The following is a 57,671-nucleotide window of genomic DNA, read 5'->3' as shown; positions in this document are numbered from 1 at the left end:
TGCCGTAGGCTGCAAAACTTTCGTCGATCTGTATTGCAAGTTCGCGGGTTGGGGTAAGCACAAGGGCTTTAATCGGGCTTGGACCTCGTTGAGTGGCCTTTGACTCGTGTAATATTTGTAAAATGGGAATTGCAAAAGCGGCCGTTTTACCGGTACCGGTTTGCGCACAACCCAAAAGGTCCCTGCCTTGTAAAACCACCGGGATGGATTGCTCCTGGATTGGGGTGGGTTGGGTATAGCCTTCGGTAGATAGCGCACGTAAGATTGGCGCAATCAGGTTTAGATTTTCGAACAACAAAAGAAAAAAATTAAAATAAATAAATACACTTCCACAACATGTGAAGGTGTGAACTGCTCATCAAATGACCAGATGAAACTAAATTTTGTGGAAGAGTATCGGGTCTGCTGGGAGAGTATAAACGAAGGTGCAAATGTAAGTGATTATTTACTAAAGGATTGATAAAGGTGGAAGAAGGAAAGTAAAATGTAAAATGAAAAATGTAAAATCAAAAGTAAGAACCTTAACCTGGGTGAAATATCAGCCAAATCGTTTTGGTCTTTGGATGCTGAACATAGGGTTGGGTTGGTTAGCCCCTCAACGCTATGCCGTACAAGAGTGCGACGCAAGGATGTTCCATAATAGTGAAATTGCCGGGTCCAAAAAATAATGCTTTGAGAGAGACGACAGATTAGCGACTCAAAGTTGTCCACTCATAACTCGTATTTTACAATTCTCCACTCATAATTCAATGTTGTTTAGTTAGGCAACTTTGTTTGGACCCAACTACAGGATTGCTATTTAGCATCGTTGCGTCGCACACTTGTACTGGCTGGCATTATTGAGCTAAACAATTGACAAGTCGCTTAACTAAACGGCATTGACTCATAATACTCGACCCTCAACTCTTCACTCATAATTAAAATCCGCCCCATTCAACCTTTATTATTCAACATTCAACATAATTGGGCTCAGTCTTTCCTGATTGCGTAAAGCGTTTTTCCCAATTCGTCAGCACTGCACCATTGCAAAATCATTCATTTGCAAAAATTAATCGTAGAAATGGGAAGATTTTACCTGGCACTTTGTATTTGCAGCTGCTTTTACCTCGGGTCTAATGCACAAACTGCAAAATTTATAGGAGAAACACCAACTTATGAAACACCTGTAGGTGATGCAGGAACAATACGCGGACACGTGCTGACAACAGACGGACAGCCCGCTGCTGACGTTAATATTGCCGTTAAGGGGCACCATAAATATGCTGTGACCGACGCTCATGGCAATTTTACGATCCGGAACGTTAAGCCCGGAAATTATGTACTGGTCGTTTCAATGGTTGGCTTACAAGGGCAGGAAAAAGATGTGGCCGTAGCTGCAAACAGTAATACTAATATTGAGCTAACACTTGTAGAAAACCACCACGAACTTTCGGAAATTACGATTACCACTCAAACCGGGTTAAACAGCAAAGCTGTTTCAATCGGTAAAATTGCCATCGACCCGATGGATCTGCCACAGGGCATAACCATTATCGGCGAAAAATTAATGCGCGACCAGCAGGTACAGCGGCTTAGCGATGTGATTAAAAACGTAAACGGTGTTTACCTTTCTACTACCCGGGCGAACACCCAGGAGAGTTTTTCAGCACGTGGTTATGCTTTTTCTTCCTCAAACCTGTTTAAAAACGGGGCAAGGGTCAATTCCGGAGCGATGCCCGAAATGAGCTCACTCGAGAGCGTGGAAGTACTTAAAGGTAGTGCCGCGATCCTTTATGGTCAGGTTTCGCCAGGTGGTGTTGTAAATATGGTAACCAAGCAACCTAAGTTTACATTTGGCGGCGAGGTGGCTATGCGTGCCGGCAGCTACGACCTGTATAAACCCTCTTTCGATGTTTATGGACCCTTATCGAAAAACATTGCTTACCGGGTAAACGGTACATTCGAAAGTGCAAAGAGCTATCGCGATGTTGTGAGTTCGAAGAGGTATTATGTAAACCCGTCATTGCTGTTTAAGCTTAATGATAAAACCGAACTGGTACTTGAAGCAGATTACCTGAGACACGATTTTACCCCGGATTTTGGAATTGGATCTTTAGACAATACCAAAATCGCAGACTTGCCTCGTTCGCGTTTCCTGGGTACGCCCTGGCAATATGCGAAGACGCGGCAAACCACTGCCACTGCAACTTTGAAACATGAGTTCAACCCTAACTGGCAGATCAATACCTCGCTGTCGTACCAGAATTATGAGCGTGATTACTTCTCAACAGAGCGCATTCAGGCCGCTGCAAACGGTGATTGGGTACGGCCTTTGGGAAGAACTTTTACCCATGAAAATTATTATGTTGGCCAGGTTAACCTTACCGGCAAGTTCAAAACCGGTGGGGTTGAACATACCCTGCTGTCGGGTATTGACGCCGACCATTACCTGACCACGAACGACGCGTTTAGCATCCCGGCGGTTGCAGGCCTGCCTGCTGGTAGCTACGACCGGATAAACATTCTTGATCAGTCGAAGTTTGTACAACGTTCAGATATACCCGTAACAAACCGGATCAGGCAAATCGAACTTCCGGTAAACAGGGGCGGTATCTATGTTCAGGACCTAATAAAACTTTCCTCTAAAGTCAACCTGCTCGCGGGCATGCGCTGGTCATATGTATTCAGCGACCGGCCAGATAGTACAAACCTCGTAACAAACGTAACCACAAAAGGATCTTCTAAATACGACAACGCATTTTCGCCAAGGGTTGGACTGGTTTATAAACCTGGTAAGCATACCTCGGTTTTCGCAAGCTATTCGAATGCCTTCAACGTAAACAGCGGTGTTGACATAGACGGCCAGGCACTTGATCCATCACTCATCGACCAATACGAGATCGGCATAAAAAACGAATTGCTCAAAGGCAAACTCTCGTTGAATGTGACCGCTTACCGCATCAAGAACAACAATCTTGCGCAAACCGCACCGTTCCTGAAAGATGGAGTTACCCCAAATGCAAATACCGGCATCAGGGCACTGGTCGGTGAAACCACCAGTGACGGTGTTGAAGTTGACCTTGCTGCGCATCCGGTAGCAGGCATGGATATCAGGGGAGGTTATAGCTACAACTTTATGCGTTATACCAAAACACCAAATGCTAAAGGGAACTTTGTTGAAGGAGAAAGGTTGGTAACAACCCCTGCCCATACGGCAAACACAAGTGTGTTCTATACGCTTTCGGGAACCCGTTTGAAAGGCCTGAGACTTGGAGCCTCTATTTTTTATACCGGTAAACGATTTGGTGGCTGGAACAACACGATTGACCAGGCCCAAAATTACAACAGGCTTATTCCGGTGGATGCATTCACAACCGTTGATCTAACCGTTGGTTACAACTTTAGCAAAGTTTCTGTGCTGGCAAAGGTTGCAAACGTTACCAATACTTACAATTATTACCTGCATGAAAACTATAGCGTAAACCCAATCGCTCCAACACAGTTGATTGGTACGGTATCTTACCGATTTTAGCAAACGATTAAAAGGCTACCGAAAGCTTCGGTAGCTTTTGTATTAAGCTTTGCGCCCTGTACAAAAAGAATAAACGATACTTGCCCACGTTTTATAAAAATTCTGCATCTCTAGTTAAGATATATAATGATTAAATTTTCTTTCCGGAAACTCGCTGTTGATATTCACCTATGGCTGGGGCTTGCAAGCGGCCTGGTGCTTTTCGTGGTTTGTTTAAGTGGCACCGTTTATACTTTCAGGGCTGAAATCGAAAGGTTGCTAAGCCCGTCAAAGTTTTACGTTAGCGTTCCGGCGGGCAGCACCCGGTTATCACCAGATACCCTTATTGCCCGGGTTCAGGGAAACCTTCAAGGCACTGTAGTATCCCTGTCTATGCCATCCGATCCTGAACGCAGTTACCAGTTCGGGGTGCGGGTAAAGGAAGATAAGAAGGCGGTTCGGCCAAATGCCGGTTCGGCCAAACGGGAGAACGAATCAGCAAAGGCAGCAGCATCCCCGGGCGCAAAGCCGGGCGCGCCAAAAGAAGCTGGCGCACCAAGACCCAAAAATTACTTTGTTGACCCTTATACAGGTAAGATAGTTGGGGAGGATGGCGGAAGTACCTCGAAGTTTTTCACCACTACCATGCAATTGCACCGGTGGTTATTGATGGACACCGGCGTAGGACGGGTTATTGTTGGTACCGCAACCCTTATCTTTCTTGCGATCATCATTACTGGCCTGGTAATCTGGTTTCCGTCACGTTTAAAAAACTGGAAGCAGGGCTTTAAAGTTAAATTCAGGGGCAACTGGAAACGGGTTAACCATGATTTGCACAATACCCTGGGCTTTTATTCCTCATTCCTGCTGCTCGTTATGACCCTTACCGGTTTATGCTGGTCCTTTGAATGGTATAAAGACGGGGCAAGCAAAGTTTTGGGAGCAAAAGTTTTTGGGGGCAGAAACGAAAAGCCATTACAGTCATCCGCTACCGTGGGTACTCCTGTTGCACTGACCACGGTCTTGCAGGCAGCTGATCAAATATTTCCATACCAGGGCGATTACCGGGTGAACCTTGCTGCTGACAGTGGTGCAGTTGTTACGGTATTAAAAAACAGGACCGGATTTTTTGCACTGTCGGCAGCTGACCGGGTAATGTTTGACCAGTATACCGGTACACCGTTGAAAACAGAACGGTTTGCGGATAAACCCCTTAACGAACAAATTGCCGGTTCAATAAAGCCGTTGCATACAGGTGAGATTTTCGGCACTTTCTCTAAAATCCTCTATTTTCTTGCCTGTCTTATTGCAACCAGTCTTCCGGTTACGGGAACGATTATATGGTTGAACAAATTAAAGAAGAAACGTAAACGCGCTGGCAAACCCAGCACGCGTGAGGTGCAAACGTACGAAGCGGAGATTGAGCTCCGGTAATTTCTACGGCCGGTAGCACTGCACCGGTAAAAAACATCTGCTTTTTGCTAAAAAGTATAGTATTTTCGCCTTCTCACCCCGGGAGCCTTTAGCCATGATACCAAAGTTTCCTGCGTAAGTCGGTGATGCTAATACCTGCTATGTCCCTGTTCATATCCTCACTAAATTCGGGTAGTAATGGCAATTGCTATTATGTAGGCAATCATACCGATGCCATACTCGTTGATGCAGGCATATCTTGTAAAGAAATCGAGCGACGGCTGTTGCGCTGCGGACTAACGATGGACAATGTGCGCGCGGTGTTTATCTCGCATGAACATTCAGACCATATTTTTGGGTTGCGTGTGCTGTCAAGAAAATACCAGTTGCCGGTATATATCACAACAAATACTTTAAAACACTGTAACCTAAAACTGGAAGATCACCTGGTGAGGAGCTTTAGCGCGCACGAACCTGTTACTATTGGTGGCTTAAACGTAAGTGCGTTTCCAAAGTTTCATGATGCAGGCGATCCCCATAGTTTTATAGTTGAACACGAAAAAGTAACCGTTGGGGTCTTTACCGATATTGGCAGTTCCTGCGAACAAGTGATCCGTTATTTTAAGCAATGTCAGGCCGTTTTCCTCGAGGCGAACTATGATGAACAGATGCTCGCTTCCGGAAGTTATCCCTATTTTCTTAAGCGTCGTATTACGGGCGGTAAGGGTCATCTTTCCAATCGTGAAGCTGTTGAATTGTTTACCAGGTACCGGCACCCGGGTCTGAGCCATCTTATACTGGCACACCTTTCGAAAAACAACAATTGTCCAAAACTGGTGGAACAACTCTTCAGGGATTGCGCCGGTAGAACAGAGGTTGTTATTGCACCAAGGTATAATGAAACACCCGTTTATACCATTACCAATACCGGACTCCCGATCGTGCAAACCCAACCAGTGGTTGTGCAGGTAAAGCCCCTCCAGCTATCAATGTTCTAGCTCCTGCATCGCCTGGTGTTCCCGGGACCATCTTTCTATCCTCACCTTTCTAGCCGTAGAATTCGTACGGCGCAAACCTGTTGCACCACAGTTCCCAATGTTTGGGTAAACGATTCGCTTGCTTCATAACAGAACCGAAGTCAGCCGGCAGAAAGAAATAAGCCTGAATATTTTGTAGATAATTTGCAAATCATAGCTTTAGCACTGGAAGCAGTAAACTTACTAACCCGACAACCTACCAACTTCATGACTACATCAACAGGCCACCAACAAACAAGATGGGGCCAATTCGGAACGCTGATATCAGTTTTCTTCTTTTGGGGCTTCGTTGCGGCAAGTAACGACATACTCATCCCGGTTTTCAAAAAAGCGTTCGACCTATCGCAGGCGCAAAGTCAGCTTGTGTCGGTTGCATTTTATGTAGCCTATACGGTTGGTTCAATTATCTACATCGGCGTCTCAAAATCCATCGGGGGTGATTTGTTAAACAAGATCGGGTACAAAAACGGGATTGCATTAGGGTTGGTGATTTCCGCGATCGGAACCCTGCTTTTTTACCCTGCTGCAAATACGTCTTCTTACCCGCTCATGATTAGCGGGTTGTTTATTGTAGGCCTTGGATTTTCACTCCAACAAATTGCAGCAAATCCACTCGCTGTTGTTATTGGTGATCCTAAAACCGGTTCACAGCGATTGAGCATGGCGGGTGGTGTCAACAACTTTGGAACTACAATAGGTCCCTTGCTGGTAAGCTATGCCATCTTTGGAAGCGTTTCGGCGAATTCATCTGTGGCGAGCATTGAAAGCGTAAAAACCCCATACCTCATCCTGGGTGCGGCATTCATCCTGGTGGCCATATTTTTCAAGTTCTCTTCAATTCCCAATAAGATCGACCTCGAAGAAAAAGCCGTAGCCGACACAGAACTTACCGGTGTCAGCCAGCGTAAGTCGGCCCTGCAGTACCCGCAATTGTGGATGGGAATGATCGCCATTTTCGTATACGTAGGCGTGGAAGTATCAACTGCCAGTAACCTGCCGGAATATATGAGCAGTAATCTTGGCATCCCCACAGAGCGGATTGCACCATACATTTCCTTATACTGGGCGAGCCTGATGATTGGTCGCTGGACGGCTTCGGTAGGCGCATTTGGTTTAAAGAAAGAAACGGAGAAGATTGTAAGTTTTGTGATCCCGTATGTTGCATTCGCAGTGTTCCTGATTGTAAACGCAATTGCGCAACACGACATTAGCCAGTTTTATGTTTATGGCCTGGTGATAATCGCAATGATCGCAGGCGATATGCTAAGCAGGAAAAATCCTGCGCGCATGTTATTGATTTTTTCGGCTATGGGCGCACTTGCGCTCTTAATTGGCATGCTAACAACCGGAATGGTCAGCGTATTTGCCTTCATCAGCGTGGGCTTATTTTGCAGCACCTTATGGCCATGTATTTTTACCCTCGCCGTTGCAGGTCTGGGCCGGCATACCAACCAGGCAAGCAGCCTGCTGATCATGATGATCATGGGTGGGGGAATTATTAGTTGGTTACAGGGAGCAGTCGCATCAGACGCAATCCTTGGCATACAATACAGTTACATCGTTGGCGTAATCTGTTTCCTATACCTTGCCTTTTATGCGGTTCGCGCAAAGACAGTTTTAAAAGGGCAGGGGGTAGACTACGACGTTGCAACAACCGGGGGGCACTAACCATGTTATCGCGCGCGCTTCCCCGGGTATTGAAGCTGCAAATCACTTCAAAATAGGCACGTTATCAGGAAGAATTCTTTGCTTAAAAGAATGGGTTATTTACCTAAGCATTCCGGCGGATGCAGGAAATTATAAAAGCTGTCCTTATAAGTTGATACTTAGATGCGTTCTGCTCATGAGCTAAACCTGCTTACCCGTGCAGTCTGCAATATATACCCTGTTGGTTTCGTTCAGAGGTGGTAAATCTATCGATGTGCTGAAGCTACTACTGATCGGAGGAAAGTTGAGTCGTATTAAACAGGTGTTGCCAGGCTTGTACGAGGCCGGTTATCAACCCGATGAAATAATCGTGTGCGATAGTATTGATGCGGTAAGCCGCTTAAATAGCACAACAGTAAGTTTGGTCTTTACTGAATTGGAGCTTGCTGACTCGACTCCGGCGGATACCCTCGGAAAAATACATCAGCTCTTTCCTTACCTGCCGATTATCGTGCTTGCAGAATCTTCCGCTGACGAAGAGGGGCTATCAGCGATCAGGCAAGGTGCGCAGGATTGCCTGGCATACAACGAAATCTCTCCGGAACTACTGGCAAAATCGATCTTGCACGCAATCGAGCGAAAGCGCAAAGACAATGATCATGATCTCCTCTTTCATGACAATCCCGCTCCAATGTTTATTTATGAAAAGGATACCTTTCGTTTCCTGGAAGTGAATAACGCAGCGATGGTACAATATGGTTACAGCAGGGAACAGTTTCTTACCATGACCTGTTTGGATATACGGCCCAAGGAAGATAGTGTTCTCTTCCGGGAAGCTAACGTGGATTTGCCGGCGCATTATCATGATTTTGGTCGGTGGCGACACGTGAACAAAGCAGGAAAAATCTTATTTGTTCATGTTTTTGCGCATACAACATCGTTTAATGGGAAGGAAGCAATCGTAGTTATGTCGCTTAATATTGATAAGAAGGTTAGGGTTGAGCAAGAGCTTGCGGAAAGAGAAAAAGAGAAATGCATGATGCTCGATAGTATCACCGACGCCTTTTTTGCGCTGGACAAAACATGGAAGTTTACCTATGTTAATAAACCTTGCGAAAAATTGTTCCGCAAAACGGCTGAAGAAGTACTTGGAAGAAATGTTTACGAGGTGTTTCCTGATATAAAAAACCTGAAGTTTTATGATGCATATAATCGTGCGATGAACGACAAGGTAAAGGTGCAGTTTGAAGAATACTACCCCTTGTTTGACCTCTGGGTTTCCGCAAATGCCTATCCAACGAATGGTGGGATGTCGGTTTATCTTGTTGACATTACGCAGCAGAAAAAAACGGGGGAGGAGATATTTAATGAAGGGCAAAAGCTGCGGGCAATCATCAATAATACCAAAGACATGATCTGGTCAATTGATCGTGAGCACAATGTAATTACCGCGAACAATGCTTTTTGGGATCGTGTTTCAACCCTTACCGGAAAACCCGTGCAAAACATCACCGCAGCCGACTTCGACAAAATACTTTACCATACCTGGAAAGGATATTATGACCGGGCATTTGCGGGAGAGGCTTACAAAATAGTTGTGAAAAAAGAACAGGGAGAAGAGGACCTTTACGAAGAGGTAAGCTTCAACCCTATAGTAGATCGCTTCGGAACGGTAATCGGGATCAGTTGCTTTTTAAGAAACGTTACGGAGCAACATACACAGCTTAAGCTTATTCAAAAACAAAACGAACAATTGCGAAAAATTGCCTGGATACAATCACACGAAGTGCGTGTTCCTGTAGCAAACATACTGGGGCTTACCCAACTCTTCGATTTCGATAACCGGGTTGCAACCGAAAACAAGCTGCTTGTTGAAAAACTACAGCAATCTGCTACCAGGCTCGACAACATCATAAGAAAAATCACTTCGTATACCAGCCGGTCCGTTCTCCGGAATGCCCTGAATTAAACCTATCGAAACATAGATTAATCCAGTAGCAACGTATCATTGTCTTCCAGCAGGCTCATATTCACCGCATCGGAGCCGGCGATCCCTTCTATCGATCCCCGGATATGGGCCGCATTCAGCAATACTTTTTCGAGTTGTTTTTCCCTCGATTTCCATAGCCTTTCCATTGCTTCCCGTTCTTTTTGAATGCTTAGCCGCATGTGCATAAAGCCCTCTCTTATTGCCTTCCACTGTTCCGCAAATTCGTTGCTGGTGAGGTAGTCATATAACAAGTGCATTTTATCACCCTTATTCTCCTGGTTTTTGGTAAGTTGGAATACCTTTAGAATGCTTGTGCGCAACACCATCGACAAACTCCTGACTTCGTTAAACGAGCATACGTATACCCCCTCTTTCTCACCAAACCGCTCCATATCTCTGGGCATCGTTTGGGTAACAATTACGGCAATGTCGGCACCTTGTGAGCGCATGTCGGCTTTTAATTTATCTATCCAGTCATGCGAGAAGTTGTTTGTTCGCTTCGACTCGTAAATGATTTTGCCACATTCGCTGCCGAATGGATTACAAACGATTTGCATACAATCGGCGCCACGAACCCCCTTGCCTACGGGCACGACCTTATCAAACGGAAAGCCCGTGCGGAGAATATCTTCAAGCAACAGTTCCTGTACTTCGCCCTGCAGCTGCATACTGCCCTGTTCTGCTTTGCGCCGCATTTCCTCTGCAAGTTTCTTCTGGTCCTCCAGCTGCTTTTCTTTCTCTGCAAGCTTCATCCGGAATTCCGACTCTTGTTGTTGTAGTTTCTGGTTTTCTATACCCCTGATTTCGCTGGAAAGTTTTTCCCTTTCCTCGTTTAACCGCTTTTGGAGATTAAGTTCCAGTTCGGCTTCACGGTTTTTGAGTGATTGCTCTTTTTGCAGGAAATCAAGTTCTTTCTTGCGGGCTTCTTTCAGCTTTTCCTCACCTTCGGCGCAACTGCTTTCCAGCATGCGTAACTTATTTTCATAATCTGAAGCAACCGACCTGCGGATGCTTTCCTGTAGCTGGGCTTCCAGCTTTTGGCGTTCTTTGGTGAGCCGAAGCTGTACCTCTTGTTCCTGTTGCTGTTGTTGCTGGGCAAGCAATTCTTTTTGCTGTTGTATGCTTGCTTTATCTTTTTCTACTTCTGCTTTAAGTTTCTGCCATTCGGCAGCCATCTTCTGACGGGCGAGTGTTTCATAGTCCTTCATAAATGCCCCACCTGGTTCAAACTTGTGCTGGCACTGCGGGCAACTCACTTTCAAAACTTCCATGCTAAAGATTTTGGCAAAAATAAGCGATCAGTTGAAAAGAAAATCGAGATTTTTAGATAGGAATGGAGAGGGTGATTGGGTATTGGGGAAGAAGGTTGATTAGTAGATAAGTTGAATGGTTGATAAGTTAAAACCATTTTTGACGGCAGAAATGGTTAGAGGCAGAGGGTATTGGGTATAAGGTGTTTGGTGTTAAGGAAGAAGGTTGATAAGTTGAATGGTTGATAAGTTGAAAAGCTGAACGAGCCTTTACGAGATCGATTTTCCCAACTGATCGCGACTTTTTTAGTTAAGAATTTTTTTGGACCCAGCTCCGGAATTTAAATTGTAAATCGTTGCGTCGCACTCTTGTACTGCATATCACTATTGAAAAAATCAAACAACAGGTGGCTTAACTAAACGACATTGAACAATGAATAATTAATAAATGATGGCATTAAAGTGTATTTTGGACTAACGCTCAGCCTATGCTTTCCAAATCATTATTCGCTAATCCACCATCCGCAAATCCGTTTCCCTCTGCGCCAAGCTCTGCTTCTCCCGTTCTCTGCGGCTGAAGAAAATAAAAAATGCAAAATGTAAAATGAAAAACTGGACTCCTCCCCGGCTTTAAGTTATTTCAAAACAACAGACGTGGTTGGCATTCAATCCGCAATCCGCCAATTCGTAATCCGCAAATCCATTTCCCTCTGCGGCTGAAGAAAATGAACAATGCAAAATGTAGAATGAAAAACTGGACTCCTGCCCGGCTTAAATTATTTGCAAAACAACAGACGCGGTTGGCGTTCAATCCGCAATCCGCCAATTCGCTAATTCGAAATTCGAAAATTCCTATGCGCCAACCTCCGCTTCTCCCGTTCGCTGCGGCTGAAGAAAATGAGAAATGCAAAATGTAAAATGTAAAACTGGACTCCTGCGTGGCTTTAAGTAATTGCAAAACAACAGACGCGGTTGGCGTTCAATCCGCAATCCGTGAATTCGTAATCCGCAAATCCATTTCCCTCTGCGGTTGAAGAAAATAAAAAATGCAAAATGTAAAATGAAAAACTGACTCCTGCCCAGCTTTGAGTTATTGCAAAACAATAGACGCGGTTGGCGTTTAATTCGTCAATCCGCTAATTCGTAATCCGTTCATCAGGTTAATAGCCGGACACAGAGTCATCGCCGCGGTAGTCGCCTACGGCAACCAGCTTTCCCTTGTCGTACAGGATCAGCTCAACCCTGCCGATGGTTGAGGCATAACCCGTGACCCCGTACGTTTTTACGGTATAGCCCATTTGCTCAAGTGTTTTCCTCACCTCTGGGCTAAACCCTTCTTCTACCTGCAGCTCATCGGGCAACCACTGGTGGTGAAACTTCGGTTTGTTGACCGCATCCGCAGGCGACATTTTGAAATCTACCAGGTTGATGATAGTTTGGAAAACGGAAGTTGGGATAGTGGTGCCACCGGGAGTGCCGACCACCACATACGGTTCTCCATTCTTTAATAAAATCGTTGGCGACATAGAGCTTAGCATACGTTTGCGTGGTGCAATCGCGTTTGCCTCGCCGCCCACGGCACCATACATGTTCGGAACGCCTGGTTTCAGGCTAAAGTCGTCCATCTCATTATTCAAAAGAAAACCCGCTCCACCAACAACAGTTTTGCTTCCAAACGTTCCGTTTAGGGTTGTGGTAATAGAAACCATGTTGCCCCATCTATCCATGATACTGATATGGGTGGTTTCAAGGCTCTCAACTGTTCCTGCACCTATCGCAGCGCTGCTGCCCGCCTTTGTGCTGTCGTAATCCAGCATTCTTTTAGCCAGGTACCGGTCGCTGGTAATCGTGCTAACGGGAACCTTCCAGAAATCAGGATCGCCGAGGTGCTCGGCCCTGTCGGCATAAGCGCGTCTTTCTACCTCGGTCATCAGCTGAACACTTTTCGCGGTTTGAAAGCCATAACCCGCAAGGGGGCGCTTTTCAACCATCTTCAACATTTGCATCAACAGTACACCACCACTACTGGGCGGAGGCATTGTGATAACTTCATGCCCTTTGTAATTAAAAATAAGCGCCGGTCGTTCTTTGGCGCGATACGATTTCAGATCGTTGAGGGTAATAACACCTTTGCCACGCTGCATTTCAGCTACAATCAGGCGGGCTGTCTCTCCTTCGTAAAAGCCGGCGCTTCCTTTATCGCTGATGCGCCGCAACGTTTTTGCGAGGTCTTTTTGAAACAGGGTATCTCCCTTCTTCCATCTTTTTTGAACAAACACCGGTAGTACGGTATTATACTTTTTAAAACTTCCCGCACGGTCATTCAATTTTTCTGCCTCCCCGGCAGTAAGGCAAAATCCATTTTCCGCCAGTAATATAGCAGGTGCAATCAGTGTTTTGAAAGGAAGTTTTGCCCACTTCATACTGGCGAAAAGTCCTGCAACGGTACCCGGAACACCTGAGGCCAGGTGACCATTTTGAGAAAGGTCGGTTTGTGCCCTCCCGTTTGCGTCGAGGTACATGTCCCTGCCGGACTTGCCGGGAGCCGTCTCGCGGTAGTCCAGGGCTATAGCCTTTGCACCTTTCATTTTGGCTACAAGGAAGCCGCCACCTCCAATGTTGCCCGCACCGGGGTAAACAACAGCCAAAGCAAGCTGGGTTGCTATGCCGGCGTCAATAGCATTTCCCCCCATCTTCAGCACCTCCGCGCCTACCCGGCTTGCAATCGGGTGAGCCGATACAACTGCTCCGCTGCTATACTGCTGTTCTTTCACAATATTCAGCTGGTAGGGGTCGACGGCTTTTCCGGCGCCGACAAAAGACTGGGCGCTGCAAAAACACGGCAGCAAAAAAAAGATCGTATAGGACCAGCAGTTATTAAACTTCATAAGGGCAAATTATGTTTTTCTAATCAATCCGGAGCAGCCCGGGTCCTGCGAACTTCAAGGTGCTGTTGTGTCTCTTTGCCTTGCTGCAGCTGCCGGGATGAGCCGTTTATATTTGCATGTTCGGGATAATCTGTCAAAAAATTTGAACACCTAAACAGCGTTTCTTTAATTCAACTTGGCTTAGCTAATATTGCAACAGGAACGTTGAGCCCTATTTTTACAAACTTCAACATCTCCTATCTATCCATAAATCAACATCATGAGAAAATTCGCCTCAACCATGCGTTTCACAGGCTTATTTGCCGCGGCTTTGTTTTGTACGCTCGGTGCGTTTGCGCAAGGAATTATCAGGGGTACCGTAAAGGACTCTACCCAGCCGCTTGAAGGTGCTACCATAATCCTGAGGGGTAGTGAGGCCGGCACCCGTACCGGCAGTTCAGGCAATTTTGAGTTACGCGTACGGCCTGGCAGCTATACCATAGTAATCAGTTATGTTGGTTACGTTTCGCAGCAGCGTCCGGTAACGTTAACGAACGGGCAAACTGTTGACCTTGACATTACGCTTCAAAAAGAACAAATGTTGCAGCAGGTAACGGTATTGGGCTCGAGATCATCTACCATCCGCACCAATACACAAACAACTGCCCCTGTGGATGTATTTACCAGCAGGGAACTGATACTAACCGGGCAGGTTGAACCTACCCAAATGATCAACTTTGTTGCACCATCTTTTAATTCGTCCCGGCAGACCATTTCCGATGGAACTGATCATATTGACCCGGCTACTTTACGGGGATTGGGTCCTGACCAGGTGCTTGTGCTGATTAACGGTCGTCGCCGCCACAATACCGCATTGTTAAATGTAAACGGAACGATTGGAAGAGGCTCAGTAGGTACAGACCTTAATAGCATCCCTGCTTCTGCAATAGAGAAAATAGAAGTGTTGCGCGATGGTGCGTCCTCTCAGTACGGCTCGGATGCGATCGCCGGGGTGATCAACCTGGTATTGAAGAAAGACTACAACAAAACAAATGTCAACCTGCACGCAGGTCAGCAATATGCGGGTGATGGGAGGGTGTTGGGTGTTGCACTTAATCATGGGTGGCGGATTGGTAAAAAGGGCTTTTTTGATGTTTTTGCAGATGTGCGTTCAAGAGAGGCAACCAATCGCTCCGGTGATTTTACCGGCACCGTTTATTACAATGTGCCGGGCGGCGCCTCCCCATCCGTTAGAGACAGTATTGTTCGACTCGACAACGATCTGATCAGGCAGCGCGGGTTTAGCCGGAAAAACAACCTTGCAGTGGGAAATTCCGCAGTTGATAATTATGGCTTTATGATCAATGCAGGAGCGCCAATTTCTGAGAGGGTCAATTTTACCCTGAACGCTGGTACCAATTACCGGCAGGGTAGTGCTGCAGGATTTTACCGGTACCCCAAACAAACGGCCCAGGTTATTGCAGATCTATATCCTGATGGCTTTCTACCGCAAATCAATTCTGAAATCAGGGACAACAGTGTTTCGGCCGGTGTTGATGGTGAAACCACGAATGGCTGGAAGTGGGACCTGAGCAATACTTTCGGCAGTAATTCTTTTCGCTTTATGATTGACAACACCAACAATGCTTCGCAGTTTGCATTGGGTGCTAATGCGCAAACCCGTTTTTACGCAGGAAAACTGCAGTTTGCACAAAATACTGCCAACTTAAACCTGGCAAAAGATTTTGGAACAAAGTTGGGCCTGAAATCTTTTAACGTTGGTTTGGGGGGTGAATTCAGGATCGACAATTACAAGATCAGGCAAGGTGAAGAGGCCAGTTACACAAACTATGATCCGGCAAGCGGTCGTGCCGGGGGTGCCCAGGTTTTCCCGGGTTTTCAACCAACAAATGCGGTTGATGAAACCCGTTATGTTTCCGCTGGTTACGTAGATATTGAGACGGACCTGACCAACAAGTTCCTGGTGAATGTAGCAGGCCGGTACGAGGACTACAGCGACTTTGGTGGAAATTTTGCCGGTAAGGTTTCCGCCCGGTATACGATATCTAATGCCTTCACGCTAAGGGGTACCGTTAGTAATGGCTTTAGGGCACCAAGTATGCACCAGCGTTATTTCAGTACCGTTAGCACCGTTTTTATCAGCAATGGAACTTCGTTGGTGCCGGTGCAGCAGGGTACTTTCCGCAATAACAGCGCAGTTGCGGAAGCGTTTGGTATCCCCTCGCTTAAGGCAGAAAGGTCGAACAATTACAGCGTGGGTATTACGTCAAAACCCGTGCGCGGTGTAAGCGTAACTGTTGACGCCTACCAGATAGAAATCAAAGACCGAATCGTGTATTCCGGTAGTTTCACCAAAAACAATCCCACAGTTGCCACCTTACTGGCGAGTTTTCCTGATGTGACCGCAGCTGTATTTTTCTCTAATGCCATCAACACCCGCACGCGAGGTCTCGACATCGTAGCAAACAGTAATAATAAAATGGGTAAAGGCACATTAGACATTACCCTCGCCGGAAACTTCAATCGTACCAGGGTTGTGGGCGACGTAATTACTTCGCCAAAACTTCCGGCCGACTCATTAAACACCAACACTTTGTTTAGCCGGGATCAACGGGCTGTAATTGAAGAAGGTCAGCCAAGAAACAAGGTGATGTTAAACCTGAATTACCGGATTGGCAAAATCGGTTTCATGCTCCGCAACACCAGGTTTGGTGAGGTGGCTACAAAAGACAGGGTAAACCCGTTATTAGATGAGTCGTTTGGGGCTAAGATCGTGACCGACGCCAGCATCACTTTCAGACCATTAAACTGGGTGAACATAACCCTCGGAGCTAACAACATTGCAGATGTATATCCCGATCGCCTTACGAAAGTGGGCAACCAAAACGAAGGCCGGTTTATTTACAGCCGGGCTGCTACGCAATTTGGTTTCAATGGTGGTTACTACTATACAAACCTCAATTTTGATCTTGGCGGCTTCAGGGCCAAGAAGCAACCCAAACCTGTACCACAGGCACCAATGATGCCGAGGCCGGCACCCCCGGTTGAGAAGCCGGCTGATACCGATAATGACGGAATCCCAGACCGGATCGATGCTTGTCCTTCAGTTGCGGGAACTGCTTATACCAATGGCTGTCCCGACCGTGATAAGGATGGCATCGCCGACAAAGATGATAAGTGCCCGGATGTAGCGGGGATCAGGCCTTTTGGCGGTTGTCCCGATACGGACCATGATGGCATCGAGGATTCAAAAGATAAATGTCCCACCCAGTTCGGCTCTGCGAAATACAACGGTTGCCCGGTACCAGATTCAGACGGAGATGGATTAAATGATGACTACGACAAGTGTCCGAATGTTCCCGGCAACATTGCCAACAATGGTTGTCCGTTAGAAAAAAGCCCGGTTAAACAACCAAAGAAAGCTGGCCAGTAGTTTGTCAATCTAGCTTACACAGAAGCAGTCAATCCTGGCTGCTTTTGTTGTTTACGGAGCAGGCCAACCAGAACTGAAAGCCAATCATTTTTTTAATTGTTTGCCAACATCATATCTTCAGTCATCAGTGGCTGCTGAGCCCCTTTTTGCTCTGTGCCATACTGATGATCCTGTTTACATCAGCAAAATCCTAGTTACCCATGTATCGCCTTTTTTCTTCCGGAAAACTATTGTGTTCTTGTACGCTTGTACTCCTGGCGTTATTTTGCTTTCCGATGATTCATGCCCAATCGGTGCAGACCCCCACGCAATTCCTGGGGTACCCGCTTGGCAGTAAGTTCACGCCGCACTATAAAATTGTAAACTATTTCCACTCGGTTGCACAAGCAAAATCCGACGTGGTTAAGCTGGAAAAGTATGGTGAAACCTATGAAGGCAGGGAACTGCTGCTAACCTATATTTCGTCTCCTGAGAACCTGAAAAATCTCGAAGCGATCCGTCAGAATAATCTTGCTGTTGCCAGCACAAATCCCGGTTCTGCAGCTGCTGATGCTCCCGTAATCGTCTGGCTAAGCTATAACGTACACGGCAACGAGGCCTCTTCATCAGAGGCTGCCATGCAAACCTTATTTGCATTGGTGGATCCTGCAAATTCGCAAACCAAAGAATGGCTCCGGAACACTGTTGTAATCATTGATCCATGCCTTAACCCGGATGGTCGTGACCGGTACGCGAACTGGTATAACTCGGTTGTGGGAAAATCGCTTGATGTGCACTCCCAGTCGAGGGAGCATAGTGAACCATGGCCGGGCGGACGAACAAACCACTATAACTTCGACCTTAACCGTGACTGGGCATGGCAGACCCAGGTAGAATCGCAGCAAAGATTGCTAAAGTACAATCAATGGCTACCGCAGGTACACGTCGATTTTCATGAACAAAGCTTTAATCAACCTTATTATTTTGCCCCGGCCGCAGAGCCCTTTCACGAGGTAATAACTCCATGGCAACGCGAGTTTCAAACTTCTATTGGTCGTAACAATGCAAAGTATTTTGACGCCAATGGCTGGTTGTACTTTACCCGCGAACGTTTTGACCTGTTTTATCCCTCTTACGGGGATACCTATCCAACTTACAATGGTTCAATCGGGATGACTTTTGAGCAGGGTGGAGGTGGACGTGCCGGGCTTGGCGTAATTACGCAGAATGGGGATACACTCACCTTGCTTGACCGGTTAACACACCATTATACAACAGGCCTATCTACTATTGAAGTTGCATCGCAGAACAGGGCCAGGCTAATAAACGAATTCCGCAAGTTCTTCGACGACAGCCGGGCGGGAAAAGGTAATGCGAACAAAACCTATGTTATTACCACCAACAACCGCGATAAACTTGCCGGGGTAGAAGATGTGCTCCAGAAAAACGGGATTGCTTATGGCTTACTGTCATCACCATCGTTTAAAGGCCTGAACTATCGAACAGGACGGGAGGAACGTGCGGAAGTAAAAAGGTATCACCTTGCAATCAGTACGGCTCAACCAAGGTCGGTGATGGCCAAAGTACTGTTGGAGCAATCAAGTGCCCTGGTGGACTCACTTACTTACGACATTACCGCGTGGTCGCTGCCTTTTGCACACGACGTAGATGCTTATGCCGTAAAAGATAATCTTCCCATGCGAAAGGTTGATTCCATTGTAGCGCAAAAACCAGTGAGTGCCTCAACCTATGGCTACCTGGTAAATTACCAATCGTTCCAGGGAGCAAAATTCCTTTCGCGGCTGCTTAGCAATAACATTAAAGTACGGTTTTCGGAGAAGCCATTCACCTATCGCGGAAAAGCGTATGAGCGCGGAACGTTGATCATCCTGAACAAAGGCAACATTCCAAAGCTGCAGGAGGTGTTGAACAAAATGGTTGAAGGCTCATTTGTTCAACTCGAACCCATCGAGAGTGGTTTTATGGACAAGGGACCGGATGTAGGTTCGTCAGATGTCCGCTTTATCCGTGCGCCAAAAGTAGCCATGCTGACCGGTGAACAGGTATCTTCCCTTTCTGCAGGCGAAATATGGCATTTGTTTGAACAAAGCCTCGAGTACCCGTTAACCCTGATTAATGCCGCAGATTTGGGTCGTGCCTCGCTGAGGGATTTTACAGTGCTGATCGTTCCTGACGGAACCTACCGGACACTTACAGATAAGGTGACAACAGATAAACTCAAAGAATTTGTAAGAACGGGAGGCAAGATCATTGCACTCGAGCAGGCTGTTAAGCAATTGGCAGGGGGCGATTGGGATATAAAGGCAAGGGAAGATAAAGAAGAAGAGAAGACTGACTATGGGCTGCTTAGGCAGTATGAAAACCGGGAGCGTGACCTGGCTACAGGGAGCATACCGGGAGCGATATACCGTGTGCAATTAGATAACACTCACCCATTGGCTTTTGGCTACCCGGAAACCTACTATACGCTTAAGCAGGATGCTGCGGCTTACGAATTTATCAAGCAGGGTTGGAACGTGGGCTACCTGAAAAAGGATAACTATATTTCAGGATTTGCTGGCGTGAAAGTGAAAAACAAGCTAAAGGACGCACTTGTTTTTGGTGTGCAGGAACTGGGAACGGGTTCCGTAGTATACCTGGCAGATGACCCACTATTCAGACTGTTTTGGGAGAATGGTAAACTGCTGTTTTGTAATGCGGTTTTCCTTGTCGGGCAATAGCATTGGACGTCATATATAAATGCAATGGCCGTTTACGATCGTAAACGGCCATTGTTTAATTAAATCCTGTTTTATACTGCTTGCCGGGTCATCACTTTCGAACCCTGGAGTTTATTAGCATACTGCCAAACCCACATAATAGTGAATGAAGGGATGAAATCCGTAAACGGTAATATTTCCTCGGCAAAGTTAAACACCGCGCCAAATGCACCTTTGGCACCACCAAAGGTTTTGTAAAACATGAATGCCGAGATTGGTGCCCACACCAAATCAGCAAATTCTCCCAACACGGGTAAAGCAAAAGTTGCGTACCCAAGGAGGTCCATAATAATACAAAAAACCAGTGAAGGATGTTGTTTCTCCATTTCAGATTGTTTGAGGATTAGTATCAAATAACCTACCAATTTCAACACCGCAATTCTGAGGCGGTTCACCAGTATTACTTTGTGCTTAATCAATACCTAAAACTTCGTTACTGTGTGTCCGAACCCTGTGCAGTAGTTCAGCATTGCTACCGAGAGATTCGCCGAAGGAAGGAACCATTTTCTTTAACTTCAATTGCCACTCAGGTGTTGTGTATTTGTCGGTGAAGCATTTTTTAATCAGGCTTAACATAATAGACACCGCTGTAGACGCACCCGGCGAAGCACCGAGCAATGAAGCAAGAGAGCCATCGGCTGCGCTTACTACCTCGGTACCAAATTCGAGTATTCCACCTTCTTCTTCGTCTTTCTTAATCACTTGTACCCGTTGTCCGGCTACTTCCAGCGCCCAGTCCTCAAGTTTTGCCGAGGGCACATATTCTCTTAACAGGTCGAGCCTTGATTCAGGTGTTAAACGAACCTGGTTGATCAGGTAACGGGTCAACGGAATATTGCGGACCCCTGCTGCAAGCATTGGGTAGATGTTTGAAAACCGGATTGACTTAATCAGGTCGAAAAAGGAACCTTCTTTCAAAAACTTGGTCGTAAAACCAGCGTACGGACCGAAGAGCAATTCCTTCCTGCCTTTGATGTAACGACTGTCAAGGTGAGGAACCGACATGGGTGGAGAACCCACTGCAGCGAGGCCATACACCTTAGCATCATGTTGCCCGATCACCGCAGGGTTTGTGCACCTCAGCCATTGGCCACTCACCGGGAAGCCACCAAATCCCTTGCCTTCGGGAATACCTGATTTTAACAGTAAGGGCAAGGCCCCGCCACCTGCGCCAATGAATACAAATTTCGCTACCACCTTTCTGACTTCGCCGGTGTTGATATCGCGAACCCGAACCTGCCACCGGCCCTTTCGGTCCTGCCGAAGCCTTCTTACTTCGTGATTATAGTGTAGGGAAACGCCTTTCGACTTGCTTAGCATTTTAAAAAGGCAGCGGGTGAGCGATCCAAAGTTTACATCAGTACCAATGTCCATCCGGGTGGCTGCCACGGGGGTATTGCGATCCCTCCCATTCATTACCAATGGCATCCACTCGTGCAATTTTTCAAAGTCTTCAGAATATTCCATTCCCCTGAAAAGGTGACAACTGGTAAGTGCCTCATAACGTTTTCTCAGGTATTGTACATTCTCATTGCCCCATACAAAGCTCATATGCGGAATGGGTTTGATAAAACTTTCCGGCACATCTATCAGGTTCTGCTCAAGCAGGTATGTCCACCATTGTTTGGACACTTCAAAGGACTCCGCAATCTTTACCGCTTTGGTAGTATCAATGCTGCCGTCTTCTTTTTGCGGTGTGTAATTTAGTTCACAAAAGGCCGAGTGCCCTGTGCCTGCATTGTTCCAGGCATCGGAACTCTCGGCTGCAGCATTATCCAATCTTTCAAAAATCTGCATCGTCATGCCGGGCTCCAATTGTTTCAAAATTGTTCCAAGCGTCGCGCTCATAATGCCTGCTCCAATAAGCAAAACATCCGTTTCAGTTGTGTTAGTTTCAGCCATTGCCGTAATTTATAAATTGGTCAATAAAACAATGCCACACCAATAGCGTGTTGGCAGTACTAAGCAAGCAAATCGTTGAAGGATATTAGCGTTAGAAACGCTTATGAGTCTAAGTCTATAGCTTTTTACAGGCAAGAGCAGTTGACAGGCGAGGAAAACCGACCGCTAAAAATTGAAGTTGCATTTTTATGCGGCAATCGGTTAAGTGTAAACTTTATAGACTGGACCCCATCTTTGCCTCTTCTTGTTTTAAAGATTTGTCGAATAAGAAAGTGCCAAACGGCACGAAGGCAGCAATAAAGGCGAGAACCAGTTTTTTGAATGGCCATCGTTTTTGAAAATATACGATAACGACAGCCAGGCTGAATAAAACGAAAAGCAGTCCATGGAGCCAGCCCACAATCTTCACCATTTCGGGCTTCCCGGCCATATACTTTAATGGCATTGCAATACCTAGTAGAACAAGCAGAGAGATGCCTTCTGCAAGTCCGATTGCCCTTAATTTGCCAAGGTTGGTTGAAAGGTTCATGATGATTACCGGGTTTGGCCCCGGCGCCGCAAATGTAGTATTGAATTACCTGAAGCCGGGAAAATTACGGGATGAAATCCTGTTTCTATATCGTTGTCCCGGTTGAGGTCGATACTACCGAAGCTATAGTTAGCGAGGCCTAAGCTTTTGCCAGTGTCAGGCGGGTAAGGTATTGACCGTATTCATCTTCAAACAGTATCCTGGTTTTGTAGCCATTTAACCGTGCTATTTTCTGCATGGTGGACCGATCGATATAAAGCCACTTAAACCATTTCGTAAGCTCATTTTTGTATTCGTAACGGTAATCGATTTCGCCATAATAATGCTGCATGACAGGCATAGGATCTTCATACAGGTACGACACGTCAGAGGAGTCGAAAATCAGTTGCCCCCCATCCACAAGCAGGGTTTTAAATGTTTTTAGCAATAAGCTGAAGTTGTCAAGGGTTCCGGTTAATCCAATTCCATTCATCAGCAACAAAATCGTTTGGTAGCGTTCTCCTGCATATTGGAATATATCGGCCCGTTCCACTTTTTTCACCTGCCGCATCTTCATCAACTTACATGCGCCAGGCGAAATATCCAGTGCAGTTACGTCATAGCCCCGGTCCTTCAATACAAGCGCATGGCTGCCGGCTCCGGCGCCAACATCCAGCACTTTGCCTTTACACCTTGCCAGTGCCAGCAGTTCGAGGGTGGGCATTTTCTTTTCTTCCCTGAAGTAAATTTTGAGCGGCATTCGTTCTTTACGACCATACCGATTGTGTATCCACAGCTTGCCCGGGTCATCACCAAGATATTGGTCCATTAATGCCCGTCCTAATATGTCGCCCATGCAGGTTGATCAAATTACTTTTTGAAACCGATACGTTCCCGTGTAGCAAAGGCTTCTTCTTCCTTTTTTTTGTCGACAAGAAAGTTTAAAGCTTCGTAGATATCGGTGAATTGTTTATTGGTATGTTTCTCCAGTTCGGCAAGTTTTTCCGCCAGCTCTTTATACTGCTGCGAAAGTTGGCGAAGTGCGATAAAGGCGCGTACAATTGCGATGTTCATTTTTACTGCCTTTTCGCTGCGCAGCACACTCGCCAGCATGGTAACGCCATGCTCGGTAAATGCATACGGAAGGTAGGTGGCACCCCGGTGGCGGCCCCGACTCATCACATTTTGTGATGAGTTGGAGAGTTGTTCTTCATCGATCAGGGTTTGGGATCGCACCCATGCCCATTCTTCGGAAGTAAGCCTGAACATGAAGTCTGCCGGAAAACGGGTTTTGTTCCGTTTTACTGCCTGGTTAAGGACCCTTGTTTCTACGTCGTACAGTACAGCTAGGTCGTAGTCGAGCATGACACGCTGTTCGCGGATGTCAAAAATTTTTTGTTGGATTAAAACAAGATTCATGAATGATCCTTAAAGTAAACATCAAGATAGTACATCTGAACTAACCCTGCCGGTAGGCAGTATAAAAAACAAAAAGCCGGCGTAACCGGCTCTAAGTTTTGTACATGTATCCTGTTAGCAACAAGCGTTCGCCTTTAATCCATTTTGTCCTTTAGCTGATCTGCCGCAACATACTGTTTAACGCCTTTCTCATCCACCCAATAGTATTTCGAGTGCTTGTCGATATAGATCGTTTGTCCATCCGGCCCAGTCTTACCTTTATACGTTTTATCTTTTACTTCTGAAAAGCCCTTGCTTGCAACCTCAGCGGTTTTATTGCCCAACTTTTTTGCGCCCTTTCCTACCGCTTTGCCTGCGCTTTTGGCCCCCTTACCAACCGCCTTACCCGCGTTTTTAGCACCTTGCTTGACTTCCTGAACCACGGTCGTGTCTTGTTGAGCAATCACTCCGGAAGAAAAAAGGATTCCCATTACCAGGCATAAACCAGTAATCTTTTTCATATTTCTTTGATTTAATGTGAATTGTATTGGTAACAGAAGGTGTTGTTTCTAAAATGATGCCACCTTAAAGCTGTTTGCGTTAATGTTTGCAGCAGTATTCTTACTTGAGTTGGGGGGGGTGAACAGGATGATAAACCGGTCGGGTACAACCCGAATTGAATCGTGCTGCCCGCACAGACAAAGATTTAATTATCATAAAACCTGAAGTAAGTAGGGGTAAATGGAAGCTGTATTTATCCCTAAACAGCATTGGTAAGATCGCCGGATCCCCCTGGGAGGCTAAAATCGGGAGGTGTTGTGCATGCGTCAACACTAGTGTTTGCATCCACATGCCAGGTATTAGCATCAGTGCATTGAGTGTTGAGTATTTGGATGATTTTAGAAAAAAAGGGGAACTCGCTGTGGAAAAATCTATGAATAACAATTTTGCTGAATACTTGTTATACAGTTACAGGAATAGCCATTTTTGTTATGTACTTTCGCTAAAACACTTCTATGAAAATTTTTGTTGCGGGGTTACCATACGATCTTGATGATGCGGAACTTACAGAAATATTTGAAAAGTTTGGAACGATTACCTCTGCAAAGGTAGCCATCGACAAAGAAACCGGTAAAAGCAAAGGCTTTGCTTTTGTTGACATGCCAAACAAAGAAGAGGCACTTGATGCAATAGAAAGCCTTCATGATCTATCGCTGGGAAAAAAGCCCCTGGTAGTTAAAGAAGCGGAAGAGCGTGGATCTAAGCCAAGCCCACCGCGTACCGGAGGATTCAACAGGCGATAACATACCTGCTTTGAGGGTTTTGCGCAGATGACGGACTTTAAGTCTTAACGGATCAGGACACTTGTACCTTTTCGGGTATAAGTTTTACCGTCAACCCCAATGCCTTCAGCAGCCCATACCACGGTTTGCGATTGTTGCGGAACACCCTTCACCGTACCATCCCATCCCGGCCTGTCCGAGTGCATCTGGTACACGAGCTCGCCCCAACGATTGAACACCCTAAAGTAACGCACCTGGACTATACCCATTAGAACCGGGTGTAAAAAGTCGTTTCTGCCATCATTATTAGGGGTAAATGCAGTGGGCACATACATCTCCACCTGTTTAACCGTTTTTACCTGCAATGAATCTACAGTGGTGCAACCTGCCGCTGTTTTAATTGCTATCGCATAAGCCTGGTCGTTTGCTCCGGTAAACATGGGCCGGTCACTGGTGCGCGTGTTCAGACTTATCCCTGGTGTCCACAAGATGGAATCACCAAAGTTGCGCGACTCCAGGGGTAACGGAAGGTTAATCACAGCGTACTTATCTGGGTACCTTATCCCATTCCGGGGCCGCTCAACAACAAGTGTTTGCCTAACCGTATGCAGTGGCGTGGGGCACTGTGGTGTATTTACCGAAAGGCTGATACTGTAATTGCCTGGTAATTTAAACACCTGTGCAGGTGGGGTACGCAAAGTAGATGTTTGACCATTACCCAGGTTCCAAAGATATTGGACGGGCGAGCCAAGGGTGTCGGAAGTATTATTTACAGGCTGCGCCGGAAGGTCAACGCAAACAGGACGCAAAGAAAAGTCGGCAATCGCATTTGGGTACACCTGCACAGTAAAGTCCGTGCTGTCTGCGCAAACCTTATTGCTGCTTACAATCAGCTTCACCTTGTATACACCTGCACGTGGGTAACTGTAATTGATATCCCTACTCGTTTGACGGCTGCCATCACCCATTAACCAGGTGTATTCCATTTGCCCTATGCTATTTGTGCTGGTGTTGATAAATCCAAACTTGTTTCCTACCAGGCATTGATTTGCATTATCCGGTGGTACAAATCCGGAGGCGGGGATAGAGGCAATATTTACCTGTTGCACCGGGGTAGAAATACTACAGCCATCACTATTCTGAAGCGTGGCATAATAAGCTCCCGAAGTAAGCACTTTATACCGCTGCTGTCTCGCCCCCGGAATAGCAACATTATCCCGATACCATTGAATGCTGTCTGCAGCGGCCACTTGTAATACCGCGCTGTCACCCCTCCCCAGGCAGTAATCAGCAACTCCTGCCAGTTGTATCGTGTTGTTTATGATAGAAGCTTTTACAACAACGGTATCGGTAGTGATGCACCCCCCGCCATCATGGTTGGTGGTGAGCACATACGTGGTAGTACTATCAGGACTGGCGAGCGGGTTGGCAATATTGGGATTACTCAACCCGGCGGTCGGTCGCCATCGATAAACAAGCCCGGGCTTGGGAGGTGCCCCGACTTGCACCGGGGTTCGGTTACACGACAGCACATCTTTACCGGCATTTGAAACAACTGTTAGCGTGTCGATTAATTGGGCGAATAAGGTTTGTGGACAGCCATAGCCGGCATAAGGCACCAGCTTTACCGCTACCACGGTACCCGCAGCAGGTGGCGGAGACAGGGTAAGCACCTGCTGGTTGCCAAGTACCTGGCTCAGGTTGCTATTGTACCAGGTGTATCCCTGGTAGCCGTATGGTCCCGACACATTGATTGCCGTATCATCGCGACAATACGTTGCCCCGACAAAGGTTCCGCTGCATTCAGAGTTTACATCAATATAGGCGTATCCAAAATGGCGGCGAAACGTACAATCCGCCGTTTTGAAGAAGAGCCGTATCGTTTTGCCCGCATTACCGGAAAGGTTTATCGAAACAGGAGTCCAGTCTTTATAAAGCACAGGAGTATTAGATCCGGGGTTCGGCGAAACCTTAAACCCGGGCAGGGTTGTACCATATGGCCGAAACGTGAACGAGGCACAGCTGATAACCGTATTATCTGTTACGTTGGTGATTTCTATCTCCATACGGGGTTGTTCATTCTCCTGGTGATTTGGATCCTGGAAAACAACCGCATAGTTGTAAATAAGGGTATAAGCGTTTTCGTTTGCTGGAATAGTAAACGTATACGAAATGCCCTCTGCCTCACCGCCGCCCGAGGTATTGCCAAGCTTAATGGAGTGCCCGCTGCCATTAGGGCAATTGACCGGGAAACCACCAAATGGGTCAAGTCCGTCACCAGGATTAGCCGACATCATGGTATGCCTGTCGGCGATCGCTGAACCGGAAGGGGTAAGTGAGATGATATTCTGTCCGCTCACAGCAGCCACTGAACCGGTATGGCAGGTCCACCTGTCGAAGGTGGACGACTCAAAATCGATGTTCGGAGGGCAAAGTTGTGCATAAAGCCCGGCATTGTTGCCAGGGCAAAAGAATAGCAGTAAGGCACATGAAATTAAAAACCCTTTTATGGAGTTATGCTCTCTGTGCGGACAGGTCGAATTTTGCACTTCAGTGTTTATCCTTTAAAGATAAAGCATAAATGCATTCGTTATTAAGTTTAGCAAAGTGCTTATTTGGGTAGGTTTTGCCGGGTTGTTTTCCAAAGCTAACAGGGGCAATCTTCACTTAAACGGCTGGCCAGCTATGGGTTCTGTGTTTCTTTCATGTATTGCGGTTCGTTTTTCCCGCAGAAACTTACCCTTCCCATCTTCGAAAACCGCCATGACCTCTGCAACAATTGACAGGGCAATTTCTTCAGCTGTTTCCGCACCGATATCCAAACCAATCGGGCCATAAATCCCATTAGCCAAACTGAACTTGTCTGCAGGTTCATCAATACCGAGCTCGGCAAGCATACGTTCAAGCTTTTTTAGCGGACCAAGCATGCCGATATACCTGCATCCGCTTTTCAACAAGCCTTGTAAAATATCCCGGTCGTAGTTGAAATTGTGTGTCATCAAAACAAAGGCGGTGCGGTTGTCGATGTGAATGTTTGTGAGCGCATCACTCGCTTTTGCTACCACAACTTTTTTAGCATGCGGAAAACGCGCTGTTGTGGCATGGCTCGCACGCCCGTCAATAATTGTGGTATGCCATCCGGGTATATTTGCCGCAGTAACAACAGGAATTGCGTCGTTTCCTGCACCAAAGATCACCAGTGAAATCGGCGGTTGAATAAAGTCGAACAGGCCCGTGAAAGACTCACCGGTATATACAATGTCTGTAATCAGGGATTTACGCTGTTCTACTACCTGTAGTACCATAGGCCGCAGCAATGCATTTCCAGTCTCATGAGGATGCCCATTTATAAAGTTTTCATCCTGGTATAACAATACGGTTCCTGGTTGAAGCTGTAGAGATCGCTTTAGTGAAAACAAGGTCAGCAAGGTTGCCTCATGCCGATGCTGCGTGATTTTTTCAAGTAGCGCAATGGGGTTGTTGGGCCGGGCATTATCAATAGGCTCGAATAAGATGTGTACTATTCCGTTGCATCCCAACTGTACGCCAAACCGGGCGTCGTCCTCATCTGTGGTATCGTAAGTAACAAGTTTATTTTGCTGTTCCGAAATCGCCAGCAACGCTTTTCTTAATGCATCGCCTTCAAGACATCCCCCGCTAATTGCCCCGGTCAGCCGCCCGTCGTCTGTAACCAGCATCCTTGCACCGGGGCGGCGATACGATGATCCTTCGACATGAACCACTGTTGCAAGTGCCGACCGCAGGCCCGACGATTGAGCTTTTTGGTAAGCAGCAACAATGTCTTCAATTTCTTTCATTTGCTGATGATTTAGTCGAGCGCCGCAAATTGCGGACCCAATGTTTAAAGGTTTGCGGTTATACCATTCCACAACTGAATGCAACCTATCGGCTGTTGATCCTGCCTGCAAATTAGCAAATGCATCATTCTGTTTTAAAACACGCTTGCTCAAATTAACCCGTGCTTTTTTTTGGAGCCAGCTTGAGGAATTCTTCTCATCATCGTTGCCCGCCGGATGAACTCCCGCCAGAATGAATTCTTTCGGGCTGGCCGTTCTGACGCCCGCCCGGATGAACCGGTTCGGACGGGGGTGTCACTCACTTCTACGGTATGCTCTTTATTCAGCTTTGTTATCTGCCCATCAATATCCCACATACAGCTATAGCTCTTCAGGCGGTTTAAAAAGGACTTTTAATATCCCGAAGGGTTTACTGTTCAATTTCTATGAAGTTTTGCTGATGCGTGTATAATCCATAGTTTTAACCTGGCGCCATATACCTGTAAACCATTGAGCCGTATGAAACTTTTGTACTTTCTTTTCTTTGTTTGTTTTACTGCATTAGCCATTGCGCAAACCAGTGTTCCAACAAACATCTCCAGGCGCCGAGTTGCCCCACTGGCCGTTGGTACAATAACGCCAACACGGCAAACGCCTGCACATGATCCCATAATGATCAGGCAGGGCAAGAATTATTCTTTGTTTACAACCGTCAATGATGTTTCGGTATATTCTTCACCGCTATGGTAAGCTGGCGTTTGGAGCGTTCGGTTTTTGCCAGCCTAAGCAAAACGGTTTACTGATATTGGTAAACTTTTTTGGAGGGCTACCACTATTGGTTGTAGGGGTTTGTCCTACTTCTTTAAACATGATAAGCTGAATATGAAGAACAAGATAATAAACAGGTTTATGGTTTCTTGTTGCTGCCTGTTGCTGATTGGTGGCATATCTGCTCAATCGACAGGCGTACAAGTGTTGAGTCCGGATAAGAAAGTCGAGGTCCTATTTTCGATTAGCAAAACCGGAGAACCTGGTTACCAGGTGCGTTACTCCGGCAAACCCCTGCTTGCCCAATCACGGCTTGGACTCGTAAGGGATGATGGTGATTTTTCCACCGCGATGAGTCTTAATTCAACCTCACCAGTTCAAAAGATAGGTGACGTTTACCACATGGTACACGGCAAAAGAAAACAGAATAACTACCAGGCAAACAGGCGGATCATCCACCTGAAGAATGCTTCAGGAAAACCCTTTGATATCATTTTCCAGGTATCCAATGATGGCCTGGCCTTTCGCTACTATAATGCAGGTACTACAACCACCCGGCAGCAGGTTTTACGGGAAGTAACTGAATACCGTTTTGATGCCGGCGCGAGGGCATGGCTGCAACCCATGCAGGTGTCGAAAACCGGTTGGGAAAAAACAAACCCGGCCTACGAAGAGCATTACCAGCAGGATATACCGGTAGGTACCCCATCGCCAACAGGTGTAGGTTGGGTATACCCGGCCCTGTTCAGGCAAAACGATACCTGGCTATTGATCACTGAAGCAGGTTTGGATAGTAGCTATTGTGCAAGCAGGCTCTCGTCCGAGTCAGCGGGTGGCACTTACAGTGTCGCTTTTCCTGATCCGCGGGAAGTAATTAAAAACGCCAGCTTGTTACCGGTATCGCAGCTGCCTTTTTATTCGCCATGGCGGGTGATTACTCTTGGTGGTTTAAACACCATCATTGAGTCGGCACTTGGAACCGACCTGGCAAAACCTTCGGTTGTTACAGAGACCTCGTTTGTAAAACCAGGAAAATCTTCCTGGAGCTGGATCATGTCTAAAGATGACTCGATAGTTTATAGTGAGCAGAAGCGATATGTTGATTTTGCCTCCAGAATGAAGTGGCAATACTGCCTTGTGGATGCCGACTGGGACCGTAAGATCGGCTACGACAGGATTAAGGAGTTGTCGGAATATGCAGCCGGTAAAAACGTAGGATTGTTACTTTGGTACAATTCGGCCGGCGACTGGAATACGGTTAAATACACACCTAAAAACAAGTTGCTTACCCATGCCGACCGGGTAAAAGAATTTACCCGCTTAAACGAGCTGGGGATCAAAGGAGTTAAAATCGATTTCTTTGGTGGTGATGGTCAGTCGGTGATCGGTTATTACCTCGACATATTACAAGATGCTGCGGCGCATAAGCTCATGGTTAATTTTCATGGGGCAACACTGCCCAGGGGCTGGAGTCGTACCTATCCAAACCTGGTAACCACGGAGGCTGTGCGTGGTTTTGAAATGATCACATTTAACCAGGCGGATGCAGACTCTGCGGCAAGCCATTGTGCAATGCTTCCTTTTACAAGAAATGCCTTTGACCCGATGGACTTTACCCCTATGAATCTTTACCGGATACCAACCCAGGTAAAACGAAAGACGACTAGTGGATTTGAACTAGCCTTATCTGTCCTCTTTTTATCCGGCATTCAGCACTTTGCTGAGTCGCCTGCAGGTATGGAGCATGTGCCGGATTTTGTCCAAACCTTTTTGCAGGAGCTGCCTGATACCTGGGACGACGTTAAATTCCTGACCGGCTTTCCGGGTAAAAACGTTGTGCTTGCACGAAAGGCTGGAAACCGGTGGTACATTGCAGGGATTAATGCGGAAAAGGAAAACCGGAACATGCAGGTAGACTTAACCCAGTTCAAGAAATCGAAAGCAACCTTGTTTACCGATAGCGGGGATAACCAGCTTTTTAAACAAACCAGTATAAGCTTAAGCAACCCGAAACAAACGGTAGCGGTTTTGCCAGCCGGCGGGTTTGTGATGGTGCTTGAATAAAGGAAAACCATACTGTTCCATTTTAAAAGAAAACTATGCGCATTATAAAGCTGCTTGTTTTTTTGATTGTGTTGAACCTGGTAGCACCAGCCTTCGCGGCAACGGTAGATACTCTTGTCACCTTTAGCCCATCGATGCGTAAGAATATCAAGGCGGTGATCATTACACCTACAGGTTATAGCACTACAAAGCAATACCCTGTTGTATACCTGTTACACGGCTATGGTGGAAATTATGCCGACTGGGTATTGAAAGCACGTGGGTTTGAAAAGGCTGCCGATGTTTATGACCTGATAGTGGTATGCCCGGATGGTGGTATTGGTAGCTGGTATTGGGATAGCCCGGCTGATACTGCCTTTAAATATGAGACCTATGTATCCCGCGAACTGGTGAACTGGGTCGACAGCCGGTACAGCACAATAAAAGCGAGAACCGGCCGTGGTATCACCGGTTTAAGTATGGGCGGTCACGGAGCACTGTACCTTAGCTTTCGCCACCAGGATGTTTTTGGAGCTGCCGGCAGTATGAGCGGAGGGGTAGACATAAGACCTTTTCCGAACAACTGGGAGATGTTCAAACGACTTGGAAGGTATGCCGAGCAACCAGAGCGTTGGGAAAAATATACCGTGATCAATATGTTACACCTGCTTACGCCAAATACGCTTGCGCTTGCAATTGAATGCGGTACGGAAGATTTCTTTTATAAAGTGAACGAACAGTTACACGAGCAGCTGCTCCTCCGGAACATTCCGCACGATTATACCACCAGACCCGGTAGCCATAACTGGCCATACTGGACAAATGCCATTCAATACCAGTTGTTGTTTATGAGCAATTACTTCAATCGAAAACCTGTATAAGATGGGTGTAGGCTTTTCCATTTGGTTGGATGGTTCTTCTGTACCTATTTACAGCAGGACCATTGCTGCAAAGCGATAGTATGTACAAGAGTGCGACGCCGGCCCGGCTTTGCCATTCGGACGGGCAACCGGAGTTGCTTTATAGGAAATGTTTGGTCCATAAAAAAAGCTTTCAGATCAGGGACATGGGTGGAGCAGTGAACCTTTTTTGAAGCGCAATAACTTTTGCCCCGGCTGGCATAACTGTACTTTTGCAGGGGCACCAATACGCTAAAATATCTTCGATATGCAAGGCAAAAAGTTGTGGGGAGTAGACCTGGGTGGTACAAAAATCGAATGCGCTATTCTGGACGCAAACCTCGATACGATTGTTCGCCGTCGCATTGCTACGGAGTCAGCAAAAGGTTACGCGCACTTGTTGCAACGGATTAAAAAACTGGTAACCGAAATTGCAGAAGAGATTGGTGAACAGCCCTCGGAGATCGGATTTGCAACGCCCGGTGTGCTTGAACCAGACAGCATGGTGATGAAAAATTGCAATACCGTTTGCATGAATGGCGAGCCCATGCACAAAGATCTTGAGCATGTGCTTGGTGTGCCGGTAAAGCTTGCAAATGATGCAAATTGTTTTGCACTTGCCGAAACGGTGATGGGGGTGGGACGGGAACACCCTAATGCAAATGTTGTTTTCGGTGTTATACTAGGTACAGGAGTAGGCGGTGGTATTGTGGTGAACAACAGGATCATCGGTGGAAAACACGGGCTTGGTGGAGAGTGGGGGCACAATGAGCTAGAGGAAAACGGAGAGGAATGTTATTGTGGTAAACGCGGCTGTGTTGAACGGGTGATTTCAGGGCCGGCGCTTGAATCGTATTACCATTCGCTGAGCGCAGGGGAGCTGTCGCTAAGTGAGATTGACCGGAAATACCGGCATGATCCCGATCCATTTGTGTCTGCAACCATGGAGCGCCTGCTGGAAAATTATGGCAAAGCAATATCGGTGGTCTTAAATATCCTGGATCCGGATCTTGTAATCATCGGAGGAGGTGTTGGCAATATTGACCTGTTGTATTCAGAAGGTTACGAGCGTATAAAAAAATATATTTTTAACAATGGTAAGCTTACTACCCCGGTATGTAAGCCCGCTTTGGGCGACAGTTCAGGTGTTTATGGCGCAGCACTGCTTTGGGCAGATCCAAAGAAGTACGTGAGTCAATGTTTATAATGATACAACCTTTTGCAACCAGTAAGGTTAAGTGTTAATTGCCAAAGCCGTAACCAGGATCAGGCGATGTTTGACTGCAGATCGCCATCGCAGATATTTTTTACGAGTGAGGAAACTTCGCGGTAAGAATTCGGCTTGATGAAATAATGATTGGCGCCATTTGATAAACAGAACTCAATATCTTTTTTGTTTGAAGAAGTAGATAGAATGACGATGGGTACCTCGTCATACTCCTTTTTTCCGCGAATTTCGACCAGGCATTCCTTGCCATCTTTACAAGGCATATTCAGGTCGAGTAGAATAACGTCGGGGGTCGAGATATAGCCCAGCAGTTTAATAAGCTTTGCGCCATCTTCCGCTACAGAAAGCTCCAGGTCGGGGCATTCTTCGTTTAACGCGGTTTTAAATAGTTCAATGTCATCATTATCGTCTTCAGCCATAACGACGTGCTTAATTTGGGATGGCATAAATGTTATCAGGTTCTTGGGGTTGTAGGGAAAGGCGAAAATTACAAAATAATCCTGTTGCGAATGCAGCTTTGTAGAAACGACTGCCCAAACCTATTCTGTAGCCCTTTGAAACGGTTAATGCCGCACCGGATTGCGTTTCAAAAGCATGGCATCAAAATGACATATGTATTACACCAAAGCAATATGAAATGAACATTATAGATACCATTATTCCCGGGCAGCAGACTGGTTGGGAAAGTAATACGGAAGAAAAAGTTACAACTGCAAACCGGCAGGAAGCGGAACAATTATACGAACTGGCGAAATCGAGGTTACTGGATGTAAACCACTGGCACGAGCTAAAAAATATGCCGGCAACCTTTGCTCTAACCGACGGGCAGGGAAACCATGTAGAAGGTCCGGTAAAGCCAGATGTCTTTTTTAAGATCAGCATTCCAAGCCCGACTACCGAGTCAGGAGAGGGCTTCGACTGGGTGCAGGTGGAAGATGTATCGGAAATCAGCGATGCCGCTGCCGACAGGAAAGTGAGTTATATTATTGTGCACCCGGCACCAAATCCAACAACTGAAAAACACGATGATGCATCACATTTTTTTAGTCCTGAAGCTTCCAGTTGTTTTGTGGTTGCGCGCGATAAAAATGACGTTATCGCCGCGGTTTATGGGCGTAACGAAAAACCCAATGTTGGAACAGAAAGCCTGCTGGACAAAGCAAGGAATGTTATCGTGGCGATAGGTGCTGCTGTAGGTATGTCTAAAATTCAATGGAAGTCGCTGGTAAAGGGATTGCTTTCCTGACGGAAGGCAGTATTGCCCAGCCGCCCACGGCTAATAATCAAACGCACTTAACCGGCTTCTTAACACATTGACCTCCTGCTGCAGGTTTTCCACGCGCTCGAGCAGGCAATTGATTGCATCCAGGCCCTCGACGTTAATGTGAAGGTCGTAGTGCAACCTGATCATTTTTTCGAGCAACTGAAGCTTGCCGGTTTCAAGGAAAGGCTGCTCTTCAATGGTTTTTATTTCGATGAGCCCATACTCGCTAAGCGTATTGATAAAAGATATTTCAACCTGGTTGTGCAGGCAGAATTCCTGAGCATTTACCAGTTCTTCTCTCAGCATAACATTCGTTTTACATTATAATTTGGAAAGCTCGGTAAAGAGCTCTTTTTCCCGGGGAGTAAGTTTAGTTGGAATTTTTATGGCATAAGTAATGTACAGGTCGCCAAACTCTCCTTCTTTTTTGTACAACGGAAATCCTTTTCCTTTCAGCTTTATTTTAGTGCCATTCTGTGTTTCCGGTGGAACCTTAATTTTTACTTTGCCGCCAAGCGTATCAATTGTAACCTCACCGCCGAGCACTGCTGTATACAGGTCGATGTCGACCGTTGTATAAAGATCGTTGCCAACCCGCTTTAGGCTTGGATGGTCGGCGATTACAAAGGTGATGAACAGGTCACCGTTTGGTCCACCATTTACCCCCGGTCCGCCATGCCCGCTTAGCTTGAGTTTCTGACCATTTTCGATACCAGCAGGAACAGTGATCCGGAGGTTTTTACCGTTTACACTAATGGTCTGCTGGTGGGTAGTGTACGCTCCCTCTAGATCAATATGCAGTTCTGCATTGAAGTCCTGGCCGCGAAACTTCACGTTGCCCGAACTGCGACGGCCACCACCTCCACCGAACATTGAACTAAAGAACTCAGAAAAATCTTCCTCTCCAAAGTCGCCTGAGTATTCGTAATTCGCATTACCCTGATTTCGGGATCGGGAACCGGCAGCACGTTCAAATTGATCAGCGTGCTCCCAGTCTTTACCATACTTATCGTATTTCTTTCTTTTTTCGGGATCGCTAAGCACTTCATTTGCCTCATTAATCTGCTGAAATTTCTTATGTGCTTCTTTGTCGTTAGGGTTAAGGTCGGGATGATGTTTGCGGGCCAGTTTGCGGTAAGCCTTCTTTATGTCTTCATCTTTAGCGTCTTTGTTCAGGCCCAGGATCTTATAATAATCTACAAATTCCATTGGTAAAGTTTAGGTTCAACGCTGCGTTAATCTTCGTTAAATACGAGCAGCAATTTACAAATTAGGACATCAGCCTGCCAACTTTCACGAAACAAAAAAAGGTTAGAACTAATCTGCCTGGGTGAACAAGCGGTAAGATTAGGTCTAACCTTTGATAATTTAAAACCGGGTTATTTCAGGGATGCGTGTATCGCTTTGGCCATATCCAGGTGGTGTTGCAGTATGCGTATTTTTCCCTGCGCAAATGCTTTAATCTCAACGTCGGTTCCTGTGTCAGCCTGCTTTTGAAAGTGGGCAATGTCCTCTTCATGATCTTCAACCATGGCTTGCATATACGCTTTGTCGAACGCAGCACCTTTCTTTTGGGTTAGCTCATCGATGAGTTTCTGGTGATCTGCTCCGGGCTTAGTTGGCAACGTTATATTCTTTTTTTCCGCAAGATATTGCAGCTCCTGGTTTGCTTTTGAATGATCCATCGCCATTGATTGACCATACTCTTTTACCGGCGCAGCAGCGGCATTTTGTTGAGCAAGGTTTCCGAGGGTTACTTCAAGAAGACCACCACTTGCCGCTTCAACAACGAAACGGGTATCTTCCTCGCTTTTTTCATTGCTGTTAAACTTGTTTTCATTGCTTTCATTCGCCTGGGCCTCACTATCGGCCGGTTTGTTTGAATTACATGCAACAGCAAACAGCATTAAAAAATAGACGGTGGCGACGGTATAGTATAGTTTCATTTGAGCAGGTTTGGTTTGTAATGGTTTGAAAAAAGTATGCCATGGTAAGCAGGTGTTAGTTGCTGACTGAGCAGGGGTTGTTGTAGTAGTTTGAAAGCGATGCCTGAAGTTTGAGTGGCGCATGATGCTAAGCAGGAAAGCATTTATTGTTGTATAAACCTGCATTTAACCAATTGTTAAGGATGGTTGGGTTATTTTGGGTCAATTAATAATTCTGATGCATAAACTATTACTCGTCATAACTGTGTTTGTATTGTTTGCTGTAACCGCATCTGGTCAGGAGCGAACAATCTACGGTTTGTTGCAAGACAGTATCACGCATTTTGCCATTCCTGAAGGCCGGATAACCAATAGCAGAACATCGGAAAATGTTGTTTCGGATAAAGAAGGCAGGTTTAGGATTAAGGCTGCGCCAAATGACTGGATATCTGCCGTGGCGCCATCCTATCATTTCGACTCACTTACTTATTCAATTCTTTTCTCGGATACGATCACCATCTTTCTGGCCCCTTCCGGTAACCTGCTGCCCGGGGTTACTGTTACATCACAGTACACCAAATACCAGCTGGACAGTATGCGTAGAAGAGAAGAGTTTCAGAAGAACCTGGGCACACGTTTACCGGCAGTTTCAAGGGCAAACAACAGTGGCTTCGGGGTGGGCATTAATCTCGACAGGGTTTTCAAGCAAAAAGACCAGCAAAAGCGATCATATGAAAAAGGTTTTCCTGAGCGTGAGAAAAGCGCTTATGTCGGATACCGGTTTTCGCCCTATATAGTTGCTCATTTTACCGGCTTAAAGGGCGAACCGCTCCGGAAATTTTTATCCCGCTATACCCCCTCTTACGAATGGTTGCGCCGGCATCCCACCAACGAAGACGTGATGTATTATATAAACGAAAAGTTGAAAGAGTCGAGGCTGGACGGCACCAGGGGATAGGCTACTCAGTCTTTAGAATACAGCGGACCTTCCTGCCCCTACTGATAGCATGACCCGAAAGTAAAATAATGGGTTAGGATTGCTTTTTGGAGAACGGCATGGTGTCCCCGGGTATAATTTCATTCTTCAGCATAGTGCAGGATGCGGTACCTTTAGTGATAGGCTAACTTAACTTTAACTTTTGGGAGTAAGCCAGCTTTTACCCCGGATGATAACGACTTAAATCTGCCATCATGAACCCTAAGCTACTGCTCAGATGCTGCTATGCATCCCTGTTTCTCTTGTGTTCTCTTTTCAGTTTCGCACAGCAAAAAACACTTACCGGAAAAATTATCGACCAGGAGACGGGGCAGCCGCTCCAGGGGGTAACGGTTGCGGTTAAAGGAAGCGCGGCTACGGTGGTATCCAATGCCACTGGCGAATTTTCAATTGTTGTTCCCTCCAATGATGCGGTGCTTGAAATATCGTATGTTGGTTATGCCACCCAGCAGGTCAGGCCCGGCGCTCAATCTACCATAACGGTTTCGCTGGTTAACGCCAACAAACAACTTGGTGAAGTTGTGGTAGTAGGTTATGGAACCCAACGGAGAAAAGACATTACCGGATCAGTAACTTCTCTACGGCCCGAAGACTTCAATAAGGGAGTGGTGCTTACCCCCCAGGCCCTTTTACAAGGCAGGGCAGCAGGGGTTAACGTAACCCCCAATAGCGGCAGGCCGGGCGGCGCGGCCGCGATCAGGATCAGGGGCGGTACTTCCATCAGCGCGAACAATGAACCACTTTATGTGATTGATGGGGTGCCCCTTACTTTAAACAACAACCGGCAAACCACCATTGGCCAGGTTAGTTTACCCATTTTCAACCAGGAAGGTGTAAATCCACTCAACTCCATTAATCCTTCAGATATCGCTTCGATGGAGATCCTTAAGGACGCGTCGGCAACCGCCATCTATGGTTCCCGGGGTGCAAATGGGGTAGTCATCATCACCACCAAAAAAGGACAAAAGGGTAGGACCTCGACAACCTACGATACCTATGTCGGGATATCGAAAGTTGCAAAGAAGTATGATGTTTTAAGTGCCGATGCTTACCGGCAGTTTATGAAGGATAATAATATCACCAACTTTACCGATAAGGGTGCTAACACAAATTGGCAGGACCAAATTTATAGAACCGCATTTTCGCAGAACCATAACCTGTCCATTAGTGGCGGGTCGGAAAATACCACCTACCGGGGCTCTGTAGGCTACACTTCGCAAAAAGGGATCATCATCTCCTCAGGTATACAAAACTTTACCGGTCGGATCAACCTTAATCACCGGGCAATCAACAACAAGCTCTTGATCGAAATGAACCTGAGCGGGGCACAGGTTGAGGAAGACAATGCGCCGATATCCAGCGACCAGGGCGGTGAAGGCGGTAACATGTTTAAAGATGCGATCCGCTTCAACCCTACCTACCCGGTTTATGATGCCACTGGCAATTACTCCCAAATTAATGCTTTCATCGTAAACCCCGTGTCTTATGCCGAACAAATTGAAGACTTCCGAACCACCAGGAGGAACCTCGGCAACGTCTCGGCTACCTACAACTTCATCAAGCCCTTAAGTTTGAATGTAAACCTGGGTTATAGTTTCGAAGGACAGGATGGAAAAGCTTATGTGCCAAGAGCTAACCCGTTGGGCAACTCCTTTGGCGGACTGGCTAACTTACAGGAGTCGAAAGAGTGGAGCAAAATACTGGAGATCACCGGTAAATTCGAACGGCAACTCAACGACGATAATTACATCAATCTTATCGGCGGATACTCCTACCAGGATTTCACAAACGAAGGTTCGCGCGATCGCGTATCCAACTTCATCTCCGATGAATTCAGGTATAACAATATCGGTGCAGGAGCTACACGCGACGCAATTACATCGTACAAAGAAAAGAGCCAACTCATCTCCTTTTACAGCAGGCTCAACTACAACCTGATGGATCGTTACCTGCTGACCTTAACGGTGCGGAGGGATGGATCAAGCAAATTTGGACTCAATAACAAATGGGGAACCTTCCCTTCCGGTTCACTTGCCTGGCGCATCTCCAATGAAGGCTTCTTCAAAAAAGATGGTTTTGTTAACGACCTCAAACTCCGGTTAAGCTACGGCATCACCGGAAACCAGGAAATCCCGAACCTGGCTTCACAGGCAACCCTTGGTCCCTCTACTACAAACTATGTAATTGGTACAACACCCATTACTGCCATCGTACCCGAACGATATGCAAATCCTGACCTGAAGTGGGAGGAAACCGCCCAGGCAAACATTGGTATAGATTACCAGTTGCTGGACAATCGCATCTATGGTTCGCTCGACTTTTACAAGAAAAATACAACCGACCTGTTACTGTCTTTTGCTATTCCCTCACCATCGGTTGTTACCACCCAACTGGCTAATGTAGGTGAAGTAGAAAACAAGGGTGTTGAATTTACCATTGGCAGCAGGATCATCGATAGAAAAGACTTTGGGTGGAAAGTGGACTTTAATATTGCCGCCAACAGGAACAAGGTGCTGAGCCTTTCAAGTAACGTTTGGAGCACAAAAATCATCCGCAACTACACCGTGTCTGGTTTTGGTTTCACTGCTGTAAACAGCCAGGCCATCATTCCCGGCGAGCCATTAGGTACCTTCTACGGACCGAAATTCATGGGCCTGAAAGATGGCGTTCAACAGTTTGAGGACCTTGACAAAAGCGGTGCATTTTCTGCAGCAAGCGATGTAACCATCATCGGTAATTCTCAACCGGATTTTACTTTTGGATTGGGAAATAACTTCTTCTATAAAAATATCGATTTCTCCTTCTTCATTCGCGGTGTGCAGGGAAATGATGTGTTCAACAATACCGCGTTGGATGCGCAGCGTATCCAGATATTACCGGGGCAGAATGTGCTTGCTGCCGCTTTAAACGAAGGCATCAAATACGGCCAGGCAGCGGTGTATTCTTCAAAGTGGATCGAAGATGGCTCATTCATCAGGCTGGATAACCTTTCACTCGGTTACAATTTCAATATCACAAAGATCCCGGTGCTTAAAAATGCCCGGATCTATTTCACCGGTCAAAACCTGTTCCTGATTACCAGGTATACCGGCCTTGATCCTGAAGTGGTATCAAGTGTTCCCGGTACAGGTGAGTCTCCACGCGGAATTGATTTCTTTAGTTATCCAAGGGCACGTACCTATATGATCGGCGCAAGCGTAACGTTCTAATACCTCTAAATCCCCTTTATGAAAAAGTTCCTTACCATAAAAAACAGCTTATTATTTATCCTGCTGCTTTCTTTCGGCACCGCTTGCACAAAGCTTGATGAACAACTTTACGGACGGGTTACATCTGAAAATTTCTTTAAAACCGATGCCGAAGTTTTAGCGGCCTTAGCCGGGGTATACAACAATATGGGCTTTGCCGTAAATGGCGGCAATCTCTGGCGTTTGCTGCACCTTGGCACCGACGAGTTTATCATGGTAGCTCGTTCTGACGGCCGCTGGCTCGACGGGGGCGTTTATATCGAATTTTTCGAACATAAATGGACACCGATCAATAATCGCCTCGGCTCGTACAGCGATGTGTTCAGAACCATTGGAAGTGCCAATGCCGTTCTCGAAGGAATGCAAAGTTCTCCCAACGCTGCAAACATTAAGGCACAGATTGCTGAAGCCAGGGGGATCCGCGCATACGCTTATTTTTATGCAATGGACCTCTGGGGTAATGTGCCAATTGTTACCACCGCGCGTATAGAACCGTCGAACCTGCCTGAAACAAAAACACGAAAAGAAGTATTTGATTTTGTTGTGGCGGAATTGACGGCTGCTGCAAACGACCTGCCGTCTGCAAAAACGGTTGGGCCCGCTTACTATCCAAGGATGACAAAAGAAGCCGCGTACGCGATTTTGGCGCTGACCTACCTGAACGCTGAAGTGTTTGCCGGTAAAGCTTACTGGGCCGAGTGCATTGAAATGTGCGACAAGGTAGCTGCAGGCGGGTATATTCTAACACCCAGTTATATCGACAATTTCAAAGTAGCAAATGAAGGTTCGAAAGAATTCATTTATGCCGTATCTATCGACCCCACCAAGGCTGCCGGAAGCAACAATTTCGCACAGCGAACCCTGCACGACTCCCATGCAAAAACATATAACTTACCGTTTATTCCGCAGAACGGTTTTAACATCGTTGAAGATGCTTATAACCGGTTCGAAGCGCAGGATATCCGCCGGAGTTTAATACTCGCCGGACCCCAGTTCGCTGCAGATGGTGTAACCCCGCTAAGAAATATTGCGAATACTGCCAACCTGGTTTTGGTTCCCATAGTTAACCCAAAAAATGCGGCCGAAAATGAGGGCTATCGGCTGATGAAATGGCAACCCGATAATACCTGGGTAAACGGCGGCGCCGGCAACGATGTAGCAACAATCCGCTACTCCGAAATACTATTAACCAAGGCTGAAGCCATCCTCAGATCGGGCGGATCAGCAGCAACTGCTTTAGGCCTTGTAAACCAGGTTAGGGTTCGCAGCAATGCAACCCCACTGCAGTCCATTACGATAAATGATATTCTTGACGAACGCGGACGCGAGCTAATGTGGGAAGGAACCAGGCGGAGGGATATGATACGCTTTGGAACCTTTTTTACATGGACCCCATTTTTTAAACCAACTGTTACGCCGGCTTTCCGCGGATTGTTACCCATACCGGCAACCGAGTTGGGGGCTAATCCAAAGCTTAAGCAAAACCCGGGTTATTAACACGGTTTTGCCTGAGCACTCGTTATCACCCATACCTGCGCCAAACCTGTATAAAGCACCATCCGGATACTATGAATAAAAACCATTGTAAGCTTTTTATCCTGCTGCTTTTTTCATTCGGCAGCACCATCGTAAATGGTCAGTTACCACCGCCGGTGGAGCTTAGCTGGCTCGACACAACAGCCTTGTCACAACCTATCGGCACCACCTGGGGAGTGCCCTGGAAACGTGGTGCGGTTAAAGTAACCAATAGCTATTCGCTCATCAATCCGGAAGGCAAGGCTATCGGGGTTCAGACGTGGCCCCTCGCTTACTGGCCCGACGGCTCGGTTAAATGGACGGCACTCGCAGCTGTTCCGGGATTACAGCAGGGGAAATATAAACTGCAGGTATCATCCACACCACCAAACAAAATTCCCGGCAGTTTTGCACAGGAAAATGGTTCTTTCATAAGGATCAATACGGGCAATCTCCAATGCGTCATTGCTAAAAGGGGGAAGTACCTGATCGACTCGCTTGTCATGAGTGGAGTTGCCGTTGGCACGAATGGCCGGCTGGAGTGTATCCTTCAAAAGGGACCGGAAGGCGAAGACTTTGAATCCCCCCGTAAAGAAAAGTATACCAGTAACATTCAAAGCGTTTCCCTTGAACAATCCGGCCCGGTAAGATCAGTTGTACGGGTGCAGGGCAACCTCCAATCCACGGGTGGACAACACTCGTGGTTGCCGTTTAGCATTCGTTTGTACTTCTACAACGGCTCAAATGCTGTTCGCATGGTAAATACAATTACCTACGACGGTGATGACCAACGGGACTTCATCAAAGGCCTTGGTCTTGTATTTAATGTACCCATGCGCGAGCAGTTGCACAATCGCCATGTTCGGTTTGCTGGTGATGGTCCGGGCATCTGGGCCGAACCGGTTAAACTACTTGTTGGCAGGGCGCAATTTATGCTTAACGGTACAAATGTGTTCCCCGGCCAGCAAGCCGGTAAGCCTGTTGCAAATGAGGACCAATTCGATGCACGCACACAGGCACTGCTGAAACACCTGCCCATATGGAACGATTACAAGTTGGTACAATCAAACGCAGACGGCTACAACATTCAAAAGCGTACAAACCCGCAAAGCACCTGGCTCGACGCCATTGCAGGTAAAAGGTCAGCTGGTTTAGTGTTTGTTGGCGATACCCGTGGCGGTTTAGCTGTTGGCCTTAAAGACTTCTGGCAGTCTTATCCGGCAGCACTCGAGGTGCGAAATGCAGCCAGAGACATTGCGGAATTGCGCGTATGGCTTTGGTCGCCTTACGCCGAAGCAATGGATATGCGACATTATGATACCATCGGTCACGACCTTACTGCGACTTACGAAGACTGGCAGCCGGGCTACAGCACACCATACGGTATAGCACGTACCAGCGAACTAATGCTGTTCGCACATGATCACGTTCCCGCGAATGCCGAACTCAGCAGTAACGCTGCCGTAGCCAGCCGCCCTCCCGTATTGGTTAATACCCCGCAGTACCTGCATTCGGCCGGGGTATTTGGTGAGTGGACCGTTCCTGACCGCTCCACAGCCGGTAAACGGTGGCTCGAGGGCCAGCTGGATAAAGCAATTGATTTTTACAAAACCGAAATAGACCAACGCAACTGGTACGGCTTCTGGAACTATGGCGACGTAATGCATGCATACGATCCGGTTCGCCACACCTGGCGTTACGACATCGGCGGATTTGCCTGGGACAATACTGAGCTGTCGACCGATATGTGGTTGTGGTATAGCTTCCTGCGAACGGGTCGTAGCGATGTGTTCCGGATGGCCGAAGCAATGACCCGTCATACCAGCGAGGTTGACGTTTATCACCTTGGCAAGTTTGCGGGGTTGGGCTCCCGCCACAATGTTCGCCATTGGGGCGACGGCTCAAAAGAGGTGCGTGAGAGCCAGGCAGCATACCGCAGATTTTATTACTACTTAACTGCCGACGAGCGCACCGGCGACATGATGCGCGAGGTAGCCGCAACAGCCGACATCGCCATGGCGAAAACCGACCCGCTTCGAATGATTCTTTCGCCCACAAAATACCCCACCCACGCCCGGATGGGTCCCGACTGGCTGGCGCTTGTAGGCAACTGGATGACCGAGTGGGAACGTACGGGCGACAAGCGCTGGCGCGACAAGATTATGGCAGGTGTCAACAGCTTTGCTAAAATGCCCTATGGTCTGTTTTCTGGCCAGCAGGCGGCGTTTGGTTACGATCCGGCAACAAACAAGATGCACCAGTTAAATGACACCCTTGGTGCGGTTCACCTGAGCATATTAATGGGCGGTCCCGAAATCGTGAACGAATTGGAAGGGCTGCTGCAGGATAAAAATTTCAGTCGCATGTGGTTGCAGTTCTGTAGGCTTTATGGCGCACCGCAACCCGAGATCATCAAGGTTTTTGGAAAAGGGGGCAACCTCAGTAACCTCGCACCCGATTATGCCCGTATGCCCGCGTTTGTTGCAAAAGCAACAGGGGATACCGGGTATGCCTCAAAAGCCTGGAACCTTTTTCTTGCACCGGGTAGCGGAACGAAGTTCGACTGGAAACAGCTTTCCGGACCCGACGTGCTCAAGCCGCTGAAAGAAGTGCCATCTATATCAACTAACAGTACCGCTCAATGGAGCTTAAATGCAATTCAATTGTTGTCGATGATTGGTGACAAGCTACCGGCCCAACATCCATTGTGGTCAGGCCGTGACTCAACCAACGCTTCTGCCTCCAACGGATCGCAATAAAAATAAAGTTGCGGACTCAGGAACGGATCTGTCGCCACTTAACAAGCTTTATTTTTTCGTCTCTGGCATTTGGTTCTTTGTTTGAATCCCGTTGCCCGTCCGAATGGCAAAGCCGGGGGGCGCCGAACTCTTGTACGGCTGTGGTTGGCGCTACGGAAAATTACGAATCAGATTAAGTGTATCTAAACGAAGTGTCGAACTAAAATAATGAGAAACATTACTCTTGCCCTGGCGACATATGTGCTTTCGACTGCCGCCGACGCCCAGGTTACCAAAAGTGGAACCAACCGCACGATCACGGTTGCGAATACCTCTTCTATTCAATTAACAGATAAAGCCGTTTCAATAAAAAGAACGCAACTGCCTGCTATACCCGCCGGTGTTGTGTATCCTGTCTTGCTGTCTTCGGGGGGAGACACCATTCCGGCACAACTCGACGATCTGAATGGCGATAACAAGTGGGACGAACTTTTTTTTGTAATAAGCCTTAAGCCGGGCGCCTCACAGGCATTATCACTTATATGGGTCTCAGAACAACCGGTCTATACCAAACGTACCAGTATTCGTTTTGGCAAACGGATGCGTGCCGACGAACCTGTTACACCCGCAACAACTGAAGTGGTCTACGCCAGCGACATGCCTAAGAAGATGGGTTTTCAAAGATACCAAACGGATGGTCCCACCTGGGAAAATGACAAGGTTGGTTTCTTGCACTATCTCGATGGCAGAAATGCAAAAGACGTATTCGGAAAGCGGGTTTCGGCCATCTCGCCCGAAACCGTGGGCATCAGTAAAACGGGTGCCGTTGAAGACAATTACCACGTAATGGAAGCCTGGGGGCGTGATGTAATGGCCGTTGGCAACTCAATCGGTCTTGGTGGGGTGGCATTGCTTAAAAATGATAGCATCATGCGCCTCGGCATTACAGTCGATGACTCGGTAAACAACATAGAGAAAACAACTTTTAAGATTGTAACCGAAGGTCCTGTGCGGTCGGCTATGCATATCAGCTACCAGAACTGGAAACCCCGTTTTGGTAAATATTCGGTTGAGGAAAATACCAGCATTTGGCCGGGCATGTACGCTTACAACAATGCGGTAAAAGTCTCAGGGCTACAGGGCAATGAACGGCTGCTGATTGGACTTGTAAGCATTTTTGCAACGAAGCCACCGATAGAAGTAAGGGTCAATGAAAAATGGATCGCACTCATTTCTCACGACCGGCATAGCTACAACAAAGAATGGTGGCTGCCACTTGCACTATTGCTGCCTGCCAATATTTACGATGGCGTTATTGAGGCGCCAAAATCGGGCAAGCTTTCCAACAGTTACCTCGCAAAACTTAAAGTCAGCAACAACAAGCCTGTTCAATACTATGCCATTGCAGGTTGGGAGAACAGTGACGAAGGGTTTAAGAAACCAGACTACTTTCAACGTTATGTTGAGGACCTGGCAAGGCAGCTGTCTGCCCAGGTCAAAGTCACCATCAAATAGCAGCTACTGCCTATGCCACTAACCCCACGCGTTTTTAGCCGACGACAATTGGTCCGTTCTGCGGCAAAGCTTGCAACGGTAACAACCGTTGGTGCGGCCCTGCCATCATTGCAGCTTTTCGCTGCCCCGGGCCCGCCTGCTGCTCCCGCTTTCGAGGTGCTGCAGTATGGTGCTGTAGGCGACGGAAAAACATTGGATACCACTGCCATTCAAAAGGCAATCGATGCCGCCGCAACCTCCGGAACGGCTGCCCGGGTGCTTGTTAATAGGGGGCATAAATACCTGGTGGGCACAATCGAATTAAAATCCAACATGGACTTCCACCTGGAAGGAGATGCCGAGTTGTTGGTCAGCTCCGTTAAAGCAGATTATAGTGGGGGCGCCGCTGTTATTGCCAATGGCGCAAATGGACTTACCATATCAGGAACGGGCAGGATCAATGGCCGGGCACTGGAATTCATGACCCACTTTGAAGAGGCAAACGAATGGTGGATACCCAAAGAGTGGCGGCCCCGTTTGTTTATTCTCACCGGTTGCACTAACCTGGTTGTACGCGACATTACCATTGCAAGCGCCCCAAGCTGGAGCCTGCATATGCTGGGTTGCGAAAAGGTGCTCGTGGAAAAGATCAGGATACACAACAACCTCGATGTGCCAAATTGTGATGGGATTGATCCCGACCATTGCCGGGATGTGGTTATCCGTGGCTGCCACATTATTTGTGGCGACGATGCTATTGTAATTAAAACCACCCGGCAGCAACAAAACTATGGGCCATCAGCAAACATCACCGTTAGTGATTGTTTGTTAGAAACCCAGGACTCGGGTTTAAAAATTGGCACCGAAACAACTGCCGACATCTACAACATTGTATTCGAACGATGCAAAATCGTAACGTCGTGTAGAGGGCTTACGATCCAGCTTCGGGATGAAGGAAACGTTTACAAAGTTCGCTTCAGGGATATCGAATTTGTATCGCGCTACCATTCTGACCCATGGTGGGGAAGGGGTGAGGCGATATCGCTGACCGCAATACCTCGTACACCCGAAACAAAGGTGGGCACTATCTCGGATGTTAGTTTTGCAAACATAAAGGGCCGCGCTGAAAACAGCATTCGCATCAACGGCACAAAAGAAAGCCGGATCCATAATATCCGGATGAACCATGTTGATGTCACCTTTGATCGCTGGACAAAATACCGGGGCAACCTTTTCGATAACCGGCCCACGACAGCGTACCCGGCAATTGAGCCGCACAATACACCAGGCTTTTATATCCGTTTCGCCGACGATATTAGCCTGCAGAATTGCCGTGTTCGATGGGGCAAGAATGTACCGGAGTATTTTTCAAACGCCTTGCAGGCACACGACGTTACGCGTATCACTATGAAAGCTTTTAAAGGTGAAGCGGCGTTTCCTAAACGTGATAAAGCAGTGTTGATTACATAAGCAGTAGTGATCAAAGAGAGTATTCAACGGTCGTCATCGCGAGGAACGAAGCGATCCCCCTGGAGTGATGAGATATGAGTGATGAGAGATGAGACGTGATGGTGCGGTGGGCGTTTGCTGTCATCCCAAGGCACGAGGGATCCCCCTGGAGTGATGAGAGATGAGACGTGATGGTCGGGTCGGGTCGATGAAAGGAGAGAGGGGTTGGGGAGTGATGAGATATGAGATATGAGATATGAGTGATGAGATATGAGTGATGAGAGATGAGACGTGATGGTCGGGTCGGGTCGATGAAAGGAGACAGGGGTTGGGGAGTTATGAGATATGAGTGATGAGAAGTGATGGTCGGGTCGGGTCGATGAAAGGAGAGAGGGGTTGGGGAGTGATGAGAGTTGAGAGATGAGACGTGATGGTGCGGTCGACCAGTTAACTGATCAACTTGTCAACTTATCAACTATCAACCAGTCAACCAGTCAACTTGTCAACTTATCAACAGGTCAACTAATCAACGTACCCCGGTGCATATAGAACAAAAAGTACAAGTGAGTGACACAACAAATGCTCAATATAGTACCACAGCTGGTAGCCAAAAAAAAAATTTCATGCAGAAGATAAATCTGGTTAGTTCGCAGTTACCTGCCTTTGGTCGAAGAAAGGCATATGCACCTGCGGGCATATGCCTGAAGTTGCTTTTATGCCTTAGACTAATTGCAAATTGCTACGGCACCAATGCGCAGGTACCCACGATATTCAGCGATAGTAAAGCCGGCCTCGTGGAAAAAGATGTTTTGAGCCGCGCCTACCTGGTGCCCACCAGGATTGTTTGGCAAACCCCCGACAGCTCGGTGTTAAATGCGGATCACCTATTGACATCAACCGAACACCAGCCTTATTTTGGCGACCAACGGGTTACCAGGCTCGTAAATAAAGGTGGAACCCGCGCAGGCATAATACTCGACTTTGGCCGTGAAATACATGGCGGCATACAGATCACTACCTCCACCAGCAACCGGGTAACACGGAAGCTGCGCATTCGTTTTGGAGAGTCGGTAAGCGAATGCATGAGCGACGTTATCGGCGACGGCACAACGGGAACCGAAGGCGGTGCTACCAACCATCATGCTATGCGCGATTTCGAGATGACCGTTCCGGGCTATGGTACCGCAGAAGCCGGCAACTCCGGTTTTCGATTTGCACGTATCGACATTGCTGAGCCCGGTAGTTCGCTCGCAATAAAGGAAATCAGGGCGGTAGCTACCTACCGCGACATTCCTTACCTCGGCAGTTTTAAATGCAACGACGAACGTTTGAACAGGATCTGGAAGACCGGAGCTTATACGGTACACCTCAATATGCAAGACTACCTGTGGGATGGTATCAAACGCGATCGCATGGTTTGGATCGGCGATATGCATCCTGAAGTAATGACGATCAATTCGGTTTTTGGCTACCAGGAGCTCGTGCCAAAGAGCCTGGATTTTGTTCGCAACCATACCCCTGTTGAGAAGTGGATGAATGGGATCAGCGCCTATTCCATGTGGTGGATCATTCTGCAACACGATTGGTACCTATACCATGGCAAACGGGATTACCTGCAACAACAAGCCGGTTACCTGGTGGCCCTACTCGATACCTTGCGTATCCGCGTGGATGCCTCAGGAAAAGAAAACCTGAACCCGGGCTTTCGATTTATCGACTGGCCTTCGAGCGAAAATGAAAAGGGTATACATGCCGGCTTGCAATCGCTGATGGTACTTGCTTTTGATCGCGGTGCTACACTCTGCGAAATTCTTGGGCAGCCGGCGAGGGCAAAGGAGTACCGGGCACTGGTAACAAAGATGAAAACTTATGTACCGGATCCGAATAAGTCAAAACAGGCCGCATCCTTACTGGCGCTTGCAGGCATCGTTCCGGCTGAAAAAGCTAATCGCGAGGTTATAGCGGTTGGCGGTACAAAAAACTACTCCACTTTTTTCGGCTACTATATGCTGCAGGCACAGGCAAAAGCAGGCGACTATCAAACCTGCCTGGATAACATCAGGAGTTACTGGGGTGGGATGCTCGACCTGGGTGCCACCACTTTCTGGGAAGATTTTGATCTTGAGGAAGCGAAAAACGCGGGGCGCATAGATGAAGTGGTTCCTGCAGGCAAACTCGACTATCACCGCATTACGGGAGCCTATTGTTATATTGGGCTTAGGCGTAGCCTTTGTCACGGCTGGGCATCCGGACCGACCGCCTGGTTAACAGAACATGTGCTTGGATTTAAGGTCGTTGAGCCTGGTTGCAAAACGATATCCATTGAACCACACCTTGGTGACCTGGAGTGGGCAGACGGAAGTTTTCCGACACCCCATGGAGTGATTAAAGTACGGCACACAAAAGGTGCAAACGGCAAGGTCAACACCACCATACTTGCTGCTCCGCCAGGGGTAAGGATCAACGGAGTTAAAACATAAGCCGAATGGACCAACACCGCGCTGCAATGGTAGCAAGCCTGAATGGCAAAATAGAAATCAATTGAAACACCGATAAATTGTACATATGAAAACTAACAGATCTTTTCTCTACTGGTCGGCGCTAACCACTGCCTTACTGGTTGCGGGCTCATCGTTTTCGCAGATCGGAAAACGCTTCCCTTCAGAGCGTAAGGTGGTTAAGGACCCAATCACCGGCACGATGCTTACGTTCTTAACCAGCACACCCACCGGCGATGCAAAAATCTACCAGACGCACAATCAATGGACCTCAGATGGTCAGTGGCTGGTTTACCGCTCGGGCCGCATACCGGGCGAAGCCATGGCGGTGAACGAAAAAACCGGGGAGATGGTGCAGGTTACCGAAGGTGGCTATACGGGAATGCTGAACATTGCGCGCAAGTCGATGAAACTTTACTTTATGCGTAATCCAGATACTACGCGGCGCAGACCGGTGATACGCGATAGTGCGTTGTATCGCAACAATCCCGACTCGTTCAGGAGAATGATCGAAGGGCCGCTGCAAATTGTTGAGGTAGATCTTGCAAGGGTTTTTGCCGATAGTAAATCCGGCAGGATGAAACCTGCTTCGGATTATCAACGTGTATGTGGCACCACCCCCAAAGAACTTGGTGCAGGTGGCGACATGGCGCTTGACGGTGATGAAGAGTGGGCTTACTTCAGGGTAGGTCGCGATGCGGCGGCAAAAAACCTGAAGCCGGGCACCAAGGTCGAAAGCAACTTCGGGCCACGCAATATGGGCGCAGGCCCATCGGGTATCGCGGGGATGAATGTAAAAACAGGGGAGATCAAATACGTGGTATCGGTGCCTTTCCAGATCGGGCACATCCAAACCAATCCATGGATGCCGGGTGAAATTGTGTTCTGCTGGGAAACCGGCGGCAAGTCGCCCCAACGTACCTGGACCGTAATGGCGGATGGCAGCGGGCTGCGTCCCCTATATCCTGAAGCAGATTTTGAGTGGGTTACGCATGAGGCTGTAACGGCGCGCGACGAAGTGGCAATTGCCATCATGGGGCATCGCACCATACCGGGTACAAAAACAGGTATCAATGCACCCGGCACGGCGGTGAGTGGTGCCAATCCAGGCCAGGAAACGGCATGGGGTCCATCGGGAACGCGTGAGAAGCCAACCGGACTGGGCATTGTGAACCTGAGAACAAGGGAGATGTCCATCGTTGGTCAAACACCTAGCGGAAGCGGGCTATGGCATGTAAGCGGATCGCCTGATGGCAGGTGGGCAGTAGGCGACGACTTTGCGCGTGGCATCTACCTTATCGACAGGCATACTCGTGAGATGATCCTTTTGTCTACAGGCCATAAGGAAACCGCTGCCGATCATCCGCACCCAACCATGAGCCCTGATGGAACCAAAATACAAATTCAATCTGCCATGCTTTCTGCCGATAACCGGTCGATGAACATCTGCATCATTCCCGTTCCGGAAGCGTGGCTGAAGAGAAGCTACAAGTAGTTATGTTGAATTTTACATGTTGAATGTTGAATTGGGGCCAGGGAAAGAAATAAGCTTGGTTGATGATATATTGGAGCTTGTATGTAAAGTGATAAATAGAGCCGGTATGAGCGCTACGTTGGCAGAACTCATACAGCGGAAACAATGCTGCTTTACTAAAAAGACACTTATGGAGCCAGCTTTAAATCTTTAATGAGGCTCCGGTTGTGTCACTCACTTCTACGGAAACAATGCTATTCACCTGGTATTTACCATAGTTCAATGGTTCACTTATGATATCTCAACGAATGACTTCGAGTGATAACCAACACAGATTACGACACATCACTCATACCAAAGTTTCATTACCAGGCAACATCCGCTTAACTCTTCATCATCACTCTAACATTTAACCACCCCAACGAGATCCCTCATGCCCGGGAATAAGAACTGGGCTTTCGTCATTTAACATTAAACATTAAACATTCAACATAACAAACACATGCCCTTTCTTCTTCTGCTCGCCCTTCCATTCCTTGCTCCTGCACAGTTGCGTTTGCCAAAAGTGATTGGCAGCAATATGGTATTACAACGCAACAAACCCCTGCCGGTTTGGGGGTGGACAACACCGGGTGAACAGGTAAACGTATCGTTCGCCGGCCAGCAACAAACAACCAAATCCGACACTGCAGGATATTGGAAGGTAACCCTTGCACCAATGAACGCAAATGAACAACCACAAACGATGACCATTACTGCGGGAAATACGATCACCCTTTCAAACCTGCTGGTTGGCGAAGTGTGGTTGTGTTCGGGTCAGTCGAATATGGAGTACCCGATGAAGCGTGGCAACTATGCGAAACCGGCAAGGGGCGCCGACAGCGCCGAGCTGGAACTTAAAAATGCCTACCCTTCCATCCGCATATTCAACGTGCAAAAAGTATTGAGCACACCGGATGTGACCACCACCGGCTGGAATGAAGCATCAGGAGAAGCCCTGGAAAAGTTCTCGGCTGCCGGTTTCTTTTTTGCCAAAAACCTGTATCAACAACTCCGCATACCCATCGGGGTAATCAACTCCTCATGGGGTGGTAGCCGTATAGAACCATGGACACCTGCAGAAGGTTATAAAGCCTTGCCCGCGTTTGCTCCGGAAGCGGAAAAGACACCTTTTATGATCGACAGTGCGGTGCCCGGAAAAAACTATCGCAGCATGATTGAACCGCTCGCACCATTTGCGTTACGCGGCTTTTTATGGTACCAGGGTGAGTCGAACTGTATGATGAATGATGGTATGCGCTATGCCGATAAGATGCAGGCACTTGTTGAAGCGTGGAGAAACAAATGGGGCATTAATGAGCTCGCGTTTTATTCCGTACAGCTCGCACCATACTCTTACACCAAACGGCCCGACCGTATAAAGCATACCCCGGAAACACTTCCTGAATTCTGGGAGGCGCAGGTAGCTTCAGAAAAGATTCCTTTCAGCCGTTCTATCGTGGTTACAGATCTTGTCGACAACCTTACCGACATTCATCCATCGTACAAGTGGGAGGTGGGTCGGCGCCTTGCACTGGTAGCACTTGAAACCGATTATCAACAAAAAGTGGTTAGCAGCGGCCCCCTGTTTACAAAAATGAAACGAAAGAAGGGGAGGGCTGTTTTATCCTTTCAAAATGCAAACGGGCTGAAAACAAGTGATGGTAAGCCCCTAAGCTGGTTCAGCATCGCCGGATATGATGGCGTGTTTAAGCCGGCTGATGCGGTTGTGCGTGGAAACAGGATAGTTGTTTCCACCGCTGGAATAAATAAGCCTTCCGCAGTACGGTTTGCCTGGCATGAAACGGCAATGCCAAATCTTGTAAATGGCGCGGGGTTGCCTGCTGTGCCTTTTCGTACAGACAACCGCACCTGGCGTTATCAACCATAGCCATAGTACAGGCAGAAACAGGTACTAAAAACCCAAAAATATTTGCTCAAATGATCTACATGAAAAAGTACTGGTTAGGGCTGTTGTTGCTTTGCCTCATGGGCCAGGCCAAAGCACAAGAGGATAGGGGACGACTCAAGAACACGGTGATCATACCGGCATCCGATTTCCTGGAAGAAATTCCAAAAGGTAATACCATCACCGATGCGGGTCCAATGGGCGACTGGCTGTTCAACAACACCGGGCTGGTACTTAAATCGGCGACAAACCTCATGACTACCATATCGGTACCGGAAGATGGTGCCTACACGCTTTTTGTAAGAAGCAAAGGTGAACAGGGAAGCTCTTTCAAAGTAGCAATCAATGATAAAGTAACCGACTCTACCTTTGGCAGGACTCAACTTACCTGGACCAATGCCGGGGCGTTCCACCTCAAAAAGGGACAAGCATATGTAAAGATCACCCGCATAAATCCGGGTTCAATTTTCGACGTGCTGGTACTTACCAAAAACAACCAGCTTAAAGCGGAGGACATCACCGCCTACCAACTGAACCCTGATGTGCAGCTGCTAAAAGAATACAGGATACCAATGTCTAATGCCGTTAAATTCGGCGACGTAGATGGCGATGGTAAAACCGATTTGTTCGTCCTGGAGCCGGACTTTTCTGCACACGTTTTCAATCACGACGGTAAAGAACTCTGGAGCTGGAAGGCACCCGAAGAATATACGCGTGAACGCTCCGAATTTGAAGCGCCTGGGGTACTATGGGATTTCGACAGGGATGGCAAAGCTGAAGTGGTGCACTGGCGATTTATCGACGGTAAAGAATGGCTGGTGATTGCCGATGGCGCTACCGGAAAAATCAATAAGCAAACAGCATGGCCAACAAAACCGCTGCCACATGTTTATAATAATTTTCGCCTGGCAATAGCTAAACTCACGGCCGGTCCGCCCAACGAACTGGCCGTATTCACCGATATGGGAGGTGCCATCAACATCAATGCTTTTGATGAGAATTTGAAACCGATGTGGGTGCATACGGAGAACAGGAAAAAGGACAATCTTGGCCATTATATTTACCCGATCGATTTAAATAAAGATGGCGTCGACGAAGTATTAGTTGGCTCACTTTTGCTTGATGCGAACGGCAAACAAGTATGGAACCGGTTCGACCTGCTGCCCGACAACCACGACCATGCGGACAGCTATAAGTTTGGTGATGTTAATGGCGATGGTAAAACGGACATTGTAACGTCGAATAGTGAAGCGGGGGTGTTTGTATATGACGCAATGACGGGTAAGATCATCTGGCAAAACGTAGCGGAACACAGCCAACAAATACAGGTGGGTAATTTTCTAAAAACTGCAGGGGCTCCGCAGGTTGTTGTGGGTGGCCGGACTTATGGCAACCGGCAGGTGAATGAGCCTTATCTTTCCAGCCAATTGTACTGGTTTGATAACACGGGAAAAAAGTTGATGAAGTGGCCGGGTAATCCTATTAACGGCAACCCCGATTTTGTAAAGGGTAATTGGAAGGGCGATGGCAGGCAGCAACTGTTCTGGTATAAGTTCAGGATCAACGATAGTGGTACAGGAAAGCTGTATTTTCCTGATGGGGTATTTCATATGTTTGATTTTACCGGCCGCGGTGCTGAAGAAGTAATTACCTTAAACAGGGGATTACTTCGGGTGTATGGCAGCAAAAGTGCAAAGCATACCGGCAAGGATTTGAAGAAAGATCCCTTGTACCTGAAGAACTCGGTGGTGAACCATACGCATTATTGATAAAAGTCTAGAGCGTTATGAGTTAAGAATTAAGAATTATGAGTCAATGTCGTTTAGTGAAGCAATCTTTTTTGGACCAAGCCGCAGTTTTTTAATTGTAAATCGTTGCGTCGCACACTTGTACCGTATACCATTACTGGGCAATTAAGCCAGCAGGGGCTTAACTAAACGACATTCAGTTATCAGCGGGTATTAACCATATGTGTAACTGTAGCATTGGTCGATATGAGTTGTAAAGGGTCATGAGTTAAGCATTATGAGTTAAGCAATAAGAATTGAGAGTTATGAGCGGTTGTGAATTCGTCGTTGTGATTTGAAAATTAATATTTATTGGCGTTAAGTGTTATAAAGTGATATTGGAGATAAAGGGCTATGTTGAATATTAAGTTAATGACGTTTAGTTAAGCTTTTGTACTGCATTAAAGCTGCGTATTTTAACTGGAGTACAAGAGTGCGGCGCCCCCGTCCGAATGGCTTCAGCCGGGCGGACGTCCGACTGGCGCAGCCGGGCGGGCAACGATGCTTAACAGAAACAATACAGTTAGGCCCAAAGAAATGTACTTAACTAAACGACATTGAATATTAAATCAAGATTTCTGAAATCAGGTTTAAAGGGATGATGAGACGTTGAATGGTAAGCAATAATCGGTTGCAATCGTCACAAAAGATAAATTTAAATTTGCCTCATTTAACAAATAACATTTAACATGCAACATGAATTGCGCACTCGCCAAACGCATAACGCTGCACTCATAATTCATAATGTTGCACTCATAACTCATAACGCTGCACTCTTAACTCATAACGCTGCACTCTTAACTCATAATTGTACCCGATTGAATTACTCTAAACAAAAATTGCCAGCATGAAAATCGTACCGGAAAGGGGTGTTATCATGAGTTCTTGCCTGATTTTATTAGTAATGATTTTGCAGAACAAAACAGTTGCTCAACAAAATCAAAACTTTTTTCCGAAACAGGATTTGATGACGATCGGGTCATATTATTATCCCGAACAATGGCCGCGCGAGTACTGGTCGAGGGACATTAAGAAGATGGCGGAAATTGGTTTCGAGTTTACCCATTTTGGTGAATTTGCCTGGTCTTTTATAGAACCGGAAGAAGGCAGGTTCGATTTTAAGTGGTTGGATGAAGCTGTTGAACTTACCCATCAGAATGGGGTGAAAGTGATCATGTGTACCTCAACACCAACACCACCGGCATGGCTGGCGCAAAAACATCCCGAGATCCTGATGGTTAATGCCGAAGGGAGAACGATGCAACACGGTTCCAGGCAACACATCTCTTGGTCGAGCCCTGTTTACAGAACCTATGTTGAGAAAATGGTTGAAGCTATTGGTAAACACTACGGAAAAGATAATCGCATATGGGGTTGGCAGCTTGATAATGAGCCCTCGCACTATGGGCAATATGATTTCAGCCCGGCCGCACAGCAAAGTTTCAGGAGATGGCTGGAAGCAAAGTATAAAAGCGTAGATGAATTGAATAAAGCCTGGGGCACCGCCTTCTGGAGTATCCGTTACAACGACTTCAGCCAGGTACTTATACCCAATCAAAAAGAACTCATTGCGCAACCCGCTCCCGCGGCTGTGCTTGACT

Annotated in this window: 40 protein-coding genes (2 of these 40 running past the window's edge); 25 read left to right on the top strand and 15 right to left on the bottom strand. The window is 47.2% G+C overall.

Annotated features, from left to right (window positions below):
- Positions 1 to 298, bottom strand: the start of a protein-coding gene (locus EXU57_RS15635; RefSeq protein ID WP_133269164.1) for a DEAD/DEAH box helicase. Its footprint begins 965 nt before the window's first position; only the first 298 of its 1,263 coding nucleotides appear in the window; the start codon lies at positions 296 to 298; its stop codon lies beyond the left edge, outside the window.
- A 193-nt stretch (positions 299 to 491) separates the two neighbouring features.
- Between EXU57_RS15635 and EXU57_RS25165 the strand changes: the two genes are divergently transcribed.
- The 6 genes from EXU57_RS25165 to EXU57_RS15610 all read left to right on the top strand — a co-directional run bounded on the left by EXU57_RS25165 (position 492) and on the right by EXU57_RS15610 (position 9,556).
- The gene (locus tag EXU57_RS25165; protein WP_165958167.1) at positions 492 to 668 is read left to right on the top strand and encodes a hypothetical protein; all 177 of its coding nucleotides are present in this window, start codon (positions 492 to 494) and stop codon (positions 666 to 668) included.
- Between the two features lie 371 nt (positions 669 to 1,039).
- Positions 1,040 to 3,511, top strand: a complete 2,472-nt coding sequence (locus tag EXU57_RS15630; protein ID WP_243745616.1) for a TonB-dependent receptor — start codon at positions 1,040 to 1,042, stop codon at positions 3,509 to 3,511.
- A gap of 126 nt (positions 3,512 to 3,637) precedes the next feature.
- Positions 3,638 to 4,924, top strand: coding sequence for a PepSY-associated TM helix domain-containing protein (locus EXU57_RS15625; RefSeq protein WP_133269163.1), 1,287 nt, complete (start codon positions 3,638 to 3,640; stop codon positions 4,922 to 4,924).
- Positions 4,925 to 5,064: 140 nt separating this feature from the next.
- Positions 5,065 to 5,901 (top strand): MBL fold metallo-hydrolase, encoded by an 837-nt coding sequence (locus EXU57_RS15620; RefSeq protein ID WP_133269162.1) that lies wholly within the window; start codon positions 5,065 to 5,067, stop codon positions 5,899 to 5,901.
- A 246-nt stretch (positions 5,902 to 6,147) separates the two neighbouring features.
- Positions 6,148 to 7,608 (top strand): MFS transporter, encoded by a 1,461-nt coding sequence (locus tag EXU57_RS15615; RefSeq protein ID WP_133269161.1) that lies wholly within the window; start codon positions 6,148 to 6,150, stop codon positions 7,606 to 7,608.
- Between the two features lie 196 nt (positions 7,609 to 7,804).
- Positions 7,805 to 9,556, top strand: a complete 1,752-nt coding sequence (locus EXU57_RS15610) for a PAS domain S-box protein (RefSeq protein ID WP_133269160.1) — start codon at positions 7,805 to 7,807, stop codon at positions 9,554 to 9,556.
- A gap of 17 nt (positions 9,557 to 9,573) precedes the next feature.
- Here the strand turns inward: EXU57_RS15610 and EXU57_RS15605 are convergent, their stop codons facing one another.
- Positions 9,574 to 10,848 (bottom strand): DUF2130 domain-containing protein, encoded by a 1,275-nt coding sequence (locus tag EXU57_RS15605; protein WP_133269159.1) that lies wholly within the window; start codon positions 10,846 to 10,848, stop codon positions 9,574 to 9,576.
- A 1,139-nt stretch (positions 10,849 to 11,987) separates the two neighbouring features.
- Entirely contained in the window at positions 11,988 to 13,715 is a 1,728-nt protein-coding gene (ggt, locus tag EXU57_RS15600; RefSeq protein WP_133269158.1) for a gamma-glutamyltransferase, read from the bottom strand.
- A 259-nt stretch (positions 13,716 to 13,974) separates the two neighbouring features.
- Between ggt and EXU57_RS15595 the strand changes: the two genes are divergently transcribed.
- Positions 13,975 to 17,148 (top strand): TonB-dependent receptor, encoded by a 3,174-nt coding sequence (locus EXU57_RS15595; RefSeq protein ID WP_133269157.1) that lies wholly within the window; start codon positions 13,975 to 13,977, stop codon positions 17,146 to 17,148.
- Positions 17,149 to 17,423: 275 nt separating this feature from the next.
- Complete coding sequence (locus EXU57_RS15590; RefSeq protein WP_243745615.1) at positions 17,424 to 19,868, top strand: M14 metallopeptidase family protein; 2,445 nt, start codon at positions 17,424 to 17,426, stop codon at positions 19,866 to 19,868.
- A 71-nt stretch (positions 19,869 to 19,939) separates the two neighbouring features.
- Here EXU57_RS15590 and EXU57_RS15585 read toward each other — a convergent pair whose 3' ends face one another.
- The 6 genes from EXU57_RS15585 to EXU57_RS15560 all read right to left on the bottom strand — a co-directional run bounded on the left by EXU57_RS15585 (position 19,940) and on the right by EXU57_RS15560 (position 24,236).
- Entirely contained in the window at positions 19,940 to 20,233 is a 294-nt protein-coding gene (locus EXU57_RS15585) for a hypothetical protein (RefSeq protein WP_133269155.1), read from the bottom strand.
- Between the two features lie 85 nt (positions 20,234 to 20,318).
- Positions 20,319 to 21,809 carry a malate:quinone oxidoreductase gene (locus tag EXU57_RS15580; RefSeq protein WP_133269154.1) on the bottom strand — a complete coding sequence of 497 codons (1,491 nt, stop codon included), beginning with the start codon at positions 21,807 to 21,809 and terminating at the stop codon, positions 20,319 to 20,321.
- A gap of 214 nt (positions 21,810 to 22,023) precedes the next feature.
- Positions 22,024 to 22,338, bottom strand: coding sequence for a DUF3817 domain-containing protein (locus EXU57_RS15575; protein WP_133269153.1), 315 nt, complete (start codon positions 22,336 to 22,338; stop codon positions 22,024 to 22,026).
- Positions 22,339 to 22,477: 139 nt separating this feature from the next.
- A complete protein-coding gene (locus tag EXU57_RS15570; protein ID WP_133269152.1) occupies positions 22,478 to 23,173 on the bottom strand; it encodes a class I SAM-dependent methyltransferase in 696 nt (231 codons plus the stop codon).
- 14 nt (positions 23,174 to 23,187) lie between these two features.
- Positions 23,188 to 23,736, bottom strand: a complete 549-nt coding sequence (locus EXU57_RS15565; protein ID WP_133269151.1) for an ORF6N domain-containing protein — start codon at positions 23,734 to 23,736, stop codon at positions 23,188 to 23,190.
- Positions 23,737 to 23,870: 134 nt separating this feature from the next.
- Positions 23,871 to 24,236: a hypothetical protein gene (locus tag EXU57_RS15560; RefSeq protein WP_133269150.1), complete on the bottom strand. Its 366-nt coding sequence runs from the start codon at positions 24,234 to 24,236 to the stop codon at positions 23,871 to 23,873.
- Positions 24,237 to 24,731: 495 nt separating this feature from the next.
- Here EXU57_RS15560 and EXU57_RS15555 point away from each other — a divergent pair, with 495 nt between their 5' ends.
- The gene (locus tag EXU57_RS15555; RefSeq protein ID WP_133269149.1) at positions 24,732 to 25,019 is read left to right on the top strand and encodes an RNA recognition motif domain-containing protein; all 288 of its coding nucleotides are present in this window, start codon (positions 24,732 to 24,734) and stop codon (positions 25,017 to 25,019) included.
- A 44-nt stretch (positions 25,020 to 25,063) separates the two neighbouring features.
- Here EXU57_RS15555 and EXU57_RS15550 read toward each other — a convergent pair whose 3' ends face one another.
- Entirely contained in the window at positions 25,064 to 27,547 is a 2,484-nt protein-coding gene (locus tag EXU57_RS15550; RefSeq protein ID WP_133269148.1) for a PKD domain-containing protein, read from the bottom strand.
- A 114-nt stretch (positions 27,548 to 27,661) separates the two neighbouring features.
- Positions 27,662 to 28,816 (bottom strand): XdhC family protein, encoded by a 1,155-nt coding sequence (locus EXU57_RS15545; protein ID WP_133269147.1) that lies wholly within the window; start codon positions 28,814 to 28,816, stop codon positions 27,662 to 27,664.
- A gap of 498 nt (positions 28,817 to 29,314) precedes the next feature.
- Here EXU57_RS15545 and EXU57_RS15540 point away from each other — a divergent pair, with 498 nt between their 5' ends.
- The 4 genes from EXU57_RS15540 (at position 29,315) to EXU57_RS15525 (ending at position 33,712) form a co-directional block, all read left to right on the top strand.
- Complete coding sequence (locus tag EXU57_RS15540) at positions 29,315 to 29,545, top strand: hypothetical protein (RefSeq protein WP_133269146.1); 231 nt, start codon at positions 29,315 to 29,317, stop codon at positions 29,543 to 29,545.
- 132 nt (positions 29,546 to 29,677) lie between these two features.
- A complete protein-coding gene (locus EXU57_RS15535; RefSeq protein ID WP_243745614.1) occupies positions 29,678 to 31,627 on the top strand; it encodes a glycoside hydrolase family 97 protein in 1,950 nt (649 codons plus the stop codon).
- A gap of 35 nt (positions 31,628 to 31,662) precedes the next feature.
- Positions 31,663 to 32,487, top strand: coding sequence for an alpha/beta hydrolase (locus EXU57_RS15530; RefSeq protein WP_133269145.1), 825 nt, complete (start codon positions 31,663 to 31,665; stop codon positions 32,485 to 32,487).
- Between the two features lie 286 nt (positions 32,488 to 32,773).
- Positions 32,774 to 33,712 carry an ROK family protein gene (locus EXU57_RS15525; protein WP_133269144.1) on the top strand — a complete coding sequence of 313 codons (939 nt, stop codon included), beginning with the start codon at positions 32,774 to 32,776 and terminating at the stop codon, positions 33,710 to 33,712.
- Positions 33,713 to 33,771: 59 nt separating this feature from the next.
- On the opposite strand, the gene EXU57_RS15520 is transcribed toward EXU57_RS15525, so the two are convergent.
- A complete protein-coding gene (locus EXU57_RS15520) occupies positions 33,772 to 34,152 on the bottom strand; it encodes a response regulator (RefSeq protein ID WP_165958166.1) in 381 nt (126 codons plus the stop codon).
- 218 nt (positions 34,153 to 34,370) lie between these two features.
- Between EXU57_RS15520 and EXU57_RS15515 the strand changes: the two genes are divergently transcribed.
- A complete protein-coding gene (locus EXU57_RS15515; RefSeq protein WP_133269142.1) occupies positions 34,371 to 34,979 on the top strand; it encodes a hypothetical protein in 609 nt (202 codons plus the stop codon).
- Positions 34,980 to 35,009: 30 nt separating this feature from the next.
- Here the strand turns inward: EXU57_RS15515 and EXU57_RS15510 are convergent, their stop codons facing one another.
- The 3 genes from EXU57_RS15510 to EXU57_RS15500 all read right to left on the bottom strand — a co-directional run bounded on the left by EXU57_RS15510 (position 35,010) and on the right by EXU57_RS15500 (position 36,943).
- Positions 35,010 to 35,303, bottom strand: coding sequence for a chaperone modulator CbpM (locus tag EXU57_RS15510; protein ID WP_133269141.1), 294 nt, complete (start codon positions 35,301 to 35,303; stop codon positions 35,010 to 35,012).
- A gap of 15 nt (positions 35,304 to 35,318) precedes the next feature.
- A complete protein-coding gene (locus EXU57_RS15505; protein WP_133269140.1) occupies positions 35,319 to 36,206 on the bottom strand; it encodes a DnaJ C-terminal domain-containing protein in 888 nt (295 codons plus the stop codon).
- 170 nt (positions 36,207 to 36,376) lie between these two features.
- Positions 36,377 to 36,943 (bottom strand): DUF4142 domain-containing protein, encoded by a 567-nt coding sequence (locus EXU57_RS15500; RefSeq protein WP_133269139.1) that lies wholly within the window; start codon positions 36,941 to 36,943, stop codon positions 36,377 to 36,379.
- 217 nt (positions 36,944 to 37,160) lie between these two features.
- On the opposite strand from EXU57_RS15500, the gene EXU57_RS15495 reads away from it, so the two are divergent.
- The 11 genes from EXU57_RS15495 to EXU57_RS15445 all read left to right on the top strand — a co-directional run.
- A complete protein-coding gene (locus EXU57_RS15495) occupies positions 37,161 to 37,880 on the top strand; it encodes a hypothetical protein (RefSeq protein WP_133269138.1) in 720 nt (239 codons plus the stop codon).
- A gap of 233 nt (positions 37,881 to 38,113) precedes the next feature.
- Complete coding sequence (locus EXU57_RS15490) at positions 38,114 to 41,128, top strand: SusC/RagA family TonB-linked outer membrane protein (protein WP_133269137.1); 3,015 nt, start codon at positions 38,114 to 38,116, stop codon at positions 41,126 to 41,128.
- Between the two features lie 18 nt (positions 41,129 to 41,146).
- A complete protein-coding gene (locus EXU57_RS15485) occupies positions 41,147 to 42,664 on the top strand; it encodes a RagB/SusD family nutrient uptake outer membrane protein (protein WP_133269136.1) in 1,518 nt (505 codons plus the stop codon).
- Between the two features lie 71 nt (positions 42,665 to 42,735).
- Positions 42,736 to 45,441, top strand: a complete 2,706-nt coding sequence (locus EXU57_RS15480; protein ID WP_133269135.1) for a Tat pathway signal sequence domain protein — start codon at positions 42,736 to 42,738, stop codon at positions 45,439 to 45,441.
- Positions 45,442 to 45,648: 207 nt separating this feature from the next.
- Positions 45,649 to 46,935, top strand: coding sequence for a DUF4861 family protein (locus EXU57_RS15475; RefSeq protein WP_133269134.1), 1,287 nt, complete (start codon positions 45,649 to 45,651; stop codon positions 46,933 to 46,935).
- 12 nt (positions 46,936 to 46,947) lie between these two features.
- Complete coding sequence (locus EXU57_RS15470) at positions 46,948 to 48,384, top strand: glycoside hydrolase family 28 protein (protein WP_133269133.1); 1,437 nt, start codon at positions 46,948 to 46,950, stop codon at positions 48,382 to 48,384.
- A gap of 602 nt (positions 48,385 to 48,986) precedes the next feature.
- Positions 48,987 to 50,843, top strand: a complete 1,857-nt coding sequence (locus tag EXU57_RS15465) for an alpha-L-rhamnosidase C-terminal domain-containing protein (protein WP_133269132.1) — start codon at positions 48,987 to 48,989, stop codon at positions 50,841 to 50,843.
- 85 nt (positions 50,844 to 50,928) lie between these two features.
- Entirely contained in the window at positions 50,929 to 52,356 is a 1,428-nt protein-coding gene (locus EXU57_RS15460; protein ID WP_133269131.1) for a hypothetical protein, read from the top strand.
- A gap of 481 nt (positions 52,357 to 52,837) precedes the next feature.
- Complete coding sequence (locus EXU57_RS15455; RefSeq protein ID WP_133269130.1) at positions 52,838 to 54,265, top strand: sialate O-acetylesterase; 1,428 nt, start codon at positions 52,838 to 52,840, stop codon at positions 54,263 to 54,265.
- Between the two features lie 59 nt (positions 54,266 to 54,324).
- On the top strand, positions 54,325 to 56,052 hold the full coding sequence (locus EXU57_RS15450; protein WP_133269129.1) for an FG-GAP-like repeat-containing protein: 1,728 nt from the start codon (positions 54,325 to 54,327) through the stop codon (positions 56,050 to 56,052).
- Between the two features lie 865 nt (positions 56,053 to 56,917).
- A protein-coding gene (locus EXU57_RS15445; protein WP_207955494.1) for a beta-galactosidase crosses the window boundary here: on the top strand, positions 56,918 to 57,671 show its start. Its footprint extends 1,361 nt past the window's final position; the window shows 754 of its 2,115 coding nt (coding positions 1-754); it begins with the start codon at positions 56,918 to 56,920; the stop codon falls past the right edge of the window.

The organism is Segetibacter sp. 3557_3 (assembly GCF_004354985.1).
In the GTDB taxonomy this organism is placed as follows: Bacteria; Bacteroidota; Bacteroidia; order Chitinophagales; family Chitinophagaceae; genus Segetibacter.
Note: the sequence above shows the minus strand (reverse complement) of the source record. Positions and strands in the feature narration are given on the sequence as shown.

What these genes read in the sequence shown, in the direction of transcription:
- EXU57_RS15495 (WP_133269138.1), top strand. Translation starts at nt 37,161, where the DNA reads ATGCATAAACTATTACTCGTCATAACTGTGTTTGTATTGTTTGCTGTA.
- EXU57_RS15530 (WP_133269145.1), top strand. Translation starts at nt 31,663, where the DNA reads ATGCGCATTATAAAGCTGCTTGTTTTTTTGATTGTGTTGAACCTGGTA.
- EXU57_RS15515 (WP_133269142.1), top strand. Translation starts at nt 34,371, where the DNA reads ATGAACATTATAGATACCATTATTCCCGGGCAGCAGACTGGTTGGGAA.
- EXU57_RS15565 (WP_133269151.1), bottom strand. Translation starts at nt 23,736, where the DNA reads ATGAATCTTGTTTTAATCCAACAAAAAATTTTTGACATCCGCGAACAG.
- EXU57_RS15505 (WP_133269140.1), bottom strand. Translation starts at nt 36,206, where the DNA reads ATGGAATTTGTAGATTATTATAAGATCCTGGGCCTGAACAAAGACGCT.
- EXU57_RS15540 (WP_133269146.1), top strand. Translation starts at nt 29,315, where the DNA reads ATGAAACTTTTGTACTTTCTTTTCTTTGTTTGTTTTACTGCATTAGCC.
- EXU57_RS15605 (WP_133269159.1), bottom strand. Translation starts at nt 10,848, where the DNA reads ATGGAAGTTTTGAAAGTGAGTTGCCCGCAGTGCCAGCACAAGTTTGAA.
- EXU57_RS15450 (WP_133269129.1), top strand. Translation starts at nt 54,325, where the DNA reads ATGAAAAAGTACTGGTTAGGGCTGTTGTTGCTTTGCCTCATGGGCCAG.
- EXU57_RS15575 (WP_133269153.1), bottom strand. Translation starts at nt 22,338, where the DNA reads ATGAACCTTTCAACCAACCTTGGCAAATTAAGGGCAATCGGACTTGCA.
- EXU57_RS15560 (WP_133269150.1), bottom strand. Translation starts at nt 24,236, where the DNA reads ATGAAAAAGATTACTGGTTTATGCCTGGTAATGGGAATCCTTTTTTCT.
- EXU57_RS15590 (WP_243745615.1), top strand. Translation starts at nt 17,424, where the DNA reads ATGATTCATGCCCAATCGGTGCAGACCCCCACGCAATTCCTGGGGTAC.
- EXU57_RS15580 (WP_133269154.1), bottom strand. Translation starts at nt 21,809, where the DNA reads ATGGCTGAAACTAACACAACTGAAACGGATGTTTTGCTTATTGGAGCA.
- EXU57_RS15480 (WP_133269135.1), top strand. Translation starts at nt 42,736, where the DNA reads ATGAATAAAAACCATTGTAAGCTTTTTATCCTGCTGCTTTTTTCATTC.
- EXU57_RS15620 (WP_133269162.1), top strand. Translation starts at nt 5,065, where the DNA reads ATGTCCCTGTTCATATCCTCACTAAATTCGGGTAGTAATGGCAATTGC.
- EXU57_RS15460 (WP_133269131.1), top strand. Translation starts at nt 50,929, where the DNA reads ATGAAAACTAACAGATCTTTTCTCTACTGGTCGGCGCTAACCACTGCC.
- EXU57_RS15525 (WP_133269144.1), top strand. Translation starts at nt 32,774, where the DNA reads ATGCAAGGCAAAAAGTTGTGGGGAGTAGACCTGGGTGGTACAAAAATC.
- EXU57_RS15625 (WP_133269163.1), top strand. Translation starts at nt 3,638, where the DNA reads ATGATTAAATTTTCTTTCCGGAAACTCGCTGTTGATATTCACCTATGG.
- EXU57_RS15615 (WP_133269161.1), top strand. Translation starts at nt 6,148, where the DNA reads ATGACTACATCAACAGGCCACCAACAAACAAGATGGGGCCAATTCGGA.
- EXU57_RS15485 (WP_133269136.1), top strand. Translation starts at nt 41,147, where the DNA reads ATGAAAAAGTTCCTTACCATAAAAAACAGCTTATTATTTATCCTGCTG.
- ggt (WP_133269158.1), bottom strand. Translation starts at nt 13,715, where the DNA reads ATGAAGTTTAATAACTGCTGGTCCTATACGATCTTTTTTTTGCTGCCG.
- EXU57_RS15545 (WP_133269147.1), bottom strand. Translation starts at nt 28,816, where the DNA reads ATGAAAGAAATTGAAGACATTGTTGCTGCTTACCAAAAAGCTCAATCG.
- EXU57_RS15465 (WP_133269132.1), top strand. Translation starts at nt 48,987, where the DNA reads ATGCAGAAGATAAATCTGGTTAGTTCGCAGTTACCTGCCTTTGGTCGA.
- EXU57_RS15585 (WP_133269155.1), bottom strand. Translation starts at nt 20,233, where the DNA reads ATGGAGAAACAACATCCTTCACTGGTTTTTTGTATTATTATGGACCTC.
- EXU57_RS25165 (WP_165958167.1), top strand. Translation starts at nt 492, where the DNA reads ATGAAAAATGTAAAATCAAAAGTAAGAACCTTAACCTGGGTGAAATAT.
- EXU57_RS15555 (WP_133269149.1), top strand. Translation starts at nt 24,732, where the DNA reads ATGAAAATTTTTGTTGCGGGGTTACCATACGATCTTGATGATGCGGAA.
- EXU57_RS15570 (WP_133269152.1), bottom strand. Translation starts at nt 23,173, where the DNA reads ATGGGCGACATATTAGGACGGGCATTAATGGACCAATATCTTGGTGAT.
- EXU57_RS15510 (WP_133269141.1), bottom strand. Translation starts at nt 35,303, where the DNA reads ATGCTGAGAGAAGAACTGGTAAATGCTCAGGAATTCTGCCTGCACAAC.
- EXU57_RS15470 (WP_133269133.1), top strand. Translation starts at nt 46,948, where the DNA reads ATGCCACTAACCCCACGCGTTTTTAGCCGACGACAATTGGTCCGTTCT.
- EXU57_RS15490 (WP_133269137.1), top strand. Translation starts at nt 38,114, where the DNA reads ATGAACCCTAAGCTACTGCTCAGATGCTGCTATGCATCCCTGTTTCTC.
- EXU57_RS15475 (WP_133269134.1), top strand. Translation starts at nt 45,649, where the DNA reads ATGAGAAACATTACTCTTGCCCTGGCGACATATGTGCTTTCGACTGCC.
- EXU57_RS15500 (WP_133269139.1), bottom strand. Translation starts at nt 36,943, where the DNA reads ATGAAACTATACTATACCGTCGCCACCGTCTATTTTTTAATGCTGTTT.
- EXU57_RS15535 (WP_243745614.1), top strand. Translation starts at nt 29,678, where the DNA reads ATGAAGAACAAGATAATAAACAGGTTTATGGTTTCTTGTTGCTGCCTG.
- EXU57_RS15455 (WP_133269130.1), top strand. Translation starts at nt 52,838, where the DNA reads ATGCCCTTTCTTCTTCTGCTCGCCCTTCCATTCCTTGCTCCTGCACAG.
- EXU57_RS15595 (WP_133269157.1), top strand. Translation starts at nt 13,975, where the DNA reads ATGAGAAAATTCGCCTCAACCATGCGTTTCACAGGCTTATTTGCCGCG.
- EXU57_RS15520 (WP_165958166.1), bottom strand. Translation starts at nt 34,152, where the DNA reads ATGGCTGAAGACGATAATGATGACATTGAACTATTTAAAACCGCGTTA.